Annotated in this window: 57 protein-coding genes and 2 pseudogenes (2 of these 59 cut by a window edge); 30 read left to right on the top strand and 29 right to left on the bottom strand. The window is 65.6% G+C overall.

All coding sequences use genetic code 11. The annotated features are described in order from the left end of the window. The 3 genes from EN857_RS25330 to EN857_RS25340 form a co-directional block, all read left to right on the top strand. Positions 1–1,234: the 3' end of an efflux RND transporter permease subunit gene (locus EN857_RS25330; RefSeq protein ID WP_281015753.1), read on the top strand. Its footprint begins 1,868 nt before the window's first position; 1,234 of the gene's 3,102 nt are visible here — the last part of the coding sequence; the start codon falls outside the window, past its left edge; it ends in the stop codon at positions 1,232–1,234. Between the two features lie 75 nt (positions 1,235–1,309). Continuing rightward, complete coding sequence (locus EN857_RS25335) at positions 1,310–1,720, top strand: hypothetical protein (RefSeq protein WP_127285530.1); 411 nt, start codon at positions 1,310–1,312, stop codon at positions 1,718–1,720. Positions 1,721–1,749: 29 nt separating this feature from the next. Beyond that, the gene (locus EN857_RS25340) at positions 1,750–2,082 is read left to right on the top strand and encodes a hypothetical protein (RefSeq protein WP_135859303.1); all 333 of its coding nucleotides are present in this window, start codon (positions 1,750–1,752) and stop codon (positions 2,080–2,082) included. Between the two features lie 14 nt (positions 2,083–2,096). Here EN857_RS25340 and EN857_RS25345 read toward each other — a convergent pair whose 3' ends face one another. After that, positions 2,097–3,596: a winged helix-turn-helix domain-containing protein gene (locus tag EN857_RS25345; protein ID WP_127392350.1), complete on the bottom strand. Its 1,500-nt coding sequence runs from the start codon at positions 3,594–3,596 to the stop codon at positions 2,097–2,099. Between the two features lie 149 nt (positions 3,597–3,745). Here EN857_RS25345 and EN857_RS25350 point away from each other — a divergent pair. After that, positions 3,746–4,578: pseudogene (locus EN857_RS25350) on the top strand (AraC family transcriptional regulator). Here the strand turns inward: EN857_RS25350 and EN857_RS25355 are convergent. The 4 genes from EN857_RS25355 to EN857_RS25370 all read right to left on the bottom strand — a co-directional run bounded on the left by EN857_RS25355 (position 4,575) and on the right by EN857_RS25370 (position 9,248). Beyond that, a complete protein-coding gene (locus EN857_RS25355; RefSeq protein WP_127285526.1) occupies positions 4,575–5,510 on the bottom strand; it encodes a bifunctional helix-turn-helix transcriptional regulator/GNAT family N-acetyltransferase in 936 nt (311 codons plus the stop codon). The pseudogene EN857_RS25350 and the gene EN857_RS25355 overlap by 4 nt on opposite strands. 132 nt (positions 5,511–5,642) lie before the next feature. Next, positions 5,643–6,776, bottom strand: coding sequence for an alanine racemase (locus tag EN857_RS25360; protein ID WP_127392349.1), 1,134 nt, complete (start codon positions 6,774–6,776; stop codon positions 5,643–5,645). After that, a complete protein-coding gene (locus tag EN857_RS25365) occupies positions 6,773–8,053 on the bottom strand; it encodes a D-arabinono-1,4-lactone oxidase (protein WP_127392348.1) in 1,281 nt (426 codons plus the stop codon). The genes EN857_RS25360 and EN857_RS25365 overlap by 4 nt, the downstream gene beginning before the upstream one ends. A gap of 13 nt (positions 8,054–8,066) precedes the next feature. Beyond that, positions 8,067–9,248 (bottom strand): MFS transporter, encoded by a 1,182-nt coding sequence (locus EN857_RS25370; protein ID WP_127392347.1) that lies wholly within the window; start codon positions 9,246–9,248, stop codon positions 8,067–8,069. Positions 9,249–9,376: 128 nt separating this feature from the next. On the opposite strand from EN857_RS25370, the gene EN857_RS25375 reads away from it, so the two are divergent. Beyond that, positions 9,377–10,003: a TetR/AcrR family transcriptional regulator gene (locus tag EN857_RS25375; protein ID WP_189521663.1), complete on the top strand. Its 627-nt coding sequence runs from the start codon at positions 9,377–9,379 to the stop codon at positions 10,001–10,003. Between the two features lie 6 nt (positions 10,004–10,009). Here EN857_RS25375 and EN857_RS25380 read toward each other — a convergent pair whose 3' ends face one another. Further along, complete coding sequence (locus EN857_RS25380) at positions 10,010–10,906, bottom strand: LysR family transcriptional regulator (RefSeq protein ID WP_127392346.1); 897 nt, start codon at positions 10,904–10,906, stop codon at positions 10,010–10,012. Between the two features lie 107 nt (positions 10,907–11,013). Between EN857_RS25380 and EN857_RS25385 the strand changes: the two genes are divergently transcribed. Next, positions 11,014–11,775 carry an SDR family oxidoreductase gene (locus EN857_RS25385; protein WP_127392345.1) on the top strand — a complete coding sequence of 254 codons (762 nt, stop codon included), beginning with the start codon at positions 11,014–11,016 and terminating at the stop codon, positions 11,773–11,775. Here EN857_RS25385 and EN857_RS25390 read toward each other — a convergent pair. Then, a complete protein-coding gene (locus tag EN857_RS25390) occupies positions 11,772–12,623 on the bottom strand; it encodes a hypothetical protein (protein ID WP_127392344.1) in 852 nt (283 codons plus the stop codon). The genes EN857_RS25385 and EN857_RS25390 overlap by 4 nt on opposite strands. 67 nt (positions 12,624–12,690) lie before the next feature. On the opposite strand from EN857_RS25390, the gene EN857_RS25395 reads away from it, so the two are divergent. From EN857_RS25395 to EN857_RS25420, 6 genes are all read left to right on the top strand, one after another. Continuing rightward, positions 12,691–13,485, top strand: coding sequence for a class I SAM-dependent methyltransferase (locus EN857_RS25395; protein ID WP_127392343.1), 795 nt, complete (start codon positions 12,691–12,693; stop codon positions 13,483–13,485). 231 nt (positions 13,486–13,716) lie between these two features. After that, a complete protein-coding gene (gene groES, locus EN857_RS25400; RefSeq protein ID WP_006203049.1) occupies positions 13,717–14,013 on the top strand; it encodes a co-chaperone GroES in 297 nt (98 codons plus the stop codon). 69 nt (positions 14,014–14,082) lie between these two features. Continuing rightward, entirely contained in the window at positions 14,083–15,735 is a 1,653-nt protein-coding gene (gene groL / locus EN857_RS25405; protein WP_135859304.1) for a chaperonin GroEL, read from the top strand. 269 nt (positions 15,736–16,004) lie between these two features. Beyond that, on the top strand, positions 16,005–18,062 hold the full coding sequence (locus EN857_RS25410) for a pilus assembly protein TadG-related protein (protein WP_135859305.1): 2,058 nt from the start codon (positions 16,005–16,007) through the stop codon (positions 18,060–18,062). Further along, positions 18,062–18,667, top strand: coding sequence for a TadE/TadG family type IV pilus assembly protein (locus EN857_RS25415; RefSeq protein ID WP_135859306.1), 606 nt, complete (start codon positions 18,062–18,064; stop codon positions 18,665–18,667). The genes EN857_RS25410 and EN857_RS25415 overlap by 1 nt, the downstream gene beginning before the upstream one ends. Beyond that, complete coding sequence (locus EN857_RS25420; RefSeq protein ID WP_127393748.1) at positions 18,664–19,104, top strand: TadE/TadG family type IV pilus assembly protein; 441 nt, start codon at positions 18,664–18,666, stop codon at positions 19,102–19,104. The genes EN857_RS25415 and EN857_RS25420 overlap by 4 nt, the downstream gene beginning before the upstream one ends. Before the next feature lie 79 nt (positions 19,105–19,183). On the opposite strand, the gene EN857_RS25425 is transcribed toward EN857_RS25420, so the two are convergent. Beyond that, positions 19,184–19,786, bottom strand: a complete 603-nt coding sequence (locus EN857_RS25425; protein ID WP_135859307.1) for a TetR/AcrR family transcriptional regulator — start codon at positions 19,784–19,786, stop codon at positions 19,184–19,186. Positions 19,787–19,896: 110 nt separating this feature from the next. On the opposite strand from EN857_RS25425, the gene EN857_RS25430 reads away from it, so the two are divergent. After that, entirely contained in the window at positions 19,897–20,337 is a 441-nt protein-coding gene (locus tag EN857_RS25430; RefSeq protein ID WP_127393746.1) for an OsmC family protein, read from the top strand. A gap of 17 nt (positions 20,338–20,354) precedes the next feature. Continuing rightward, positions 20,355–20,741 (top strand): nuclear transport factor 2 family protein, encoded by a 387-nt coding sequence (locus EN857_RS25435; RefSeq protein ID WP_127393745.1) that lies wholly within the window; start codon positions 20,355–20,357, stop codon positions 20,739–20,741. A gap of 12 nt (positions 20,742–20,753) precedes the next feature. Here the strand turns inward: EN857_RS25435 and EN857_RS25440 are convergent, their stop codons facing one another. The 6 genes and pseudogenes from EN857_RS25440 to EN857_RS25460 form a co-directional block, all read right to left on the bottom strand. Next, entirely contained in the window at positions 20,754–21,365 is a 612-nt protein-coding gene (locus EN857_RS25440) for a LysE family translocator (RefSeq protein WP_127393744.1), read from the bottom strand. Positions 21,366–21,463: 98 nt separating this feature from the next. Beyond that, positions 21,464–21,748 (bottom strand): annotated as a pseudogene (locus EN857_RS35845) (YkgJ family cysteine cluster protein); the annotation flags it as partial. Positions 21,749–21,839: 91 nt separating this feature from the next. Beyond that, positions 21,840–21,998: a hypothetical protein gene (locus EN857_RS34895; protein WP_187331455.1), complete on the bottom strand. Its 159-nt coding sequence runs from the start codon at positions 21,996–21,998 to the stop codon at positions 21,840–21,842. Between the two features lie 291 nt (positions 21,999–22,289). Then, complete coding sequence (locus EN857_RS25450) at positions 22,290–23,069, bottom strand: SRPBCC domain-containing protein (RefSeq protein WP_127309760.1); 780 nt, start codon at positions 23,067–23,069, stop codon at positions 22,290–22,292. After that, positions 23,069–23,389 (bottom strand): metalloregulator ArsR/SmtB family transcription factor, encoded by a 321-nt coding sequence (locus EN857_RS25455; RefSeq protein WP_127284174.1) that lies wholly within the window; start codon positions 23,387–23,389, stop codon positions 23,069–23,071. The genes EN857_RS25450 and EN857_RS25455 overlap by 1 nt, the downstream gene beginning before the upstream one ends. 151 nt (positions 23,390–23,540) lie before the next feature. Further along, the gene (locus tag EN857_RS25460) at positions 23,541–24,200 is read right to left on the bottom strand and encodes a glutathione S-transferase family protein (protein WP_127284175.1); all 660 of its coding nucleotides are present in this window, start codon (positions 24,198–24,200) and stop codon (positions 23,541–23,543) included. Between the two features lie 168 nt (positions 24,201–24,368). Between EN857_RS25460 and EN857_RS25465 the strand changes: the two genes are divergently transcribed. Beyond that, positions 24,369–24,548 (top strand): CsbD family protein, encoded by a 180-nt coding sequence (locus EN857_RS25465; protein WP_127284176.1) that lies wholly within the window; start codon positions 24,369–24,371, stop codon positions 24,546–24,548. An 18-nt stretch (positions 24,549–24,566) separates the two neighbouring features. Here the strand turns inward: EN857_RS25465 and EN857_RS25470 are convergent, their stop codons facing one another. Next, the gene (locus EN857_RS25470) at positions 24,567–25,700 is read right to left on the bottom strand and encodes a metallophosphoesterase (RefSeq protein ID WP_127393600.1); all 1,134 of its coding nucleotides are present in this window, start codon (positions 25,698–25,700) and stop codon (positions 24,567–24,569) included. 124 nt (positions 25,701–25,824) lie between these two features. Between EN857_RS25470 and EN857_RS25475 the strand changes: the two genes are divergently transcribed. Continuing rightward, positions 25,825–26,412, top strand: coding sequence for a hypothetical protein (locus EN857_RS25475; RefSeq protein ID WP_127393601.1), 588 nt, complete (start codon positions 25,825–25,827; stop codon positions 26,410–26,412). Positions 26,413–26,445: 33 nt separating this feature from the next. On the opposite strand, the gene EN857_RS25480 is transcribed toward EN857_RS25475, so the two are convergent. Continuing rightward, a complete protein-coding gene (locus EN857_RS25480) occupies positions 26,446–27,102 on the bottom strand; it encodes a TetR/AcrR family transcriptional regulator (RefSeq protein ID WP_245493413.1) in 657 nt (218 codons plus the stop codon). Between the two features lie 237 nt (positions 27,103–27,339). Here EN857_RS25480 and EN857_RS25485 point away from each other — a divergent pair, with 237 nt between their 5' ends. Next, entirely contained in the window at positions 27,340–28,113 is a 774-nt protein-coding gene (locus tag EN857_RS25485) for an NIPSNAP family protein (protein WP_127393602.1), read from the top strand. Here the strand turns inward: EN857_RS25485 and EN857_RS25490 are convergent. From EN857_RS25490 to choX, 3 genes are read right to left on the bottom strand one after another with little or no spacing between them, the layout of a single operon-like run. Beyond that, positions 28,102–29,610, bottom strand: a complete 1,509-nt coding sequence (locus tag EN857_RS25490; RefSeq protein ID WP_135859308.1) for an amidase — start codon at positions 29,608–29,610, stop codon at positions 28,102–28,104. The genes EN857_RS25485 and EN857_RS25490 overlap by 12 nt on opposite strands. Then, positions 29,607–30,488, bottom strand: a complete 882-nt coding sequence (locus tag EN857_RS25495; protein WP_245493498.1) for an alpha/beta hydrolase — start codon at positions 30,486–30,488, stop codon at positions 29,607–29,609. The genes EN857_RS25490 and EN857_RS25495 overlap by 4 nt, the downstream gene beginning before the upstream one ends. After that, on the bottom strand, positions 30,485–31,423 hold the full coding sequence (choX, locus tag EN857_RS25500) for a choline ABC transporter substrate-binding protein (protein WP_127284182.1): 939 nt from the start codon (positions 31,421–31,423) through the stop codon (positions 30,485–30,487). Before choX ends, EN857_RS25495 begins: the two co-directional genes overlap by 4 nt. Positions 31,424–31,506: 83 nt before the next feature. Between choX and betI the strand changes: the two genes are divergently transcribed. From betI to EN857_RS25525, 5 genes are all read left to right on the top strand, one after another. Then, entirely contained in the window at positions 31,507–32,145 is a 639-nt protein-coding gene (gene betI, locus EN857_RS25505; RefSeq protein ID WP_135859309.1) for a transcriptional regulator BetI, read from the top strand. Positions 32,146–32,249: 104 nt separating this feature from the next. Continuing rightward, positions 32,250–33,026 (top strand): SDR family oxidoreductase, encoded by a 777-nt coding sequence (locus EN857_RS25510; RefSeq protein ID WP_127391501.1) that lies wholly within the window; start codon positions 32,250–32,252, stop codon positions 33,024–33,026. Between the two features lie 281 nt (positions 33,027–33,307). Beyond that, on the top strand, positions 33,308–34,705 hold the full coding sequence (gene fumC, locus EN857_RS25515; protein ID WP_127391500.1) for a class II fumarate hydratase: 1,398 nt from the start codon (positions 33,308–33,310) through the stop codon (positions 34,703–34,705). 113 nt (positions 34,706–34,818) lie between these two features. Continuing rightward, on the top strand, positions 34,819–35,241 hold the full coding sequence (locus EN857_RS25520) for a DoxX family protein (protein ID WP_126055158.1): 423 nt from the start codon (positions 34,819–34,821) through the stop codon (positions 35,239–35,241). A gap of 157 nt (positions 35,242–35,398) precedes the next feature. Then, positions 35,399–35,821 (top strand): DoxX family protein, encoded by a 423-nt coding sequence (locus EN857_RS25525; RefSeq protein ID WP_127391503.1) that lies wholly within the window; start codon positions 35,399–35,401, stop codon positions 35,819–35,821. Between the two features lie 114 nt (positions 35,822–35,935). On the opposite strand, the gene ppx is transcribed toward EN857_RS25525, so the two are convergent. Next, complete coding sequence (gene ppx / locus EN857_RS25530; protein WP_135859310.1) at positions 35,936–37,471, bottom strand: exopolyphosphatase; 1,536 nt, start codon at positions 37,469–37,471, stop codon at positions 35,936–35,938. Then, positions 37,468–39,663: an RNA degradosome polyphosphate kinase gene (locus tag EN857_RS25535; RefSeq protein WP_127284743.1), complete on the bottom strand. Its 2,196-nt coding sequence runs from the start codon at positions 39,661–39,663 to the stop codon at positions 37,468–37,470. Before EN857_RS25535 ends, ppx begins: the two co-directional genes overlap by 4 nt. A gap of 215 nt (positions 39,664–39,878) precedes the next feature. On the opposite strand from EN857_RS25535, the gene EN857_RS25540 reads away from it, so the two are divergent. Both EN857_RS25540 and EN857_RS25545 read left to right on the top strand, forming a co-directional pair. Continuing rightward, a complete protein-coding gene (locus EN857_RS25540; RefSeq protein WP_127284742.1) occupies positions 39,879–40,124 on the top strand; it encodes a zinc-finger domain-containing protein in 246 nt (81 codons plus the stop codon). A 19-nt stretch (positions 40,125–40,143) separates the two neighbouring features. Next, complete coding sequence (locus EN857_RS25545; protein ID WP_127391498.1) at positions 40,144–41,379, top strand: FAD-dependent monooxygenase; 1,236 nt, start codon at positions 40,144–40,146, stop codon at positions 41,377–41,379. Between the two features lie 74 nt (positions 41,380–41,453). On the opposite strand, the gene EN857_RS25550 is transcribed toward EN857_RS25545, so the two are convergent. The 7 genes from EN857_RS25550 to EN857_RS25580 form a co-directional block, all read right to left on the bottom strand. Further along, positions 41,454–42,119, bottom strand: a complete 666-nt coding sequence (locus tag EN857_RS25550) for a TIGR02117 family protein (protein ID WP_128273472.1) — start codon at positions 42,117–42,119, stop codon at positions 41,454–41,456. Between the two features lie 103 nt (positions 42,120–42,222). Further along, positions 42,223–43,026 (bottom strand): amino acid ABC transporter ATP-binding protein, encoded by an 804-nt coding sequence (locus EN857_RS25555; RefSeq protein ID WP_127284739.1) that lies wholly within the window; start codon positions 43,024–43,026, stop codon positions 42,223–42,225. A gap of 75 nt (positions 43,027–43,101) precedes the next feature. After that, positions 43,102–44,259: an amino acid ABC transporter permease gene (locus EN857_RS25560; protein WP_128346499.1), complete on the bottom strand. Its 1,158-nt coding sequence runs from the start codon at positions 44,257–44,259 to the stop codon at positions 43,102–43,104. Between the two features lie 4 nt (positions 44,260–44,263). Further along, on the bottom strand, positions 44,264–45,451 hold the full coding sequence (locus tag EN857_RS25565) for an amino acid ABC transporter permease (protein WP_127391495.1): 1,188 nt from the start codon (positions 45,449–45,451) through the stop codon (positions 44,264–44,266). A gap of 63 nt (positions 45,452–45,514) precedes the next feature. After that, positions 45,515–46,543: an amino acid ABC transporter substrate-binding protein gene (locus tag EN857_RS25570; protein WP_127284736.1), complete on the bottom strand. Its 1,029-nt coding sequence runs from the start codon at positions 46,541–46,543 to the stop codon at positions 45,515–45,517. A gap of 439 nt (positions 46,544–46,982) precedes the next feature. Then, a complete protein-coding gene (locus EN857_RS25575) occupies positions 46,983–47,861 on the bottom strand; it encodes a DUF2182 domain-containing protein (protein WP_127391494.1) in 879 nt (292 codons plus the stop codon). Positions 47,862–47,868: 7 nt separating this feature from the next. After that, positions 47,869–48,504 (bottom strand): DUF1326 domain-containing protein, encoded by a 636-nt coding sequence (locus tag EN857_RS25580; RefSeq protein WP_135859311.1) that lies wholly within the window; start codon positions 48,502–48,504, stop codon positions 47,869–47,871. Between the two features lie 308 nt (positions 48,505–48,812). Between EN857_RS25580 and EN857_RS25585 the strand changes: the two genes are divergently transcribed. The 5 genes from EN857_RS25585 (at position 48,813) to EN857_RS25605 (ending at position 52,966) form a co-directional block, all read left to right on the top strand. Continuing rightward, positions 48,813–49,985 carry a cystathionine beta-lyase gene (locus EN857_RS25585; protein ID WP_127392004.1) on the top strand — a complete coding sequence of 391 codons (1,173 nt, stop codon included), beginning with the start codon at positions 48,813–48,815 and terminating at the stop codon, positions 49,983–49,985. A gap of 216 nt (positions 49,986–50,201) precedes the next feature. Continuing rightward, positions 50,202–51,281, top strand: coding sequence for an HPP family protein (locus tag EN857_RS25590; protein WP_127392003.1), 1,080 nt, complete (start codon positions 50,202–50,204; stop codon positions 51,279–51,281). Between the two features lie 82 nt (positions 51,282–51,363). Further along, the gene (locus tag EN857_RS25595) at positions 51,364–52,044 is read left to right on the top strand and encodes an RNA polymerase sigma factor (RefSeq protein WP_187331456.1); all 681 of its coding nucleotides are present in this window, start codon (positions 51,364–51,366) and stop codon (positions 52,042–52,044) included. A gap of 86 nt (positions 52,045–52,130) precedes the next feature. Then, entirely contained in the window at positions 52,131–52,655 is a 525-nt protein-coding gene (locus EN857_RS25600) for a DUF4142 domain-containing protein (protein WP_127286165.1), read from the top strand. Beyond that, positions 52,652–52,966, top strand: coding sequence for a cupredoxin family copper-binding protein (locus EN857_RS25605; RefSeq protein ID WP_127286164.1), 315 nt, complete (start codon positions 52,652–52,654; stop codon positions 52,964–52,966). The genes EN857_RS25600 and EN857_RS25605 overlap by 4 nt, the downstream gene beginning before the upstream one ends. Here the strand turns inward: EN857_RS25605 and EN857_RS25610 are convergent. Then, entirely contained in the window at positions 52,927–53,820 is an 894-nt protein-coding gene (locus EN857_RS25610; RefSeq protein ID WP_127392002.1) for a crotonase/enoyl-CoA hydratase family protein, read from the bottom strand. The two genes, EN857_RS25605 and EN857_RS25610, sit on opposite strands and share 40 nt — an antisense overlap. A gap of 80 nt (positions 53,821–53,900) precedes the next feature. Here EN857_RS25610 and EN857_RS25615 point away from each other — a divergent pair, with 80 nt between their 5' ends. Beyond that, a protein-coding gene (locus EN857_RS25615) for a TetR/AcrR family transcriptional regulator (RefSeq protein WP_128346645.1) crosses the window boundary here: on the top strand, positions 53,901–54,483 show its 5' portion. It continues 71 nt past the right edge of the window; 583 of the gene's 654 nt are visible here — the first part of the coding sequence; the start codon lies at positions 53,901–53,903; its stop codon lies off the right edge, out of view.

A 54,483-nucleotide genomic window follows, 5' to 3' on the forward strand; every position in this document is an offset into this window, starting at 1 on the left:
GGGCCACGCCGTGCGCCAGGCGGTCATCGACCGGCTGGAGAAGAAGCTGTCGACCGGCTTCGACGATGTCATGGCCCGCGTCACGCCGCTGGAGCTCGGCCCGCCGGTCGGCTGGCCGCTGAAGTTCCGCGTCAGCGGTCCGGACCCGGACAGGACGCGCAGCCTGGCGCAGCAGTTCGCGCAGGTGCTGGGCAGCGATGCCGCGGTGCGCAACATCAACTACGACTGGAACGAGCCGGCCAAGGTCATCAAGGTCGAAGTGGACCAGGACCGGGCGCGTGCACTCGGCATCTCCTCGCAGCAGCTCTCCGAGACGATCAACGCGGTGCTGTCCGGCTCGAAGATCACGCAGATGCGCGACGACACCTACCTCGTCGACATCGTCGCCCGCGCCGTGGAGTCCGAACGCGCCAGCATCGACACGCTGCGCGGCCTGACGATCAGCGCCTCGGGCGGACGCCGCGTGCCGCTCGAACAGGTTGCCAAGCTCTCCTACCAGACCGAGCCGCCGCTGATCTGGCGCCGTGGTCGCCTGCCGACCGTGACCGTCCAGGCCGACGTCGCGCCGGGCAGCGATGCCACCGCGGTGACGCGCAAGCTGGAGAAGGCGATCACCGCCTTCAAAGCGGAGCTGCCGGCCCGCTACAGCGTCGAACAGGGCGGCGTGATCGAGGACAGCGCCAAGGCGCAGGCCAGCATCTTCGTGGTCTTCCCGCTGATGCTGTTCATCATGGCCACGGTGCTGATGATCCAGCTGATGAGCTTCCAGCGCCTCGTGCTGGTGCTGCTCACCGCTCCGCTGGCGCTGATCGGCGTCGCCGGCGCGCTGCTCATCTCCGGCGCGCCGATGGGCTTCGTCGCCATCCTCGGCGTGATGTCGCTGATCGGCATGGTGATCCGCAACTCGGTGATCCTGATCACGCAGATCGACCAGCACATCGCCGACGGCGAGGAGCCATGGGCTGCGGTGATCAGCGCCACCACGCACCGGCTGCGGCCGATCCTGCTCACGGCGGCGGCCGCCATCCTCGGCATGATCCCGATCGCGCCGACCGTGTTCTGGGGGCCGATGGCCTACGCGGTGATGGGCGGCCTGATGGTGGCGACAGTGCTGACGCTGGTGTTCCTGCCGACGCTTTACGTCACCTGGTTCGGCATCAAGGCGCCGGCCGAAACGACAGCAGCGGCGGATCCCGCCGTGGCGGCCGCCGAGCCGCAAGCCATCGCCGCCTGATGCGGCCACGCATTCCGACAAGCCACGGCGGAATGCCGCCGTGGCAGCCAAACACGTAACCGAAGGGAAACGACCATGACACCGTTCTTTGGAAACCTGCTCATCCGCGTCAACGCCGGCTTCCTGATCCTGGCATCGGCCGGCGGGCTCGCCACCGACATTGCCGGCTCGTTCTTCGGGCGCGGCGCCGAAGCCATACTGCTCGCCGACGCGCCCGGCACCGGCATCGGCTTCATCGAGGCGCACGGACTGGCCCTGATCATCGGGGTCACGCTCTCGCGCATCGCCTATTCGCGGACCTGGCATGCCTTCCTGGCTGCCGTCCACATGCTGCTCGGAACGGCAAACCTGTTGTTCTGGCAGTTCTTCATCGCCGCCGACGTGCTCGTCGTCGGCTACGTCACAACCGCGGCGCACTTTCTGTTCGTGGTTGCTCACCTCGCGGCTCTGGCGGGCACCGCCCGGCTTGCCGCGTCCCCCCGTTGAACTTCGATCGAGCCTTAAGGAGAGAGAACATGCGTATGAAATCAATAACGAAAATGCGTTCGGCCGCTGCCCTGCTCGCCATCGGCATGGCCGCCGTCGAGATCATCGGCGGCACGGTGCCGGCGCTGTCGCTGGTCGGCGCGGCCGAGGCCCGCGTCGGCCATCCCTGGACGCCGCGCAGCGCCGCCGGCGTCGCCCGCCGCAACACGACATGGCGGGTGCTGAGGCACACCACCGCCTGGGTCGCGACGCTGCCGGCCGGCTGCGTCCGCACCAAGGTCAACGGCTTCGACGTCTGGCGTTGCGGCGGCACCTACTACCGGGCCTATCAGGGCCGCTACATCGTGGTCGTCGTCGATTGACGATCGGCCTCGGGCTAAACCTCGCCGAGGGCAAGCCGCACGCCTTCGGCGAGATGCTCGGCATCTGCCCGGTTCTCGAAGGGCACGCCGCGCAGCGCGTAGTCGAGCGGCGCAAAAGCATCGCCCTCCTCGATGAGGGCGATCTGCCGCCGCGCCTTCTCCATGTCGCCCATCTGGGCATAGCAGGCCGCCAGTCGCGTCCGGATCCAGGGTGCCGGACGCGTGGCCAGTTCCAGCGCTTCCGCCGCCTGCCGGTATTCCCCCATCATATAGAGCGCCAGCGCACGGTCGAACTGGTACCAGTGCGGGTGCAAGGGATCGATGCGGATGCCGCGCGCCAGCCAGGTCAGCGCCTCCAGCGGCCGGCCGCGCATGGTCAGCAGCATGCCCATCTGCTCGATGCTGTCGGCATCGCAGGGATTGAGCTGCAGCGCGATGCGCATGTGGTGCTCGGCCGCCTCGTGGTCGCGCATATAGAGGCGGATCAGCGATTGCACGCGATGGCCGGTCGGCTGGTCCGGCGACAAGGCGAGGCCCTTGTCGGCAAGGTCACGCGCGTTCTGCAGCACCGCGTCGCTGGCGCGGCCGAACTCCCCGTCCAGCGAGCGCGCCAGGGCGAGATAGGTGTAGGCCAGCCCATAATTCGGATCCTTGGCGATGGCCGCCTCGAACAAGGCCTCGGCGCCGCGCTGGTCGGTCTGGGCCGGATCGCGCAGCAGCGCAAAACCGCGCAGCAGAAGCTCATAGGCGGCGAGGCTAGTCACCGGCTTGCGTGAGGCCTGCTCGAGCCCGGCATTGGTGACCCGCGTGACCAGCCGGCTGACGATCTGCTCGACGATCTCGCCTCCGGTCGCAAACAGGCCAGCGCCCTGCGACTGGTAGCGGTCGCCCCAGAGCTGGCTGGCGGTCGCGATGTCGACCAGGCTGACGGCCACCACGACATGCTCGCCCTGCCGGCGCAGCGACCCTTCGACCAGGTAGTCGGCGCCGATGCGGGCACGGATCTGCGGCCACTCGCCACGGCCGAACGAGGAGAAGGAAAAGCTCGAATTGCGCGCCAGCACGGTGACTGTGCCGAAGCGGGCCACGCCGTTGATCAGATCCTCGGCAAAGCCGTCGACCATCGCTTCGTCGGCCGGATCGCCGCTCTCGTTGCGAAAGCGAACGACCGCCACGATCGGCTGGGAACTCATCTCGGGCGCGGGTTCCGCCTCCGCGGCAAGCATGTAGCCGCGCTTGGAGACGGTGCGCACCATATCCTCGCCAAGCACCTTGCGGATTTCGCGCACGGACTGGGTGAGCGAGTCCTCGGTGACGTAGACGCCCGGCCAGACAACATCCATCAGCTCCGCTTTCGGCACGACACGGCCCATGTTGCGGGCAAGATGCGATAGCAGGGCGTAGGCCTTGGGGCGCAGGAACAGCGGCTCGTTGACGCCGCGCAACGTGCCCATGGCGAGGTCGAGCGTGAACCCGCCAAACCGGTATACCTGATCGGCAGCCGCCGTGGTCATCGGGACACCCCTTCCCCGGACAAGGATCATGCCGCTTCGAATTCCCACATCGACGGGGCATGACCGACGCATTATTGCCCAGTGCGCAATTTGGATCAAATTGGCAGTCCGCGCGGGCATTATCGTCGGCCGGCCAAATGCGAGGAACCATGAACCCGACCGAGAAAGCGCTGTGGTTTGTCGAAAGCCATCTGCCGGACGCGATTTCGCTCGACGATGTCGCGCAAAGCAGCGGCGTGTCGCGTTTCCACGTGACGCGCGCCTTCGGCGCCGCCACGGGGCGCTCGGTGATGGCTACATGCGCGCGCGCCGGCTGAGCGAGGCGGCGCGCAAGCTTGCCGGCGGCGCGCCCGACATCCTCTCGGTCGCGCTCGATGCCGGCTACGGCTCGCATGAGGCTTTCACCCGCGCCTTCCGCGACCTGTTCGGCACCACGCCGGAACTGGTGCGCGCGCAAGGCTCGACCAACACCCTAGACCTCGTGGAGCCGATCCTGATGGACCAGTCTTTTCTCAGCAATCTCGAACCGCCGCGCTTCGAGACCAGCCGCCCCTTCCTCATCGCCGGGCTCGGCGAACGCTACAGCTGCGAGACCAGCGCCGGCATTCCGATGCTGTGGCAGCGTTTTGGACCCTATATCGGCAACATCCCCGGCGAGACCGGCGACGTCGCCTACGGCGTCTGCGTCAACGGCGACGACGCCGGCAATTTCGATTATGTCGCCGGCGTCGAGGTCAGCGATTTCTCGGAAGTGCCGAAAGAGTTCTTCCGCGTGCGCGTACCGGCGCAGAAATATGCGGTGTTCTCGCACCGCGAGCACATCTCGACCATCCGCCGCACGGTCAACACGATCTGGAACAAATGGCTGCCGGCCTCCGGCCATGAGGTCGCCGACGCGCCGGAGTTCGAGCGCTACGGCCCCGAATTCGATCCGCGCAGCGGCAATGGCGGCCTGGAGATCTGGATACCGGTGAAGGGTTAGAGCGACAAATTCCAGGTCTGGCCGACCAGATCCTTGCCGAAGGAATGGTGGCGTTCTTCTTCCGTCAGTTCGAAGCCCGCCGCCTGATAGATGCGGCGGGCCGAGCCGAGGATGTCGTTGGTCCACAGCGTCAGCGTCCTGTAGCCTTTGACGCGGGCAAAGCCGATGCATTCATCCACCAGCCGCCTGCCGATACCAAGGCCGCGCGCGGACGGCTCGACATAGAGCAGGCGAAGCTTCGCCACCTGGTCCGACTTGCGCACGAGGAAGACCGAGCCGACGACCTCTCCTTCCCGCTCGGCGATCCAGGCACGCTCCCATTTCGGATCGAACTTCCTGACGAACTCGGCCAGGATCTCGGCGACCAGCGCCTCATAGGTTTCGTCCCAGCCATAGTCCTGCGCATAGATGAGGCCCTGGCGCCGCGTGACCCAGCCGATGTCGCCGACCTGCAAGGGCCGCAATACATACGGCACCCTGGGTTCCGGCTGATCGCCGAGCAGGCGCTGCACGGTGCCCATCGCCTTGACCAGCCTGTCCTGCTCGGCCGGCGGGAGCTTGTCGAGCAAGGCCTGGACCTGCGCATGCGAGTCCTTGTTGAGCGGCGCGAAAGCATCCCTGCCCGCCTGGGTCAGCGCGATCGAGGAGCGCCGGGCGTCGGCTTCGGTAGCGGCGCGCTCGACGAGACCGCGTTCCTCGAATTTCTTCAAGAGACGGCTGACGTAGCCGGCGTCGAGGCCGAGGTCGCGAACAAGGTCGCTGGCGACGAGGCCATCGTGATGGGCGAGCTCATAAAGCACCCGCGCCTCGGTCAGCGAGAACGGGCTCTTCAGCAGGCCTTCGTCGAGCAGGCCGATCTGGCGTGTGTAGAAGCGGTTGAAGGCGCGCACGGCGTCGATGCGCTCCTTGCCGGGTGGATGATGGATGGTCATGGCGCTTCTCCTGTCAGGGAGAAGATTGGCTATTTAGTTGACGGAGTCAAGTAAATGCTTGCTCGAAGCACCAGACAGAACGCCTGAGGCTGGCGGGACAGCGAAGGATCACGGCAACGGCCGTTGGCCACCTCACCCCATCGGCAAGGCTGGCCAGCGCTCGACAATGTGTCCGCCCGAAAACACCGCGATCGAGCCAAAGTGCTGCAGCACGGCCTCGCTCTGCGTCGGACGCAGGAAGGCGCAGTCGCCGGGCTTCACGTCGGCTCCGGCCGGCAGGGCCATGAACTGCTGGTTGGAGGACAGGCCCATCAGGCCGTTCACCTTCATGCCCTGCGGAAATACCGGCCCGGCCATCCACTTGCCGCCGTAGAGATAGCAGCCCTTGCGCGGGAACAGGCCAAGCGCCGTGAGCATCCGCGACACCGAGGCCGGCCCCGGCAGCACCGGCTCCACCACCTTCAGAATCGGCGTCGCGATGAAGGCAGCAGGCTGGAGGCCATCCAGGCCGGGCACGTCGAAATCGCTGGGCAGCACGAAAGCGGAGCCGATCGAGACTTCGTTGGCGACCCCGCCATGGTGCAGCAACGCCGTCTTCGAGCCGCCTATGTTCAGGATGCGCCGCTGATCCTCGCCGAGGCTGTCGGCGAATTCCTCGGCCAGCGCCTGGGCTTTCCTCAGCGCGCCGCCCTGGCCGCCGAACAGGCCGGGGATTTCCGGCGCGTGCGCCTCGTAGGCCATGATGCCTTCGCAGCGCAGGCCGTTCGGGATGGTCAGCGCCTTTATGTCCTCGGGGCTGGCGAATCCGCCGCGATGCAGCCCGACATCGATCTCGAAGGCAAAGCGCAGGTCGGTGCCAAGTTCGGCCGCCAGCGCGCCATACTCGGCCAGCCGCTGTTCGGTGTCGATCAGCCAGCAGACGCGCGACCAGGCGGCGCCGCCCTTGGTGAGCGCGGCTCTCGCCGCGCCGACCGGCATCGGCTTGCCGTAGAGCAGATCCGCCTCGGGAAAGGCGTCGAGTACGGCCTGCGTAATCGGCGGATGGAAGGTCATGAAACGGCTGGAGCCGAGCGCGCCGGCAATATGCTGAAGCAGCGGCATGGAGGCGAGCGACTTGTCGACCAGCCGCGCGGCGAGGCCCGGCGCCAGTCTTTCCTTCACCAGCGCGATGTTGCGGTCGAGCCGGTCGCGGTCGAGCACGAGCGCGGGCTGGAAGATGCCGGCTTGCCTAAGCGCCTCGGAGAGATCGGCGAAATAGGCGCTCATGTGTCGATGCCGAACAGGCTGGCCATGTAGGGCGACACGAAACGGTTTTCGGGATCGATATCGCGCCGCACCGCCATGGCGTCATCCCAGCGCGGATAGAGTTTCTTGAAATCCGCGGCCTTCAGGCTGTGCATCTTGCCCCAATGCGGCCTGCCGCCATACTTGCGGAAGATCGGCTCGGCCGCCCGCATGAAGGGCTCGGGATCGTTGGCCGCATCGTGGTGGATGGCGATCGAGCAGGTGAGCCTTTTGTGGAAGGGCGAAAGCCAGAATTCGTCCGGCGCAACCGAACGCACCTCCATCGGGAAGTAGACTTCCGGGAAGCGCTTCTCGGTGAGCTCGATGATCTCGGCCAGCGCCTTCGGCCCCTCCTCGAACGGCAGGTGATATTCCATCTCGTTGAACTTGGTCTGCCGATCGCTGGCATAGACGTTGAGCCAGTCCTGCACATAGTCCTCGGCCGGCAGCTTGGCGATCGCGCCCAGGATCAGCCGGCGGCGCAGCGACGGCAGCCAGGCGAGCGCGGTACGCAGCTTGCGCAGCGTCGCCAGCCCCGCCTCGTCCTCCTCGGTCGGTCGCGCGGTGGTCGCGGCGTCGGAGAGATCGCTGGCGATGAACTGCGCGTAGCCGGAGAAAGGTATGTAGTAGAACTCGGCCGAACGATGCGCAGCCAGCATCGTCTCGAAGTCTTTCAGCATCTCGGCGATCGGCAGCACCCATTTGCGGCGGCGCAGGCGGTAGGTCGGCATGTTGTTCATCGTCACTTCGGTGAGGATGCCGAAGGCGCCGAGCGCGACGCCGGTGGCGTGGATCATGTCCTGGTCCCCTGCCCGGCTGTATTCGCGCAGTTTGCCTGTCCCGTCGACGAACTGCAGCGTCTCCAACTGCGTATGGTAGGCGCCGAGCTTCGGGCCGGAGCCATGCGTGGCGGTGCCCAGCGCGCCGCCGATCGCCTGCTTGTCGATGTCGCCCATGTTGGGCAGGCCCTGGCCGATGCCTTGCAGCAAATGCATCAGCGGGCCGAGCCTCGTGCCGGCTCGCAGCCGCGCCCTGCTGGTCGCGGTATCATGCGAGACCAGCCCCTCGATCTTCTCCAGCGAGACGATGGTGCCGTCGGACTTGACCAGCGGCGTGAAGGAGTGGCCGGCGCCGGCGACGCGCAGCGGACCGGGCGCGATGCGCACCAGATCGGCAAGCTCACCGGCATCGGCGGGAGCGGCGATCAGCTTGGGCGCGGCCTGCACCAGGCCCGACCAGTTGCTCCAGGCGTTCGGCATCGCGCTTCTCCGCTCAGGCGACGGCGCGGCGGCGCCGCGTCACGAGGATGAACAGGCCGAGCAGCGCGACGCTGGCGGCGGCGCTGGCGGCGGCGAATTCCGGCACCGGCCGGAAATCCTTGTCGATCAGCAGCGAGGCGGCAATTGGGCCGATCGCCAGGCCGAAGAGCTGGGCCGCCGGCACCAGAAGCACCGCGGTGCGGGTCTCGTCGGCGGTGATCGCCAGGCGGATCTGGTAGGGAACGATGAACAGCAGGATGAAGCCCATCACCAAAGCGGCGACCCAGAATATCGTCAGGCCAGGTCCGCTGGCGAAAATCAGGGAGCAGACAAGAGCGACGGCGCCGATGGCGGTGATCGCCAGGCGATAGTCGAGGCGCGCCTCGAAGACCGTCGCGGTCAGGGCGCCGACCACCTGAGCGGCGAGGCTTGCCGACACCATCAGGCCGACCGTGCGGCCGTCGATGCCGAACTGCGCCCCGAGCGGCTCGAGGAAGGCCCAGATCGCGCCGAAGAACATGAAGTAGCAGAAGATCGAGAGCAGCGCGGCGATCGATCCGGGCGTCAGCACATTGGCGAAATGCTCATCCTTCGGCAGGTCGGCATAGTCGTCCGGCACGATCCAGGCGACCGCCAGCGAGGCGAGGCAGACCACGCCGAGGGCGAGGAAGCCGCCGGACGCGCCGGCGACCGGGACGACATAGAGCGCCAGGGTCAGCGCCAGCGCGCATTGCGCCAAGGTCTGCACGGTGACGAAATAGCCGCCGATGCGCTCGGCCCGGCGCGACCGGGCGATCAGCTCGGTGGCGACGGCGACCAGCCCGCCCTCGGCAAGCCCGGCCAGGCTGCGTGCGCCGATCAGCGCGTTGGCGCCGGCGGCATAGGCCGTCCACCAGTTGGCCGCCGCCAGCAGGAGCAGGAGGATGGCGCTCTTCCAGCGCATGTTGCGGGCCGACAGGGCCATGGCCACGACGCCCGAGCCGATGGCGATGGCGATCATCTCGGCGGTGGCGACCAGCGCCAGCTCGTCGCCGGTGACATGGCCTTCGGTGTAGAGCGCGCCGAGCAGCACCGGCTGAAGCCCGAGGATCAGCAGGCCGACCGAACCGATCCACAGCGCCGAAGCGAGCTGCGGGCCGCTCGGATTGCCGACCAGCCAGTCGCCGCCGTCCGTCTCGCCGGCTTGTGTAACCAAAGGCGCCTCCTCAACGTCCTTGCCGCATCGCCAAAAAACTGACAATCTGTCAGCATTTCTGGAAACTGATAGTTAATCATGTTTCTTGTCAACCGGAATTTTGGACCTCTCGCGAGAGATCGGGCGCAATGAGCGAAGCAAGGCGATTGGCGACGGCGCCCAGGCGCAGGCCGAAGCAGGAGCGCAGCCGCGAGCGCATCGACGCGATCCTTTCGACGACCATGCGGCTGATCGGCGAGAAAGGCATCGACGCCGTCACGATGAAGGAAGTGGGTGCGCTGGCCGGCGGACCGATCGCCACCGTCTATCACTATTTCCCCAACAAATCGGCGATCCTGGCGATGCTCTACGAGCGCTTCGCGGAGGAGAGCCGCGCGCGCTTCGGCGCCATCATCGCCGGGATCCGCGGGGTGGACGATGTGACGTCGGCCGCGGATCGGCTGCTCGACGACTACTACAGTCGCGTGGCGGCGGATCCGGCCATCCAGGACCTGCAGAACGCGATCCAGGCCGACAAGGCGCTGCAGAACCTCGACATCCCCGAGACCAGGCAGCAGGCGAAAATGTTCTGCGACCATGTCGGCCCGATGCTTGAGCCGGAGCGGCGCGAGGCGTTCGGCCGCGTGGTGTTCTTGGTCTTCCAGCTTGCCGGCGGCGTGGTGCGGCTGGCGCTGACACAGGATGAGGCCGAGAGCCGGCGCACGATCGATGACTACCGGTCGATCATCCACACGCAGTTGCGGCTGTTCCTCTGATCGGCGTCAGGGATCCAGCTTCGGCCCAAGAATCTCCACCAGCCAGTCGACGAACACCCGCACCCTTGGCGACAGCTGGCGGCTGCGCGGATAGAGGACCGAGATCGGCGTCGGCGTCGGCGGATTGTCTGGAAGCACCTCGACCAGACGACCAGCCTCGATGTCATCGGTAAAACGGCGACGCGGTGCCTGGTAGAGGCCGAAACCCTGGAGCACCAGCGTGGCGGCCGTGTCGGAGTTGGAAACCGTGACCCGCGACGGCAGCACGATCTCGCGCACCTTGCCGTCGACGGTGAATTCCAGCGGCATCACCTGCCCGGTGCGCGACGAGACGAAGCCGATCATCACATGACCAGCCAGCTCGTCCAGGTCACACGGCCGGCCATGGCGCTCGACATAGTCGGCGCTGGCGAGCGTCGCCTCGCGGGCGATGCCGATGCGGCGCGCGATCATGTCACTGTCGGGAAGCGTGCCGGCGCGCACCACGCAGTCGACGCCCTCGCGCACGAGGTCGACGAGGCGGTCGCCCTCGCCGATATGCAAGCTGAGCCCAGGATAGCGGGCGAGCAGCGCCGGCAGTTCCGGGATGACGACGGTGCGAGCCAGGTTGCCGTTGATGTCGATGCTGAGCCGCCCACGGACCTCATGCGCGCCGAAGCCGCCCTCGGCGTCCTCGATGTCGGCGAGGATGCCGATACAGCGCTGGTAATAGGCGTCACCATCGAGAGTGGTCGTGACGTGGCGGGTGGTGCGCCGAAGCAACTGCACACCCAGGCGCTCCTCCAGCTGCTTGATCGCGGCGGTGGCGCTGGAGCGCGGCAGACCGAGATCGGCGGCGGCAGCGGTGAAGCTGCGCCTTTCCACGACGCGGGTGAAAAGCCGCATGCTGTCGAACCTGTCCATCAGCGATTGTTCGCATAAGCTGAATAGTGTTGGCAATCCGTGCCCGATTATATCGTCCAGCAAGGCGAGTATATGCATCTCCATCCAAAACAGAAGGAGTTCTCGCCATGACCACTCGGCCCATCGCTCTCATCACCGGGGGCAGCCGCGGCCTCGGCCGCAACACTGCGCTCAGCCTCGCCCGCAAGGGCGTCGACGTCATCGTTACCTATCACTCGCGCGCCGACGAAGCTGAGGCGGCTGTCGCCGAAATCGAGGCTGCCGGCGGCCGCTCCGCAGCACTCCAACTCGACACCGGCGGCATCGCCACCTTCCCCGCCTTCGCCGAGGCGTTGAAGAAGACGCTGAAGGAGACCTGGCAGCGCGACCGCTTCGACTATCTCATCAACAATGCCGGCACCGGCCTGCGCAAGATGATCGCCGAGACAACCGAGGAGGAGTTCGACACGCTGATGAACACCCACCTCAAGGGTGTGTTCTTCCTCACCCAGGCGCTGCTGCCGCTGATCAATGACGGCGGCCGCATTATCAACATCTCCAGCGGTCTCGCCCGTTTCGCCGCACCCGGCTCGTCGGCCTATGCGATGATGAAAGGCGGCATCGAGGTGTTCACCCGCTACCTCGCCAAGGAACTCGGCCAGCGCGGCATCACCGCCAACACCGTGGCGCCTGGCGCAATCGCCACCGACTTCAACGGCGGTCATGTGCGCGACAATGCCGAGATCAACCGCATGGTGGCCGGCGTCACCGCGCTCGGCCGGACCGGCGTCGCCGACGACATCGGGCCGATGATCGCCTCGCTGCTGTCGCAGGACAATCGCTGGGTCAACGCCCAGCGCATCGAAGTCTCCGGCGGGATGAACATCTAGGTAACCTGGCGGATCAGCCCTTCGAAGCCGTCGGCGAGATTTGAATTGCCGGCGGCGACGAAGTTCGAAAGGCGCCTGGCTCGCCCAGGGGTCTTGTTGGCGTCGAGCAGCACCGCCCTGCCTTCATGCATGACGAAATCGAACTTGCCATAATCGAAACCAAGTTCACGCCTTAGCGCGCGAAGCTCGTCGGGAACCGGAACAGGTTCGCGGCGGATCGTATCGTCGCCCTTCACGAGACTTTGCGGCGAGACGTGGCGGGTGCAGCGTTCGCGTTCGCCGCAAAACAGCCAGAAGCGGGCTCCAAAGCCGTCCGGCTCCGGTTCGGGAACGAATTTTTCCACCACGAGATCCTCGCGGTCGAACACCGTCGTCGGAACATCGGCAAGCGAGCCATGGACACGATAGCCGTCCAAGGCTTCGAGGCCGGGAAACGGCTCCGGCTTGCCGGCGCGTCGCGACCGCCGGTTCAGCGAGCGCTCGCGCGTTCCGTGGTTGTTGAGGCTGCTCTTCACGATGACCGGGCCCTGCCATGCGTCGCCCCGGCCGATCACGGCACCGCTGACGCGACGCTTGGAGATGTCGGCGGCGCCGATGTTGAGGCAGAAGGGAAACGCGCGCGCGTATTCGACATATTCGGCCGGCGTCACGGTCGCGTCGACATGCAGTACCGCGATGTCGGCTTCCGGCCTGGCCGCCGTGCCGGCAAGGACGTGGACCGAATGGCCGCGCCGCTTCAGTTCTTCCAGCAGGTCGAAGAGCATGTAGGGGCTGTCGCGGCGCAGCAGCAGCCCACGTCGGCTCTGAAACCGGTCGAACTCATGCGTGATGACCGCGATGCGCACCATATGCCCCTTGGTTTCCAGGCGGCCATCAAGTAATCGACACCGTTGCGTGGGAACCGGGGCGTTTTGCATGACGCAGCACTGGAATGCAATTCGCAGGCACTGGCAGTTGCTTGGGCCGCCACTCAGGCCGCCGGCGGAAGCCGTCGCAACATATGAGCGAGAACTCGATCTGTCCGGAGCACACGTCGTTCTGCTCGGCGTGACGCCGGAACTTGCCGGCCTCGGGGCGACGATGACGGCCGTCGACGAGTCTCCCGAAATGATCGCGGGAATCTGGCCGGGCGACACGGCGTCGCGCAGAGCGGTGAACGGCGACTGGCTTGACCTGCCCGTTCCTGGCGCAAGCGTGGATGTGGTAATCGGTGACGGGTGCCTTTCCGCGCTCGCTTTGTCGGTCGCACGGCGGGCGCTGTTCGCGGCAATCGCACGCGTGCTCCGTCCAGGCGGCCGAGCGGGGGCGCGCCTCTTTGCCGGTCCGCAAGCACCCGACGACCCGCACGCGGTACGGGGGCTCGCGCTGTCCGGCGGCGTCTCCACCTTCCATGAGCTCAAATGGCGCGTCGCCATGACCGCGGCGGGCAACGCGCCCGACTATGCCATCCCCGTGAAGACCATTGCGGAACGGTTCGACGCGCTGTTTCCCGACCGCGCGGAGCTTTCAGCACGCACCGGGTGGGAATTGCCGGTCATCGGCACCATCGACGTCTACCGCAACTCTTCGGCTATCTACAGCTTCGCGCCGGCAGACGTGCTGATTGGCGAGGCGCATGCGTTCTTCGACGATGTCGGCGTCGTTCCAACAGGCAGCTATGGTCTCGCCGAGCGATGCCCGCTGCTGGTGCTGCGCTCGCCGAGGCGTTAAGGGGCACCGATAAAATTCCTTCGCGATCCCATCGGCGGAGACCGCGTTCCTCGTGCGAATGCAGGCCGGGAAAAATTTCGCGCGGTTCGCTCCTTGCGCGCGCCTTGACTCTCGAAACCCTCCGGCCTATCTCAGCGCCACGTTAGCACTCGCCTTGCGTGAGTGCTAACTCATATCCGGCCTCGCCGGATGGAGGAACAGTTCTCACCGTTCTCATCGAGGAAGACACTAATGGCAAAGTCCAAGTTCCGCCCGCTTCATGACCGCGTGGTCGTTCGCCGGGTCGAATCCGAATCCAAGACCGCCGGCGGGATCATCATCCCGGATACGGCGAAGGAAAAGCCGCAGGAAGGCGAGATCATCGCCGTCGGCTCCGGCGCCCGCGACGAGGCCGGCAAGCTCGTGCCGCTGGACGTCAAGGCCGGCGACCGCATCCTGTTCGGCAAGTGGTCCGGCACCGAAGTCAAGCTCAATGGTGAAGACCTTCTGATCATGAAGGAATCCGACATCATGGGCATCATCGGCTGAACATCGGCCTCACCGTCAACTGAATCTTGAATCTGCGGGTTCGACCCGAACCCCTGACAGGAGCTTACAATGGCTGCAAAAGACGTAAAGTTTTCCCGTGATGCCCGCGAGCGCATGCTGCGCGGCGTCAACATCCTCGCCGACGCCGTGAAGGTGACCCTCGGCCCCAAGGGCCGCAACGTCGTCATCGACAAGTCGTTCGGCGCCCCGCGCATCACCAAGGACGGCGTCACCGTCGCCAAGGAAATCGAGCTTGAGGACAAGTTCGAGAACATGGGCGCGCAGATGGTCCGCGAAGTCGCTTCGAAGACCAACGACATCGCCGGTGACGGCACCACGACCGCGACCGTTCTGGCGCAGTCGATCGTCCAGGAAGGCCACAAGGCGGTTGCCGCCGGCATGAACCCGATGGACCTGAAGCGCGGCATCGACCTCGCCGTGACCGAAGTCGTCGCGGCGCTCGGCAAGGCCGCCAAGAAGATCAAGACCTCCGAGGAAGTCGCCCAGGTCGGCACGATCTCGGCCAATGGCGACGAGTCGGTCGGCGCCATGATCGCGGAAGCGATGCAGAAGGTCGGCAACGAAGGCGTCATCACGGTCGAGGAAGCCAAGACCGCCGAGACCGAGCTCGAAGTCGTCGAAGGCATGCAGTTCGACCGCGGCTATCTCTCGCCCTACTTCGTCACCAATGCCGACAAGATGGTTGCCGATCTCGAGGACGTCTACATCCTCCTCCACGAGAAGAAGCTCTCCAACCTGCAGGCCATGCTGCCGGTGCTCGAGGCTGTCGTGCAGACCTCGAAGCCGCTGCTCATCATCTCGGAAGACGTCGAAGGCGAGGCCCTGGCCACGCTGGTCGTCAACAAGCTGCGCGGTGGCCTGAAGATCGCCGCCGTCAAGGCGCCGGGCTTCGGTGACCGCCGCAAGGCCATGCTGGAAGACATCGCCATCCTCACCGGTGGCCAGGTCATCTCGGAAGACCTCGGCATCAAGCTCGAGAACGTCGGCCTCAACATGCTCGGCCGCGCCAAGAAGGTGTCGATCTCCAAGGAGAACACCACCATCGTCGACGGCGCCGGCAAGAAGGCCGAGATCCAGGGCCGCGTCGCCCAGATCAAGCAGCAGATCGAGGAGACCACCTCGGACTACGACAAGGAGAAGCTGCAGGAGCGTCTGGCCAAGCTGGCGGGCGGCGTCGCGGTGATCCGCGTCGGCGGCGCGACGGAAGTCGAAGTCAAGGAAAAGAAGGACCGCGTTGACGACGCGCTGAACGCGACCCGCGCGGCCGTGGAAGAAGGCATCGTCGCCGGCGGTGGCGTTGCCCTGCTGCGCGCTTCGGGCAACCTGAAGGCCACCGGCGCCAACTCCGACCAGGCTGCCGGCATCAACATCGTGCGTCGCGCGCTGCAGGCTCCGGCCCGCCAGATCGCGGCCAACGCCGGTGCTGAGGCCTCGATCGTTGCCGGCAAGATCCTGGACAACAAGGGCGCCACCTTCGGCTACAACGCCCAGACCGGCGAATATGGCGACATGATCGCCATGGGCATCGTCGACCCGGTCAAGGTCGTTCGCACCGCCCTGCAGGACGCGGCCTCGGTCGCCGGCCTCTTGGTCACCACCGAAGCCATGATCGCCGAGGCTCCGAAGAAGGAGTCGGCCGGCGGCATGCCCGGTGGCATGCCCGGCGGCGGCATGGGCGGCATGGGCGGCATGGATTTCTAATCCAGCTCTCTCGCGAAGCATACGGAAAGGGCGCCGAAAGGCGCCCTTTTTCGTTGTCGCTTAACGCTGCGTCAGCGAAGGCCTTGCGGCTCTAAGTCCTGCCCGCTGACTCTTTCCTGAGCAAATCGTCAACCAAATCAGCTATTTCGATCAAGCGCTTGTGACCGAGCCAGAAATTGTAGGACAATAAATTTTAACACATTCACGGTTACTAAAGAACGGAGCACCGTAAGGTTGCTCGAGATTGCAGCGTTCTTCAGGTCAGCCTCATGCAGATTTTCCGGCGGTTTTCGCGTAGCCGCGATGGCAACGTCCTCATCATCTCGGCCCTGGTGCTGCCGCTGCTCATCGGCATGGCGGCGCTGGTCACCGAATATGGCGGAGCCCTGGTCGAGCGCTCCGACAACCAGCGCATCGCCGACCTCTCGGCCTTTGCCGGCGCGCTTGCCTACAACGCTACGAAGTCCACCGATCAGATGAAGGCGACGGCGGTCAATGTCGCCGTGCTCAACGGGGTGCCCGCGGCCGACGTGCAGGCCTCGCTGGTGACGTCGCCGAAGACCAGCGGCATGAAAGCTGTTGCGGTGACGATCAACACGCCGAAATCGCTGATCCTGGCGCGGGTGCTGCAGGACCGCCAGCAGTTGAACATCCACGCCAACTCGATCGCAGAAGTCGGTGCGGCGGCGTCGACGCCCGGCTGCATGCTGGCGCTCGACGGCACCCAGACCGGCATCACGCTTTCCGGCGGCACCAAGATCAGCGCGCCGAAATGCACGGTCTCGTCGAACAACACAGTGACGGTGCCTTGCGGAACGACCATCTCGGCGATCGGCGTCACCTACAATTCGACGACGGCGCCAAGCCAGCCCTGCAGCGGCATCACCGGCACGATCTCCAAGAAGTACACGGCCGATCCGCTGGCCGGCAACACGGCCGTCGCCGCCGCCGTCGCCCGCATCACAACCGTGGCCGCGCTTTCGACGACGACCGCGCCGACGGCGCCGACCACCCCCACCGGCAGCGATATCGCTTTCGCATGGAACCAGAGCTCGACGCAGAGCCAGGCAACCACGCTCGGCTGCACGGCCAGCTGGGCATCGGCGACCTCGACCTGGACGCTGAATTGCGGCAGCAAGACCACGGTCAACCTGGGCACCATCACCATCGGCGGCGGCATCAACCTCAATTTCGCCACCAGTGGCGCGGCGAGCACCGTCTACAACATCGCCGGCGACCTCACGACCAGCGCCACGACCAAATTCGGCCCCGGCACCTACAATTTCGCCAAGACACTGACCACGGCCGGAACCACGACCTTCGGCGCCGGCACCTACAATTTCGGCAAGCAGGTGACGACCGCTGGGATAACGACCTTCGGCGCCGGAACCTTCAACTTCACCAAGGGCCTGACGACCGGCGGCGGCGCCACCACGACGTTCGGCGCCGGCACCTTCAAGATCGGCATCAGCGACAACACCTGCGGCGGCACCGCGCGTGTCAGCCTCTGCAACACCAGCACGCTCACCTTTGGCGGGCCGAGCACGTTCGAGCTGCCCGGCGGCTTCAACAACACCGGCGGCGCGACGTTGACCTTCGGCTCCGGCACCGCCAACAGCTACAAGATCGGCCCCGGCAGCAATGGCGACGCCATCACGCTCGGCGGCGGCTCCAAGACCCTCCTGGCCGACGCCACCAGTTCGGGCGTGTTCCAGGTGGTCGGCAACGTCAATGGCGGCGGTGGCGGCAGCTGCTTTGTCGTGCCGGCCACGGCGCAGCACGACATCGAAGGCAACTTCATCGGCTCCGGCGCCATCCTGCTCGGCGCCGGCATCTACACGGTGGACGGCTATTTCGCGCTCGGCGGCAGCGGCGGCGGCAGCGCCAGCTGCGGCGGCTCGACGATCAGCATCAGCGGCACCGATGTGACGCTGGTGCTGTCGGGCAAGGCCAAATCGAGCTCGGGAAGCTGCAACGGCTATGTCTTCTGCGTCGCGGCCGGCTACAGCAACATCGTGCTCACCGCGCCGCAGACCGGCGCCACGGCCAAGCTCGCCGTGATCGGGCCGACCTCGACCTCGGTCACCGCCGGCGCCACCTTCGCCGAAGGCGGCTCCAATGCGCAGATCTCCGGCGCCTTCTATTTCCCCTATGGCCCGATCATCATGAACGGCGGCTCCAGCGTGCTCGGCTCGGCCACCGACGCCACCAAATGCCTGCAGATGATCGGCTCGCGCATCACGCTGTCGGGCGGCACGGCCGCTGCGAGCGAATGCATCGCCGCCACGAGCGCCTCCACCGCGAGCAAAGTGAGCTTGGTCCAGTGATGATTTCAAACATCCTTCGCCGCCTGCCGCGCTTGTTGCGCGGCTCGGCCCTCGCCCGCTCCCTCTGCCGCGATCGATCCGGCGTCTCGGCGGTCGAGTTCGCGCTGGTCAGCCCGGTGCTGATCACCATACTTGCCGGAACCGTCGACATCGGCGCTTCGCTCAAGGCAAAATTCGATCTGACCTCGGCGATCTCCGCCGGCTCCAACTATGCCCTGCTCGGTGCCGACAAGGTCACATCGACCGGCGGCGCCACGCTCGCCGCCAACATCATGGCGGTGGTGAGCAGCGGCCTCAGCAGCACCGGCGGCACCATCAAGGTGGTGGTCAACAATGGCGCCTCGATCACCTACAACGCCAGCACGGCCACCGCGAGCCAGAGCGGGACGGCATCCAACGCCGACCTCTGCTATTGCCCGACGGTTTCGGGGACCACGGTCACCTGGGGCACGTCGGTGACCTGCAGCACCGCTTGCCCCAAGGGCGGCATTTCCGGAAAGTTCGTGGCCATCACCGCAAGCAGGCCGTTCGCGCCGCTGTTCGGCGGCCTCGGCATCGTCAAGAGCGGCAACATCGGCGTCGAGGCCATGGTGCAGCCGCAATGAAGAGCCTGTCGTCATTTCTCCGCGACAGGTCCGGCGCCAATGCGGTCGAGTTCGCGCTGCTTTCGGTGCCGCTGCTGATGGTGCTGTTCGGCACGGTGGAGTTCGGCCGCATGTACTGGGTGCAGCACGCGCTGCAGGAAACCGCGACCTCGGCGGCGCGCTGCGTTGGCGTGCTGCAGAGCGGGTGCACGAAAAGCGGCGTCTACAACTCGGCCAGCACCGTCAGCTACATCAGCACCATGGCCGCGACCGACGGCATCGCGCTGAGCGGCAGCAACATCACCGTCAACAACAACACGACCTGCTCGGGCCTCAGCGGGTTTTCGACGGTGCGGATATCCTACACATTCTCGACCGTGCTGCCGACCTTCCTGACCGCGCTGGCCAATGGGCCGCTGCTCAGCGCAACGGCCTGCTTCCCCAACCAGGGCGCCTAGAGCGTTTCTCCATTTCACGGAGACGGCGAACCGCCCTATCTCTCTGCTTTGACACAATTCCGGAGGCGCATGAACTGCTCTAAACGGTAGCTTCCTCGCGCTCCGCCGCCTTGCCGGCACGCACCGCCGCCTCCACCAGCGCCGTCACTTCATCGGCCACGGCCGTGAGCGGCCCGTGGTCGCGGGTGGCTCGGGCGATCACCATCAGGCCCTCGAGCGAGGATTCGACGAGCAGCGCAAGCGCCTGCGCGCGCCGCTCGGGCACCCCTGCCCTGACGAATGCCTGGCGCAGCAGGCCAATCCACTGCTCGAAGGCCGAGCGGCACAATTCCGCCAGCTCCGGTGTTGGCGAGTCCAGCACGACAGGCGCGATCGGACAGCCGAGCGAGAACTGGTTCTCCTCCAGCATGGTAGCCACCGACTGATAGATGTGGCGGACCGATACGGCCGGGTTGTCTTCCGCCGCCAGCGCAGCACCCAGCCGCTCCGTCACCTCGGCGACGCTGGCGCGCGTCACCTCGATGACCAGCTGGTCCTTGCCGCCCGGAAAATAAAAGTAGAGCGAGCCGCGGGGGGCCGCGCTGGCGCTCAAAATGTCGTTCAGCGAGGTGCCGTGATAGCCGCGCTGCCTCAGCAGCAGGCCGGTCGTCTCGAGTATGCGGGCCCGGGTGTCGTTCGCCATGTCAACCTCTGTCAGGAGCAACCATTATAGGCCTTGCGCAGAATATGACAATCGGTCTACATAATATGCAGATCGGTCTATATATACACTCGTCGACCCAGGAGGACACGATGACAATTCGCGAGGCTTCGGCCGAATGGCAAGGCACGCTGAAGGAAGGTTCGGGCCGCCTGCGGCTTGGTAGCGGCGTCTTCGAGGGCGCCTATTCCTTTCCGTCGCGTTTCGAGAATGGCCCCGGCACCAACCCGGAAGAGCTGATCGCCGCGGCGCATGCCGGCTGCTTCTCGATGGCTCTGACCTTTGCTCTCGGCCAGGAGGGTCACGTCGCGCGGAACATCCGCACCATTGCCAGGGTGCATCTCGGTGCGACCGCGGCGGGCCCGACGATCACGCGCATCGACCTCGAAACGGAGGCGGAGGTCGCGGACCTCGCGCAAGACGAATTCGAGCGCCTTGCCCAATCCGCCAAGGCCGGCTGCCTCGTCTCGCGCGCGCTGGCCGGCGTGCCTCAGATCAACCTCAGGGCGATCCTCGTCGGTGCCGGACAATGACCTCAGGGGAAAACGCAATGAAACCCGATAGCATCATCGACATCCACCCAGACGACCAGTCTCGAGAGACGGCCGAGATCATGCGGCGCTTCAACGACGTGTTCCAGCGCCACGACCCGTCGGCGCTGGCCGAACTGGTGGGCGAGAACTGCGTGATCGAAAACACCGTACCGGCGCCCGAGGGTGCCCGCCACACAGGCGGCGAAGCGTGCGTCGGGCTATGGACGGCGATCGCAACCCAGGCCGGCACGCGCTTCGACATGGAAGAAACCTTCGTCGCCGGCGAGCGGGCGACGATCCGCTGGCGCTACTGGATGGCGGACGGCAATTCGCTGCGCGGCGTCAACCTGATGCGCGTTGCCGGCGGACGCATCGTCGAGGCGATGGGATATGTGAAGGGGTAGCGCCGATTGGCGCTACCGGTCCGTCAGCGCCAGCTTGGCGCCGAGCATGACGAAAGCACCGGCGAAGGTGCGGCGCATCCAGGTCAGCACCTTCGGCCGCGACACGACATGGCTGCGGATCGAGGCCGCGAAGATGCCGTAGCCGGCGAAGACGACGAAGGTGACGAGCATGAAGACGCCGGAGAGCTCCAGCATCTTCGAAAACGCGTTCGGTTCGGTGGTGCTGACGAATTGCGGCAGGAAGGCAAAGAAGAAGATCGACAGCTTCGGATTGAGGATGTTGATCAGGATGCCGGACGTGATCACCTTGCCGGCCGAGCGCGGCGCGACGTTCTCGTCGACACTGAGGCCGCCCTTCTCCTTCAGCGTGTTCCAGGCCATGTAGAGCAGATAGGCGACGCCCAGATATTTCAGCGTCTCGAAGGCGACAGCGCTGGTGTGCAGCACCGCGGCAAGGCCAGTGATGGCGGCCGCCATATGCGGGATGATGCCCAGCGTGCAGCCGAAGGCGGCAATGATCGAGGCGCGAGCGCCGCGCGAAAGGCCGGCGCTGAGCGTGTAGAGAACGCCGGTGCCCGGCGAGGCGACGACGATCAGCGTCGTCAACAAGAATTCGATGCTCATAGATCCTCCGCAGCCCCTGCCCGGCGCGGAAGGTATCCGGCCGCTTGAGGCGGGGCAAGCGGGGTCGGTGAGCAATCTCCCCCCTCGAGGGGGAGACCAACAAGCGGCAGCCCATGCGCGGCACGCGCCATCAGGCAGTCGTCGCCGCCGGGCATGCAGGCGCGGCAGACATCGGGGCGGAGCTCATAGATGCCGCAGGCCGTCTGCTTGCCGATCTCGCCGGAGAGCGCGGAACAGCGCACGCCCTCGCAGCGCATGCCGGACAGGTCGGCCGACACGAATTTCTCCGGGATGCGATCGAGCTGCGCGTCGTCTTCCGTCGAGAAACGCGGCCATTCGGCCGAGTAGGAACAGCAGGCGCCGCAGCTCTGGCAATCAAAGACGACGCCTTCAGCGACACCTGTCCAGCCGAGGCCGCTGGCAAAGCCGGATGGCCAGTTCGAATCTTCGTGATCGGCCTCGTGCGGCAAAGCGCTATTTCTTCTTTTTGGTCTTGCGAGGCGGCGTTTCCGCCGACCCGTCGAACAGGTCGGTCGCGGCCGGCTTATCGGCCTTCGGCGCGGCGGCCGGCTTGGCCGGCTTGGCTGCAGGCGGAGACGCGGATGGAGCCTTGGCGGAGAATTTGATGGCCATGTCTTTCCTTGCCGTGAGCATGGGGTCGCGCGGCACTGCGCGTCGATCGACGAATCCCAGCCGGTCCTAGCACAGATCGGCGCCGCGGAAACGGAAAAGGCCAGCCTTGCGCCCGGGTGCCGCACAGTCGCGCTGACAGAGGCTGCAATTTTTCTTCGCCGGCTGTGGAACCGATGCCGAGGTCAGCCGTTATGGTGATGTCGTCGGTTCATGAGAGCAATCTCAAGTTTTCGGACGGCAAAAGGACGCCCCCACGCAATAAACCGCGCGAGGGGCGTTCTTTTATGGCGCTCACATGATCACGCTCATCATCGGCAGCACCTCGTAGCGGAAGCCGCGGCCCGACCGCACAACCGGATCGGCATCGGTCACCGCCCTCGCCTCGGCTTCGGTGCCGACGCGAAGGATGCACAGGCCCCAGGGCCCGGTCGGGTCGGCGACCGGGCCAGCGATCATCATTCTCCCCTCGCGAAGCTGGGTCCGCAGATAGTCGGCATGGCGGCCCATCAGTGCCCGCTCCTCCTCAGTCAGGGTGAAGGCGAAATCCGGGCGCGGCGGGATCAGCCGGCAATGGAACACGCCGGACGGCTTGATGCCTGCCTCGGCGGCGAGGAACTGACCGAGCCAGCCCAGCACCCGCTCCCAGCCGAAGCCATGGTCGCGGCAGGAGTCGTGGCGCGCGCCAAAACCCTCGTGGCGCAGCGTCAGCCGCGTTCCGGTCTCCACCGGCTCCAGCGTGTAGGTGACGGTCGTCACCTGGTCGCCGTCCCACGGCGCCCTCCAGGTCATCACCAGGCGGTGCGGCGGCTCGACCTCGACATATTCGCCCTGGACGTGGAAATCACGGCCGTCGGCGCCCTTGCCTTCGGAGCGCCAGGCGCCGCCCGGCCGGACGTCGGCGGTGTGCTTCGTGGTGCGGTACATGTCGTCCGCACCCCACCAGAGCGGGATCTGGTCCGCGGCGGTGATCGCGCGGAACACCCGCTCCGGCGGCACGGCGATCGTCACCGTGGCCAGGATGGTGCCAGCCGACACGTCGGCGATCGCGCGTGGTCTGTCGTTGCCCGCCATCACTCTTGCTCCAGATAGGATTTCAGATTGCCGAGGCTCGCCTGCCAGAAGTCGCGGTAGGGCAGGATCCAGTCGGCGACGTCCTTCAGTTCGGCCGGTTCCAGCCGATAGAGCCGCTCGCGGCCGTACTTCTGCTCGGAGACGACGTTGAGCTCGCGCAGGATGCGCAGGTGCTTGGAGATCGCCGGCCGGCTCTGCGAAAAGGCCGCGGCCAGTTCGTTGACCGGCGCCGGACCCAGCCGCAAGCGGTCGAGGATGGCGCGGCGCGTCGGGTCGGCGATAGCGCGGAAAACGGAGCGGTCAGGATCAGCTTGCGGCATAATACGTATCCATTTGGTTACGTATTATGCCGAACCGGGATGGTGGTCAATTTTCTTCACCCGATATGTCGTTGCCGAGGCTGAAAGCCCATGCCGAAACCGCCCCGGCCGTCGAGGATCGCCTTGAGCCTGTCGGAGGCCCTCCTAGTGGTCAGTCCTGTTCGTGAGGACCGGGCTCCGGCCACGGTTCCTTCGCCGCCTCCGCGTACCAATGCCGCATCGCCGGTGTCGACAGCACGGCGTCGACATAGGCCCGCGTATCGGGCGCGAGTTCCCCGCCATAGGTGTCGAAGCGGGTGATGATCGGAGCGTACATGGCGTCGGCCGCGGTGAAATGGCCGAACAGGAACGGGCCGCCCTTGCCGTATTCGGCGCGGCATTGCCGCCAGATCGCCTCGATGCGAGCCCGCTGGACCTCGCCCTCGGGATCGAGCGGCTTGTGGCTCTTCGGCCGGCGCAGGTTCATCGGCCAGCCATAGCGGACCTCGCGAAAGCCGGAATGCATCTCGGTCGCCACCGAGCGCGCCAGGGCGCGGGCGCCGAGATCGTCCGGCCAGAGCTTTTTCTCGGGATAAAGGTCGGCCAGATATTCAAGGATCGCAAGGGTTTCCCAGACGATCCTGCCATTGTGATTCAACACCGGCACCAGGCCGGTCGGCGACACCTTGGCCAGATTGGCAAAGGTCTCCGGCGTGCGCAGGCGCACAAAACTCTCCTCGAACGGGATCTCCAGATGCCGCATCGCCACCCAAGGCCTGAGCGACCAGGAGGAGAAACATTTGTTGCCGATGAAGAGCGTGAATTCAGCCAAGGCGGTTCCCCTGTTTTCCCGCCACCTTAGTGGCGCGCGGCGAAGCGGCAAAGCGTTTCGCTGACGATATTGCCATCCAGCGCCTTCGCGCGGCTCGCTTCGACTGTGCGGAACCGGGAGGCACATCAGCCCGTTTCTCTCGCGATTGGATCTCCGGGAGATGCGGAGATGGTGAACATCGACCAGATTGCGGGCCTGGCCAAGCAGATCAAAGGCTCGATCCGGCAGACGGTTGGCAAGGCCACCGGAAACCGTCCGATGCAAATCAGGGGCATCGCGGACAAGGCTACGGGCAAGGTGCAGAAGGCCTGTGGCGACATGAAAGCCGTGATCAAAAAGGCGATGTGATTTGGCAGGCCTTCGCGGTCATGCCTGAAGCGCCTTCGTGAACGCGTTGGTGAAGACAACCTCGCCATGGTCGCCGGCCGCTTCGCCGAGCACCACGTCCATGCTGTCGCCGGTCACTCGCGCCAGCGCGAAGCCGCCCATATAGGCGGCCTTCGGCTTGAACAGGTCGAGCCCGTCGCGGCGGTAGATCATCGGCACCTCGTGCTGATGGCCGTGGAAGATTGCGATGACGTTGTAGCCCTTGAGGGCCGCCAGCAGCGCCTGGCGATCCGCCTCGCCCCACCAATGCGGTGCGCCGGTGCCGCCGTCGTCATAGGTCCGCTTGGCCGGATCCCAGCGCTCCGTCGAAAAGATATCCCAGCCATAGTGCTGGAACAGGACGACCGGGCGGCCGTCGCCGGCATAGGTAGCCAGGTCCTGCTTCAGCCATGGCAGGCTGCTCAGCGCTCCATGGCCGGTGTCGCCGGCGAAGCGGTGCGTCTGGACGAGATGCAGGCCGCCCCAATCCCAGGAATAGCAGTCGGTGTCGACGTCATAGTCGGTCGCCGGCACCGGCGGCTTGAAGAACACGCCGGCGCGATGGTTGACCTCGACATAGTCGCGCAATTCGCGGCGGTACCAGTCGACATGCGGCGGCGAGCCGTTCTGGTCGAGGTCGTGGTTACCGAGCCCGACATAGACGGGCATGTGGACGCGGTCTGGGCCGATGCCCTGCTGGTAGCGCTGGCTGAACTGCAGCAGCTGCGTGCCCTCGCTGGGCTCGGTGACTTGGCCGCCGCCGTCGTCGGTGATGTCGCCGCCGGTGACCAGGCCAAGCGGCGTGCCGATGCGGCTGCCGGCCGAACGCAGGCCGGTGGCGACGCCGCCGATCTCGGCCGGCCATTGCTTGTCGGCGATGCCGTTCAGCGCGGCGACGCTGCGCAGCAGCGCGGCATCGGTCTTGCCCTCCTGCAGGCAGTTGGGGCTCAGCCCGCTCGCCATGCGGCAGGCGTGGATATCAGCGATAAACAGGAAGGTGGCGTCGATCGGCTGGATGCGCTTTCCGGTCTGGCCGAAGGCCTGGCGAGCAAAAGCGCCGGCCGCGGCGAAGCCCGCCAACTGCTTCAGGGCGCTGCGCCGGGAAATTGATCGGATGGGCAAGCGAGTCATCATGGCCGAGATTCAGCACAGGCGGCGCCCGGCCGTCCAGTTCCCTCCCCGACCCGCCAAGCATCGACATGGCGGAATGGGTCTGGCAGTCTTGCGCCTTCAACTTGAGCGGGAAGAGGAGGATGCGATGAAGGCCGCAACGATCGGCATGGCCCTGCTTGCCGCGGCGGGCACCGCGCATGGCGCCGAATGCGTCGACGCCAAGACCGCCAAGACCGGCTTCGTGCTGGAGATGCCGGGCGTCCGCAGCGAGTTCCGGCCGGCGGCCGGCGGCATGGTTTCGGTCGCCAACACATACCAGTCGGAATCGCCGCAGACGCAGTATCTCTATGCCGGGCTGATCGAGGTGTTTCGCGACAGCACGACCGGCCATCTGGCGATGATCCCGCTTGGCGACCTGAAAAAGCTGTTTCCGCTCAAAGCTGGCGCGAAGAGCACGACGCAGTTCGTCGAGCTGTCGCCGAAGAAGCAGCCGAAAGGCACAAAGACGCTGGAACTGGCGGTGAAGGGCAAGGAGACGTTCAGCCTCGGCGGCTGCAAATACAATGTGCTGGCGGTCAAGGAGACGATCAAGAACCAGGCCGGCGAGACGCTGGACACGTTCACCGCGCTCTACGCGCCGGATCTCGGCGCATCGCTGGCCCGGCGCTATGACGAGGGAACGAATTCGGAAAGCGTGGTCGGCTACGAGACGATCAAGCCGCTGCCGCAGTAGCGCCTGACGGCCGGAAGCGCTGGCGGGCCGACATCAAAGGGTTCTCGGTCGCGGCAGCACCCTGCGGCGCCGCCTCTCTACCAATCCGCTCTGTGAGGATGGGGCGCCCTGCTCCAACCCCGCCAGGCAATCCCGCAGCAGACCCGCATCCTGCGCCGTCTTGGCCATCGACATGGCGCCCGAATAGGCGGCGACCGCCAGCGTGGCATAGCGCTCGGGGTCCGTGCCCTCGTCCCGGCCCGCTTGCCGGTCGACCCGCAGCTTGTCGGCGATCGCCAGCCGCCAGCCGGCAAAAATGCCGGCAAGCGCGATGCGGAAGTCCGGGTCGGCGAGCGACAGTTCATGCGCGAGGTTGTTGAGCGGACAGCCGCGCACAAAACCTTGCCGTTCCAGTTCCGCCGCCACCGCCTCGAACACGGCGCGGACGCCTTCGCGCGCCGAGGATGCGGCGCGCACCGGCGCGATCCAGGTCTGATCGACGGCGGCGGCCACCCGCTCCTCGATCACCGCCAGCGCCAGCGCCTTCTTGGTCGGGAAATGGTGATGCAGCGCGCCGCCGGTGACGCCCGCCGCCGCCATCAGGTCACCTAGACTGGAGGCATGATAGCCGCGCGCCTGGAAGGATTCCTCCGCCACGTCGAGCACGCGCCGGCGCATGCCTTCCGGGTCGTTGGTGCGTTTTTGGCGCATCGCCATCTCCTCCATCTTCCCTTGGGAGAGAAGGTGCCTGAACCAAGTGAAGGCGGATGAAGGGTGCTCCAGCCTGGCAAGAACGGCGATCCGTCCGGCACCCTCATCCGTCTTGGCGCTGCGCGCCAATCCACCTCTCCCGCACAGGGAGAAGGAAGAGAGAAATAGCAGATTGACAAAACAGGACAACCGGTCTGTTTTACAAAACAGGATGATCACCCTGTTTTGGAGTCGACAATGGACCTTGCTCGAAACGAAACCTCTGCACGCCTTGCGTCACCGATCGTGGAACTCAGGCAGTACACGCTAAAGCCCAGACGGCGCGAAACGCTGATCGACCTCTTCGAGCGCGAGTTCATCGAAAGCCAGGAGGCGGCGGGCATGACCATCATCGGCCAGTTTCGCGACCTCGACCGTCCGGACATGTTCGTGTGGATGCGCGGCTTCGCGGACATGGCGGCGCGGAAGGAGGCGCTGACGGCCTTCTATAGCGGCCCGGTGTGGGCCGCGCACAAGGAGGCCGCCAATGCGACGATGATCGATTCCGACGACGTGCTGCTGCTGAAGCCGGCATGGCCGGGCGCCGGGTTCGACCTGTCGAGGGTGCGACGGCCAGCTTGCGATGGGGTCGAAAACCGAAGCGATAAGAAGCGCTTGCCTGTCATTGTTGAGATTCAGATTCATCATTTGCATCCGGGCGCCGAAGCCGACTACGCCGAGCGTTTCGAAACGGATGCCGCCCCGCTGCTCGCGGCGAACGGCGCCCGCCTGCTTGGCGCCTTCATCAGCGAGCATGCGGAAAATACCTTTCCGCGCCTGCCGGTGCGATCGGCCGAAAACGTCTTTCTCGGCGTCATCGGCTTCGACCACGAAGACGCGCGCCGCCGGTCGCAAACCGCCCTCGCCGCCTTGCCGGCATGGCAGGCGTTTCGAGGCGGGGCGCAGGCAGACCAGACCAGGCCGACGGAAACATTGCGGCTCTCGCCGACATCGCGATCGCTACTCGGCTAGCCTTGCGGTAATCGCTCCATTCCGGGGGCAGGTGCCGCCCAACTCGATGGCGAGCGCGGCAAGCCTGACCTGGACGGGCGGACGACGCTTGCTCCAGCCGGTTGCCTGTTCCAGCGCGTAGGAAATTCCAAGCAGCCTATGGTCCTCATTGGGCCGACCGGCAAGCTGAATGCCGATCGGCAGGCCGTCTTTGGACAGGAAAAGCGGGAGGCTGGCGGCAGGTTGTCCGGTCACGTTGAAGATTTCCGTGAACGGCGCGAAGCCGTAGGCCCGATCCACCCATGCTGCATAATCGAACGCGGCGTCATCGCCACGGACAGCGCCAATTAGGGGCGGCAAGTCGGCTGTCGCCGGCGTCATGATCAGGTCGAAGCCGTCGAACGTCCTTGCCATCGCCAGCGATGCCCGATGCTGTCGGGCCTGCGCCTTCAAATAGTCGGCGGCCGACGAGCGGCGGAAACGGTCCAGCGCATGCAAACTCAGCGCTTCGATTTCGCCGGGCAGAGGCATGCGGCCGATATCGTTGGCCCGCTCGTCGACGAGCAACGCGACCTCCGACATCCAGAAAATGCTCCATTCGGCGCCGCCATCGGCCTCCGGCGGAAAGCGGCCCTCAATCACCTCGTGCCCCATCTCCTCCAGCAGCGCCATGGCTTGCCGGAACTTCTCCTCGATCTCCGCCGCCACCGGCGCGCCATCCGGCCGATGCGCCACGCAGGCAATGCGCATGCGCTCGGCCGGCGACGACAGCCAATCCAGATAGGAGGGCACCGATCTCGACACGAAGCATGGCGCGCCCGGTTCGGGGCCGACGGTGATGTCGAGCATTGCGGCGGTGTCACGAACGGTTCGCGAAAGAACGTTCTCGACGAAAAGTCCGGCGCCGACCTGATCGCGATAGGGGCCGACGGGATTGAGGCCTCGCGACGGCTTCATGCCGAACACGCCGCAACAGGCCGCCGGCACCCGGATCGAGCCGCCGATGTCGGAACCGTGGGCAACCGGCACCATGCCGCTTGCCACCGCGGCCGCCGCGCCGCCGCTCGAACCGCCCGCCGTCACCGACAGGTCCCACGGGTTCAAGGTCGGGCCGTGAACAACGGGCTCGGTGACGAAGTCATTGGCGAATTCCGGCGTGTTGGTCTTGCCGAGCAAGGTCAGGCCGGCGTTCCGCCAGCGCCTGACGATTTCGCTGTCGGGCTTCGGCGCGGCATCCCTGAAATAGAGCGACGCGTGGGTGGTCGGCCACTCCCGCACATAAACGCCGGTGTCCTTGACCAGGAACGGCACGCCCGCCAACGCGGCCTTCGCGTCGCAGCGCGCTGCGGCAGACAGCGCGCGCTCCGCGTCGATCAGCGTCACCGCATTGATCGCCGGGTTGAGCAATTCGATCGCTTCGATCGCGGCTTCGGCAATTTCGACGGCGGACAGTTCGCCGGAGCGGACGTGGCCGGCCAGGGCGACGGCGTCTGATGCCATGTATTGCGCCAGGTTCATGAGCGCCCTCGCCTCGAAACGGCTCCGCCCATGCGGCTTTGCCCGCCTTCGGTCCGCGTCTGGACGTAATCGGAGATGGTGGCCGCGACCAGCGTCGGATCTTCCCAGTGCGGATTGTGCCCGCAATGGGCTGCGGCCACGAGCCTCGCGGCGGGAATTTCCTCAGCCAGCCGTCGCTGATGGGTTGCGTCGAAGATCGGATCGCGCCCGCCGCCGATGACAAGTGCCGCGACACGCAAGGCGCGCGCGGCGGCGGTGAGGTCCGTTCCGCGTATTTCGTCCAGAAGGGTGCGCCAGCGTGACGCCGGCATCGCCGACGCCTCCTTGGCGGCGGCGGCGAGAAAAGCCCGCGGCACGCCGGGCTGGCAGGCATGCCACCAGGCATAAAACGGGTCCGCCGGCGATATCGGATCGCGCAGTTCCCGCACGCCTGCAACCATTGGATGGTCCACTGCCAGATCGGGCTTCAGAGTGCCGGCCAACAGCACCAGCCCGCCGATGAGTTCCGGTTGCCGTGCAGCCAACTCGAGCGCGATCATGGCGCCCAGCGAATGGCCGACCACAACCGGCCGCTCCAGCCGCAAGTTGCGGACCAACCCCGCGAGATCGCTGGCGAAGTCGCCGATGCCATAGCCCCTTCCTGCCAGCGAGGCGCCATGGCCGCGCAGGTCGGGAATGACCAATCGGCGGCCGGCAAGGTGCGGCGCCAGAAGCGAGAAGCTGCGGCTGGTGTCGGTGAAGCCGTGCACCAACAGCAGCGCCGGTTCCGATCCGGCGAACTCGACATAGGCCATTTCGAGGCCGTCGAGGTCGATGACCCGTTTGCGGCTGGCCCAGGCTTCCTGTTCCGGCCAAGGGGCGAGCGCAGCAGAGCTCACAGGCCGAGCTTTTCCTTGACGGCGGCAAGGCCCGGCTTGCCCTCGAAGGTGGTCACGCCAGCGAGCCAGGCGTCGAGGCGGTCCTTGTTCAGCGTGATCGCCTTCAGTCCAGCCTCCTCGGGCTTCATGCCGTCATTGATCAGATAGCCCATGCCGACATTCTCGAAATCGACATCGAAGGCGAGATTCTTCAACAGCTGCGCGACATTCGGACATTGCTGGAGGTAGCCCTTGCGGACCTGCGTCGTCACCGTCGCGGCGCCGAAATTGGGCCCATAGAACTTGTCGCCGCCGGTCAGATACTTGAAGTCGTACATGGTGTTCATCGGATGCGGCGCCCAGCCCTGGAAGACGATGAACTGCTTTTCCTTGATCTCGTAGCCGACCTCCGAAAGCATGCCGGCTTCGCTCGACTCCACGACCTGCCAGCCGCCGAGGTCCAGCGACGGGTCGGCTATGGCGTCCATCATCAACTGGTTGGATCCGGGCTCGATGCCGTACATCTTCTTACCGAACTTGTCGGCGAACTTGTGCAGGTCGGAGAAGTCCTTGACACCGGCCTCCCAGACATAGGTGGGCACCGCGAAGGTGTATTTGGCGCCCTCGAGATTGACGCGCACATTCTCGACCGAACCATCCTTCTTGTAAGGCTCGTAATAGGTGACCATCGCGGGATCCCAGTAGCCCAGGAACAGGTCGAGATCGTTGTTCTTCATGCCCTCGTAGATGACGTTGATGCCTAGCACCTGGCTCTGCGGCTGATAGCCGAGCGCTTGAAGCAGGACGTTGGCGATCCCCGTGGTGAAGGCGAGATCGTTCCAGCCGGGTTCGGCCATGCGAACAGCGCTGCATTCCTTGGACTCGGCCGCCAGGCCCGGTTGCGTCGAGAGCGCCAGCACGCAGAGCGCGGCGCCTGCCCCTATCAAGCGATGCATTTCGGTTCTCCTCATTCGCGGTTTGTTGACCAATTGGTTTGTATATTGTCCCATTGGTCAATTCTTGATCTCAGCGGACGAAAATGTCAACCTCGATTCTCGATGCACGGAATTCGCCCTTGAAACTCAAGCGTCTCAGCGACATACGCCGCACGGAGCTGCGGCAGGCGGCCTTTGCCGTGCTTCAACGCGAAGGCATTGCCGGCGCCACAATCGAGAAGGTCGCCGCGCAGGCAGGCGCCTCGAAGGGCATCGTGCTGCACTATTTCAGCAGCAAGCAGGAACTCTTCGAGCACGCGATGCGCGAATCGAACCTCGTCCTGCGCAAGGCCGTGGTGGCGCGGCTGCGGCACGCGCAGACGCCGATACAACGGGTGGATGCCATCATCGACGGCAATTTCGAACCGCACCTGTTCCAGCCATCGCTGTGCTATGCCTGGCTGTCGCTCTGCGCCGAGGTGCCGCGCGACGAGAAGCTGGCGCGTATCCAGAAGGTGCTGCATGCGCGCATGCGCTCCAATCTTTTGTCCGGGCTCAGCGCCCTTGCCTTGCCCGAGGACGCCGAGGAGATTGCGCTTGGCGTCACGGCGCTGATCGACGGTCTATGGCTGCGGCTCGGCCTGCAGCCTGGAAGCGTGTCGCGCGAACAGGCGATCCGACAGGTGAAGAGCTATGTCGCGGCGAGGCTGGCCATGCGGGAGCCTGTCCCGGCCGGCGGTTAAGCGCAGACCGTCCCCCAGCCGAAGTTCATACTGTGCGATAGGCCTTCGGCTTGACCGCGCTTGCCCGTCAGCGATGCACTCGTCGCGCAATGACGGAGGATCCCATGCGACTTCACGGCAAGCGGGCGCTGGTGACGGGCGGATCGGACGGGATCGGCCTGGCGATCTCGGAGGCCTTTTTGCGCGAAGGCGCCGATGTGCTGATCGTCGGCCGCGATGCCGGCAAGCTGGCAACGGCGCGCGACGCGATGGCAAGCGAGGCGAAGGGTGGCGCGGCGGTCGAAACGCTATCGGCCGATCTCGCGACCGGCGCCGGCATCGATGCGACGGTTGCCCGGGTGAAAGCATCCGGCCAACTGCTTGATATTCTCGTCAACAATGCCGGCGTCGCCTATCTCGTGCCGTTCGAGACGGTCAGCGAGGCGCAGTTCCAGCATTCCTTCGCGCTCAACGTGACGGCGGCGTTCTTCCTGACGCAGCGGCTGTTGCCGCATTTCGGCGCCGGTGTCTCGATCATCAACATCTCCTCCTATTTCGCCAACAAGATGATTCCGAACCGGCCGTCGAGCCTCTATTCGCTCTCCAAGGGCGCGCTGAACTCGCTGACCAAGTCGCTCGCCTTCGAGCTCGGACCGCGCGGCATAAGGGTCAATGCGATCGCGCCAGGCACGATCGACACCGCAATGCGGCGCAAGTCGATCGAAAACCTGCCGGCCTCCGCGCAAGACGAGTTGAAGGCCCATGTCGAGCGCAGCTATCCGCTCGGGCGCATCGGCCGCACCGGCGACCTTGCCGGCATCGCCGTCCATCTCGCCAGCGACGAGGCTGCCTGGACCAGCGGCGGCGTCTTTGCCATCGACGGCGGCTACACGGCGGGGTGAATAGCCGATCTCCCCCCTTGTGGGGAGATGGCCGGCAGGCCAGAGGGGGCGCTGTCCCGCCAGCGTTTCAGCCCATTGAGGGCCGGATGAAATGGCAGCTCGGATCATCCCAGGTGCCGTGATCCTTCGCGCCCGCTCTGCCCTGCCGGGCATCTCCCCCACAAGGGGGGAGATTAGCTAACTCTTCAACCGATTTGCATCTTCTTCGCCCCCAATCTCCGCTTGATGCCATTTGTGCAACGCGATACGCCGTTGCCGAATTCGACAACCGGAGACCTCCAGTGAGCGCTGAGAAGACCAGAACCGAAACCGACACATTCGGTCCCATCGAGGTCGCCGCCGACCGCTACTGGGGCGCGCAGGCGCAACGTTCGCTGGGCAATTTCAAGATCGGCTGGGAAAAGCAGCCGGCGTCGATCGTGCGCGCGCTGGGCATCGTCAAGCGCGCCGCGGCCGAAGCCAATATGGAGCTGAAGCGGCTCGATCCAGCGCTCGGCAAGGCGATCATCGAGGCCGCTCAGGAGGTCATCGACGGCAAGCTCAACGACCATTTCCCGCTGGTGGTGTGGCAGACCGGCTCGGGCACGCAGTCCAACATGAACGCCAATGAGGTGATCTCCAACCGGGCGATCGAGCTGCTCGGCGGCGTCATGGGCTCGAAGAAGCCGGTGCACCCGAACGACCACGTCAATATGAGCCAGTCGTCGAACGACACCTATCCGACGGCCATGCACATCGCCTGCGCCGAACGCATCGTGCACGACCTGCTGCCGGCGCTGAAGCACCTGCACAAGGCGCTGGAGGCGAAGAGCCACGCGTTCGCGCACATCATCAAGATCGGCCGCACGCATACGCAGGATGCCACGCCGCTGACGCTGGGACAGGAATTCTCCGGCTATGCCGCACAGGTCGCCTCCTCGATCAAGCGCATCGAGATGACGCTGCCCGGCCTACAGGAGCTGGCGCAGGGCGGCACCGCCGTCGGCACCGGCCTCAACGCGCCGGTCGGCTTCGCCGAGAAAGTGGCCGACCGCATCGCCGCCATCACCGGCATCGCCTTCGTCACCGCGCCGAACAAGTTCGAGGCGCTTGCCGCGCACGATTCCATGGTGTTCTCGCACGGCGCGATCAACGCTGCTGCGGCGGCGCTGTTCAAGATCGCCAACGACATCCGCTTCCTCGGCTCCGGCCCGCGCTCCGGGCTCGGCGAGCTGTCGCTGCCGGAAAACGAGCCGGGCTCCTCGATCATGCCGGGCAAGGTCAACCCGACCCAGTGCGAGGCGCTGACGCAGGTCTGCGTCCAGGTGTTCGGGAACAACGCGGCGCTGACCTTCGCCGGCAGCCAGGGCCATTTCGAGCTCAACGTCTACAACCCGCTGATGGCCTACAATTTCCTGCAGTCGGTGCAGCTTCTGGCCGATGCCTCGGTCTCCTTCACCGACAATTGCGTCGTCGGCATCGAGGCGCGCGAGGACAACATCAAGGCCGCGCTCGACCGCTCGCTGATGCTGGTGACGGCGCTGGCGCCGACCATCGGCTACGACAACGCCGCCAAGATCGCCAAGACGGCGCACAAGAAGGGCACCACCCTGCGCGAGGAAGCACTGGCTACAGGGCTGGTCAGCGAGGCCGACTACGACCGGCTGGTACGGCCGGAGGACATGACGCATCCGGGGTAAGCTAGTATCACCGACGTAACCGGGTGAACAATCTGTCGCCAGATCGGCATCTTTGGTGAACAGTCTGCCTGCTCTATCTGGGTTGTCATTCCAATCCTCCCGGAGAGAGTCCCATGTCCATCAACACTTCTGTCGCCGGTTCCGGCGTCGCTTCCAACAGCTCCACCACCATCCTGCTCGGCCGCATCCTGCTGGCCGTCATCTTCCTGCTTTCGGGCTTCGGCAAGCTCACCGCGATTGCCGGCACCGCCGGCTATTTTGGCAGCCTCGGCCTGCCGCTGCCGACCGTGACCGCCGTCCTCGTCGGCCTCATCGAACTGCTCGGCGGCCTCGCCGTCCTCGTCGGCTTCCAGACCCGCATCGTGGCCTGGGTGCTGGCGATCTTCACGGTTGCCACCGGGCTGGTCGCCCACACCGGCTGGGCCGACCAGATGCAGATGATCCAGTTCCTCAAGAACCTCGCCATCGCCGGCGGCTTCATCGTGCTGGCTTCGTCTGGCGCCGGTTCCTACTCGATCGACGCCAAGCGCGGCTGAGCCACGCTCAAATCCCGAACTAGACAAAGCGGCGCGGAATTTTCCGCGCCGCTTTTTCGTTGTCCTTAGAGCAGCCTCGTTAGCCAATTCCCGTGCGAGCCCCGGCAGCGTAGACTGATCGGCATGCCGGGCCGGAGTCGCCGGCAGGGAGGTGATGATGCTCCGCAACGTGCTGCTTCTCCTGTCCCGGCTGCTGCTTGCCGCCCTCTTCATCCCTTCCGGCTTCCAGGCGCTGGCCAATATTTCCGGCACGACCAGCTATTTCGCCGGCCTCGGCCTGCCCCTGCCGGCGCTCGCAGCCTGGGGCACCGGCCTGTTCGAGCTGATCGCCGGAGCGCTCGTCCTCGTCGGCTTCCAGACGCGGATCGTTGCCCTGCTGCTCGCGGCCTTCTGCATCGTTGCCGGCTTCATCGGTCATTACGGCCAGGGCGGCGACGACGCGATGCTCGCCTTCCTGCACCAGCAGATGCTGATGAAGGACATCGCGATCGCAGGCGGCTTCCTGGCGCTGGCGATGGCCGGCGCCGGTGCCTGGTCGGTCGACGGGCGGCTGGTTGGAATCGCAGATCAGCTGACTTGACCAGGCCGGCCAATTGGCCGGCTCGCTCAGGCGCGTTGAAAATTGGCGGCGATGATTTCGCGCCAGATGCGGGTGGGCCTTTTTGGCGCTGCCCACCATTTTCACCGAGACACCCTATTTGACCGAGACGCTTGGCCCATTCTCGACCGCCAGCACCAGCCGGCGATTGGTGATCCTGGCCAACTGCGCCAGCCGACCGGCCGGCCGCTCGCCATAAAGGTCGGCGAGCGAGGCCGGCAGCACCAGGGCCAGCGCGCCGTTGGGTCGGTTTTCCCATTTCAGCCGGGGCATGATGCCCGGCATCGCCGCCGTCAGCAGGTAGACGACGCGCATCATCGCCGCCAGCAGGCGGGCGCGCTCCAGGATGCGCGGCGGCGCCAGCGCCTTGATCTCGGGGGCGATGCCCTCGTTGAAGATACCGTCATGGCGGTAGGCGCCGGCCAGCGCCAGATAGGCGCGGCCGGGATGGTCCACGCCTATGAAGGAGGCATGCGCGATGATGTTGAGCGACTGCCGGCCGCGATATTCGGGATGCGCGCGCCAGCCGATGTCGGCCAGCAGGCAGGCGGCATGGCGGTATCGTGCCTCGTCCCCGGTCTCGTCGATGCCGAAGGCGGCGAAGGCCTTGCCGGTCCACTCGACCAGCTCATGCGCGTGGTGGACCGAGCGCGAGCGCAACAGCGCAAGCTCCTCGGCGGCCGAGATCAGCGGATCGGCCTTCTGTTCGGCTTCGTCGAGCAGCGAATAGAGGAAGCCCTCGCGCACGCCGAGCGCCGAGACGACGATCTTGGACGGCTGCATCGCCGCCATGATCTCCTGCAGCACGACGGCGCCATAGGGCAGCAGCGAGCGACGATTCTTGGAGATGCCCTCGATGCCCCTGACCTTCTCGATCTCGGCCTTCGTCACCTGCTTCAGGAAGCTCAGGGCGCTGTCGGCCGGTATCTCGTAGTGGTGCATGACGCCGAGCGGATAGTTGCTCATCTCCATGTGCAGCCGGGCGAGGTTTCGCCAGGTGCCGCCGACGGCGTAGAAGACCCTGCCCTGCCCGCCCTTCAGCAGCTTTGCCCGCGCCAACTGCTCGCGCGCGATCTTCTGCGCCTGGGCGAGCGAGTTCTTGGCCATGTCCTGCAGGCGCAGGCCGCCGAGGGGCAGGGTGATGCCGTCGCCGATCGCCTCGCCATTGATGTCGATCAGCTCGAGGCTGCCGCCGCCAAGGTCGCCGGCGATGCCATTGGCCGGGTGGAAGCCTGAGATGACGCCGAGCGCCGAATAATGCGCCTCCTGGCGCCCGGAAAGCACCCGGATCTCGGTCTTCAGCACATCCTCTGCGCGGTGGATGAAATCGGGGCCGTTGACAGCCTCGCGCGCGGCGGCGGTCGCCAGCACATACATGTGCTCCGCGCCCGCCTGATCGGAGAGCGCGCGGAAGCGGCGGAACTCCTCCATCGAGCGGGTCACCGCCTCGGGGTCGAGCTTGCCGGTCGAAACGATGCGGCGGCCGAGGCCGGCCAGCATCTTTTCGTTGAACAGCACAGTCGGCGAGCGCGCCAACCCTTCGTAGACGACGAGGCGGATCGAGTTCGAGCCGATGTCGATGATCGACAGCGGCCGCCGGTCCTGGAGCCGGCCCTGGGAAGTAGAAATCACGCGGCGCCGTTCTTCTTGCGGCGCTTGAACTGGGCTATGCGCTTGGGCGCATGTGACTTCAGCGCGTCACCCCGTCCGGACAGGCTCGGATTGGTCATGAAATATTCCTGCGCGTTGAACGGTTCCTCGCCCTCCTCAAGCACGACGCGCCGGGAGGTTCCGTCAGCCAATACGTCGAAACTTTGCTGGTTGTCCATGATGTTGCCCAGCATGATCTGGCCAAGCACCTGTTCATGCACAGTTGGATTGGTGATCGGCACCATGGTCTCGACGCGGCGGTCGAGATTGCGCGGCATCAGATCGGCCGAGGAGATGTAGACGATCGCCTCGTCCGAAGGCAGGCCGTGGCCGTCGCCGAAGCAGTAGATGCGGCTATGCTCGAGGAAGCGGCCGACGATCGATTTCACCCTTATGTTTTCCGACAGGCCCGGCACCTGCGGCCTCAAACAGCAGATGCCGCGCACGACGAGGTCGATCTCGACGCCGGCGCGGCTGGCATCGTAGAGCGCGTCGATGATGATCGGATCGACCAGCGCGTTCATCTTCATCCAGATGCGGGCCGGCCGGCCCTCGCGCGCATGGGCGATCTCGTCCGAAATGTGCTTCAGGATGCGCTTGCGCAGCGTGAACGGCGAGACCGCCAGCCGCATCTCCTCGGCCGGCTCGGCATAGCCGGTGATGAAGTTGAAGAGCTGGGCGACATCGCGCGCGATCGTAGCGTCGGTGGTGAAGAACGACAGGTCGGTGTAGATGCGCGCGGTGACCGGATGGTAGTTGCCGGTGCCGAGATGCACGTAGTTGCGCAGCTTGCCGTCCTCGCGCCGCACCACCAGCGACATCTTGGCGTGGGTCTTCAGTTCGAGGAAGCCGAACACGACCTGGACGCCGGCGCGTTCGAGGTCGCGTGCCCAGCGGATATTGGCCTCCTCGTCGAAGCGCGCCTTGAGCTCGACCAGCGCCGTCACCGACTTGCCGGCCTCGGCCGCGTCGACCAGCGCTCGGACGATCGGGCTGTCGTTGGAGGTGCGGTAGAGCGTCTGCTTGATCGCCACCACTTCCGGGTCGGCCATCGCCTGGCGAAGGAACTGCACCACCACGTCGAAGGATTCGTAGGGGTGGTGGACGACGATGTCCTTCTCGCGGATGGCGGCGAAGCAGTCGCCGCCATGCTCGCGGATGCGCTCGGGAAAGCGCGGATTGTAGGGCGTGAACTTCAAATCGTCGCGCGCGACGGCGACGATCTCGGAGATCTGGCTCAGCGCCAGCGGACCGGTCAAGACGCTGATGCGGCTCGACGAAACGCCGAGCTCGCCGGCGACGAAGTCGCGCAGCGCGGGTGGCATCGACATGTCGAACTCGATGCGGATGACCGAACCGCGGCGACGCCGCTTCAGCGCCGTCTCGAACAGGCGCACCAGATCCTCGGACTCTTCCTCGACCTCGATATCGCTGTCGCGGATGAGGCGGAAGGTGCCGGAGCCCTTGACCTCGTAGCCCGGGAAGAGCTTGCCGATATAGAGGCCGACCGCTTCCTCGAGCGGGATGAAGCGGACATGGTTCTTGCGGTCGGGCAGGCGGATGAAGCGCTTCAGGGCCACCGGCAGGCGCAGCAGCGCGCTCATCTCCTCGCCGTTCTTGCGGTGGCGCAATTGCAGCGCCATCGAAAAGCCGAGATTGGGGATGAACGGGAACGGGTGCGCCGGGTCGATCGACAGCGGGGTCAGCACCGGGAACACCTGATCCTGGAAATGTTCTTCCAGCCAGGCCCTCTCGTCCTTGGTCAGCGCGTCGCGAGTGATGCTCTCGATGCCTTCCTTGTTGAGCAGCTGCATCAGCGCCGACAGGCTTTTCTGCTGGTCCTCCTGCAGGCGCTCGACCTCGCGCAGCAATTGTTCGAGCTGCTGCTCCGGCGTGCGGCCGTCCGGGCTCTTGAGGGCGATGCCCTCGCGCACCTGGCCGGCGAGGCCGGCGACGCGGACCATGAAGAACTCGTCGAGATTGGCGGCCGAGATCGACAGAAAGCGGACCCGTTCGAGCAGCGGATGGTTCGCATTCAGCGATTCTTCCAGCACGCGGCGGTTGAACTGCAGCCAGGAGAACTCGCGATTGACGAAACGGTCTGGATTGCCGGCTTCCGGGCTTGCCGCCTCGATGGTGATGAATTCGCTTTGCACCGGCTTCAGTTCGTTCATGATTCCTGCTCTTGCCCCTGCCCCGGTTTCCTTGAACATCCTTTCGGAGCCAGGCATTACGCCTGGCTGCAAAAATGCTCCAGCCGGTTAACCGGCTCAACTTATCCTCTGACAGGGTTTTGCGACAGTTTCATTTCATCGATCTTGCAAAGAGGCCGGTTATGATCCAGATGCAAACTGGCCGAAAGCAGGCCGAGACCAAATTGGAGACGACGATGGCAGGCGGTTCCATTCCCCATTTCCAGAACGATGCGGGCCATCCGGCGATCGACATCGGCGTCAGAGAATTCATGTGCACGGGCGCCAACCCGCCTTTCGACCATCCGCATGTCTTCCTCGACATGGGCGACGACAACGAGAAGGTCTGCCCCTATTGCTCGACGCTCTACCGTTATTCGTCGAAGCTGAAGGCGACGGAAACGGTGCCGCCGGGCTGCCTCTATATCGACCAGGCCGCCTGACTCTTTCGCGACAGATCTGATGGACGACGCGCGCTCCCGGCAAGTCGTCATCGCCGGAGCGGGTATCGCCGGGTTAACCGCGGCCATTGCGTTCGCCGAACGCGGCCATCGCGTGCAGATTTTCGAACAGGCGCCGCGACTCGAAGCGGCCGGCGCCGGCATCCAACTTTCCCCCAACGCGACGCGCATCCTCAGGCAGGTCGGCGTGCTCGATCGGTTGCTTCCGCATGCCGTTCGGCCGGAGGCGGTGGTGCTGAAGGACGCCGCGACGCTCAGTGAACTGGCGCGGGTGCCGCTGGGGCAAGCCGGCGAGAGCCGTTGGGGTGCGCCCTATCTCGTCGCCCACCGTGCCGACGTACAGGCGGCGCTGACAGCGCAGGCCGCGGAGTGCCGCGACATCGAACTCGTCACCGGCGCACGAGTAACAGGCCTTGCCACCGGGCCGCAAGGCGTTGCGGTGACGGTCGAAGCGGACGGGCGCAGGATCGAGGCCAGCGGCCAATTGCTGGTCGGCGCCGACGGCGTCTGGTCGTCGCTTCGCGAAAAGCTCGCCGTCATGGAGCCGGGCTTCGGCAAGAGCCGCTTCTCGGGCGAGCTTGCCTGGCGCGCGACGGTCGCGGCTGAAAGTGCCGCCGGAGAAGCCTTTGCAACGGTCGGCGGCACGGACTGCGTCACCACCTTTCTGCATCCTGGCTTCCACCTGGTGGCCTATCCGGTGAGCCAAGGCAGCGCCTTCAACCTCGCCGCCTTCACCAGGGGCGAGCGCATCGCCGAAGGCTGGTCCGGCCATGCCGACCCGGCCATCCTCTCAGGCGCCATGCGCGGCACGGCGCCGGCGCTGGCAAGGCTTGTCGCGCAGGCCAGTCCGTGGACGGCGTTTCCGATCCATACCGTCGCCCAGCAGCGCTGGACGACGCCAGCCGGGATCGCGCTCATTGGCGACGCCGCGCATGCGATGACGCCGTTCGCGGCGCAGGGCGCCGCCATGGCAATAGAGGACGCCGCGATGCTTGCCGGCATGGTCGCCGACTTCCCCGACGATCCAGGGCAGAGCCTTGCCGTCTGGGAGAACCTGAGGCGGCCGCGCATCGCGAAGGTACTGAGGCGCGGCGCGCTCAACCGGCTTGCCTGGCATGCCCGGGGGCCGGTGGCGATCGCGCGCAACCTGGTGCTGGCGACGCGGCCGGCGGAGAAGCTCGCGGCCGATCTGGACTGGCTCTACGGGTGGGAGGCGCGGAAGGTGGTGCGGCGTTGACCGCCTTAGTGGGCGATCGCAATTGCGATCGGCTGGCGGGACAGCGCGAACGAATGAGGCGCTCATGATTGGCTTCAATCATACAACCGCATCGACCACCCCAGCGACACGGGCAGCGGGTTCCACCAGCCGGTGCGCAGGCCGGCGGTGCGCAGCGCGGCTGCCGTCCAGGTGTTGCAGCCGACCAGCGCGTTGAAATGGCCGTTGGCCTCGTAGAAGCGGTCGAAGCGGGAATAGCCGGTATTGTCGATGGCCATCGGGCCGTTCGGTCCCTGCCGGAAGCTCGCCGCTATATAGTCGAGCAGCGCTGAGAAACGATCGTCGTCGATGTCGAAACCGGCGACATCGGGATGCGGTTCGCTGATTGCGCCGGCGACATCGACATGCATCACCGAGGCGTCGAGCGTCAGCGCCTTGAGGACCGGCACCGCCTTCAGCTCCGACCACGTCGGCGTTTCCAGGTAGAAGGCACGGCCGCCCCAGCCGAAGACGATGTAGCGCACCTCCGGCACGTCGGCCGGAATGCCGGCATCGGTGAGGAAATGGAAACGCCGGCGCACCTCTTCATCGACGGGGATGGCGATGTCAGTGTGGATCGGGTTGCTCAGCACCAGGATGCGCCTGCTGCCCTCGCCCGCTGCGGCCGCCGGCCAAAGCGGGCGCGGCACCAGCGTACCGAGCGCCGCGGTGAGCGCGAACGCGGCCAGCAGGCCAACAAGGAAACGCCAGAACCTTCTCATCGACGACACCTTTGCGGCCTCACGACGGATCGCCTCGGCCCGTGCATATGAAAAAAGCCCGGCCGCATTGCGGCCGGGCTTCTGCGTTCGATATGGGAACCGCTCAGTGCAGGATCTGCGACAGGAACAGTTTCGTGCGCTCGTGGCGCGGATGGTCGAAGAACTCGGCCGGCGTGTTCTGCTCGACGATCTGGCCCTGGTCCATGAAGATCACCCGGTTGGCGACCTTGCGGGCAAAGCCCATCTCGTGGGTGACGCAGAGCATGGTCATGCCTTCCTCGGCCAGACCCACCATCGTCTCCAGCACTTCCTTGATCATTTCCGGATCAAGCGCCGAGGTCGGCTCGTCGAACAGCATGATGCGCGGGTTCATGCACAGCGAGCGCGCGATCGCCACGCGCTGCTGCTGGCCGCCCGAAAGCTGGCCCGGATATTTGTTGGCCTGCTCAGGGATCTTGACGCGCTTGAGGAAATGCATGGCGATTTCCTCGGCCTGCTTCTTCGGTGTCTTGCGCACCCAGATCGGCGCCAGCGTGCAATTCTCCAGAATGGTCAGATGCGGGAACAGGTTGAAGTGCTGGAACACCATGCCGACCTCGCGGCGCACCTCGTCGATCTTCTTCAGATCGTTGGTCAGTTCCTTGCCATCGACGATGATCTTGCCCTTCTGGTGCTCCTCCAGCCGGTTGATGCAGCGGATCATGGTCGACTTGCCGGAGCCGGACGGGCCGCAGATGACGATGCGCTCGCCGCGCATCACCTTGAGGTTGATGTCCTTCAGCACATGGAACTCGCCGTACCATTTGTGCATGCCGACGATGTCGATGGCGACGTCGGTCGTCGAGATGTGCATCTTCTTGGCATCGACCTTGAGGTCGTCCGCGCTGACGGCGTTTTCGGTGGTCATGGCCAATTCCCCTTATCGTTGTCTTTGATGCATGTCGTTACCCCAAAACCGCAATACACTCTTGGGCGACATGCATCAGCGTTTGTAGCCGGTGTCGAGCCGGCGCTCCGTGTACATTGAATAGCGCGACATGCCGAAGCAGAACAGCCAGAACACGAAGGCGGCGAACACCAGGCCGGATTTCGCGGTCTGCGGCGTCGCCCAGTTGGCGTCGGAGAAGTTCTGCTTGACGACGCCGAGCAGGTCGAACATCGAGATGATCAGCACCAGGCTGGTGTCCTTGAACATGCCGATGAAGGTGTTGACGATGCCGGGAATGACCAGCTTCAGCGCCTGCGGCAGCACGATCAGGCCCATCTTCTGCCAGTAGCCGAGGCCGAGCGAATCGGCGCCCTCATACTGCCCTTTCGGAATCGCCTGCAGGCCGCCGCGCACCACCTCCGCCATATAGGCGGCGGCAAACAGCGAGACGCCGATCAGCGCCCTCAGGAACTTGTCGAAGGTGACGCCCTCCGGCAGGAACAGCGGCAGCATGACGCTGACGAAGAACAGCACCGTGATGAGCGGGATACCACGCACAGTCTCGATGAAGATGACGCACAGCAACTTGATGGCCGGCATCTTGGAGCGCCGGCCGAGCGCGAGCACCGTGCCGAGCGGCAGCGAGACAGCGATGCCGACGAAGGACAGGCTGAGCGTGACCAGCAGCCCGCCCCACAGCGAAGTCTCGACATGCGGCAGGCCGAACACGCCGCCGATCAGCAGGAAGAACGAGACGATCGGCAGAACGAGGAACAAGAGGATGGCGTTCAACCCCTTGCGCGGCACGCGCGGGATCAGCATCGGGACCAGCAGCGCCACGAACAGGATGGCGACGAGGATCGGCCGCCAGCGCTCCTCGATCGGATAGCGGCCGAACATGAACTGGCCGAACTTGGCGTTGACGAAGGCCCAGCAGGCGCCGCTCCAGCCGTCCGGCTGGATGCCGCCCTGCGCGACGGTGGCGCAGACGGTGCGATCCGGACCCGTCCACTGGGCGTTGAGCAGAGCCCAGTTGATGACCTGCGGCAGGATCCAGGCGACGATGAGAATGCCGAGGATGGTCAGGATGGTGTCGCCGGGGGTGGCGATCAGGTTCTTGCGCACCCAGGCATAGAGCCCGCGTTCGCTTGGCGGCGCCGGCTGGGCGAGAGCCATCTCGGTACGCACCCAGGACATATCATGTTCCTGCATGGTCCTACCTCTCCACCAATGCCATTCTGGCGTTGACGACGTTCATGACCGCGGAGGTCACGAGGCTCAGCACCAGATAGGCGATCATCATGATCAGCACGCCCTCGACCGCCTGGCCGGTCTGGTTGAGCACCGTGCCGGCGGTGGCGGTGAGATCGGGATAGCCGATGGCGATCGCCAGCGAGGAGTTCTTGGTCAGGTTGAGATACTGGCTGGTCAGCGGCGGGATGACGATGCGCATGGCCTGCGGCACCACGACCAGCCGCAGGATCGGGCCCGAGCGCAGCCCCAGCGCCCCGGCGGCCTCGGTCTGGCCTCTGCTGACGCCCCTGATACCGGCACGCACGATCTCGGCGATGAAGGCTGCCGTGTAGCAGGACAGCGCCAGATAGAGCGACAGGAATTCCGGCTTGACCTGGAAGCCACCGGTCAGGTTGAAGGTCGATTGCTTCGGAAAATCAAAGCTCAGCGGGAAGCCGCTAAGCGCGTAGGCAAGCAGCGGCAGGCCGGCGATCAGCGCTATCGACGTCCAGAACACCGGGAACTGCTGACCGGTCACCATCTGCCGCTGGCGGGCCGTGCGGGCGACGAACCACGCCATGGCCAGGCCGACGAGGAAGGCGACCAGGATCAGCCAGGAGCCGTCACCCCAGACGGCGCGCGGAAAATAGAAGCCGCGCTGGTTGAGGAAGGAGCCGAAGGGCAGGTTGTAGCTCTCGCGCGGCGGCGGCAGCACGGCGAGCACACCGGAATACCAGAAGAAGATGACCAGCAGCGGCGGAATGTTGCGGAAGATTTCGACATAGACCGTGCAGATCTTGCGGATCAGCCAGTTCTGCGAAAGACGACCGATGCCGACGACGAAGCCGATGATCGTGGCGGTGATGATGCCGGCGACGGCGACGATGATCGTGTTGATCAGCCCGACGATGATGGCGCGGCCATAGGTCGAATCCGACGTATAGGCGATCGGCGTGTCCGAGATATCGAAGCCGGCCCGCCCCTTCAGGAAGCCGAAGCCGGAGGCGATGTGCAGGCGTGCCAGATTGTCGATGACGTTTTGCACGATCCACCAGACCGAGCCGAACAGAATGACGATGACCAGCGTCTGGAAGAAAAGGCTGCGTACCTTAGGGTCATTGATGAAGGAAGCCCTGCTCGGCTCCTCGCGAAGGATTTCCTGCGATGCCATGCGACCGTCCCCTGGAAAGAGAAACCGGGAGGCAGACAGCCTGCCTCCCGGATCACATTTCGATCAGCGGATCGGCGGAGCGTATTGCAGACCGCCTTTGGTCCAGAGCGCGTTGATGCCGCGCGCGATCTTGAGCGGGCTGCCCGAGCCGACATTCTTCTCGAACACTTCGCCGTAATTGCCGACAGCCTTGACGATGTTCACGACCCAGTCGTTGGAGACGCCGAGATCGGTGCCGATTTTGGTGTCAGCCTCCTGGCCGAGCACGCGCTTGATCTCGGGGTTGTCGGAGGCCTTCATCTCCTCGACATTGGCCTTGGTGATGCCGAGTTCCTCGGCGTCGAGCAGCGCGAAATAGGTCCACTTGACGATGTGGTACCACTGGTCGTCGCCCTGACGCACGGCCGGGCCGAGCGGCTCCTTGGAGATGATCTCGGGCAGCACGACATGGTCGGCGGGCGAACCCAGCGTCAGGCGGATGCCGTAGAGGCCCGACTGGTCGGTGGTGTAGACGTCGCAGCGGCCGGCGTCATAGGCGGCGTTGACCTCTTCCAGCTTCTCGAACACGACGGGGTTGTACTCCATCTTGTTCGACTTGAAGTAGTCGGCGAGGTTGAGCTCGGTCGTGGTGCCGCTCTGCACGCAGACGGCGGCGCCTGAAAGCTGCAGCGCCGAGTTCACGCCCGGCAGCTTCTTGGCGTTGATCATGAAACCCTGGCCGTCATAGTAGGTGACGCCGATGAAGTTCAGACCGAGCGCGGTGTCGCGATTGATGGTCCAGGTGGTGTTGCGCGACAGGATGTCGACCTCGCCCGACTGCAGCGCGGTGAAGCGCTCCTTGGCGCTGAGCGGTGTGAACTTGACCTTGGAGCCGTCGCCGAAGACGGCGGCCGCGACGGCGCGGCAGAAGTCGGCGTCGATGCCCTGCCAGTCACCCTTGTCGTCCGGCGCCGAGAAGCCGGCCAGACCGGTGGAGACGCCGCACTGGATGAAGCCCTTCTGCTTGACAGTGTCGAGCGTGCCGGCCGAAGCCGCCGATGCCGTAAACCCAAGCGCGGCGGCGCCGAGAATACCGAATGCAATATGTTTCATGACCCACATACCCTTTTCTGTTTTACAGGTGACCCTGTTCTCAGGCGACCCTGATCTTTTTCCCGTGTGAACGCAGCTCCCTTTCCGGCCACTCCCGGATCCCCGCATCGCAACCGACGCGCTGCCTCCCATTCACGAACTGCATCGAAGGCGATTATTCCTGTGAGGTCAAGGGAAATGACCGTTTCCCAAAGAGTTTGAAAACCGATTGCCGCAAATGCCCGAATTGCGGCCAAACGCGCCCGCAAATTAGCCGGAGCGTGCAACCAGAGTCGGCAAAGTCCGCCCTTCCGCATGAGCCCAACACCGGCAAAGATCAGCCTGGCGTTTGTTCTTGTTTCATTGGGGAAGACCTCGCCGGCGACCGCCACGGGCGAACCGGACGACGGCTGCATTCATCAATACAAATCAACATGCATGAAGATTAGCAGGCGGACGATCACCCGGCGCCGGCGAGCAGCCAGACGCCGATCGCCACCATCACCGCGCCGGAGATTCGCGGGAGAGCTCGGCCCGTCGGGACAGTCTTTTCCAGCAGGATGAGGATGGCGATCGCCGCGATCCAGAGCACGTTCATGACGCCGCCGACGAACAGGAGCGCCATCAACGCCCAGCAGCAGCCGAGGCAATAGGCGCCGTGCGCGATACCCAGCCGCAGCGCGCCTAGCGCCGCGGTGCGGAATCCGCCATGTCTGGTCAGGAAGGCGATCGGCGCCTGGCATTGGCTGAGGCAGACGCCCTTCATCGGCGTCCATTGGTAGATACCGGCGGCAATCAGGATGACGCCGCCGAGGATGCCGCTGTTGGTCGCCATCATCGGATCGAGCAAGGCGAGACGGGCGAGCAGCCATTGCGCGCCGGTCGCGGCAAGGCTGAAGCCGATCCAGACCAGCAGATAGCCGCTGAAGAACCATCCCGTCGACGCGATGGTGCGCCCGCTCGCCGCGGCCTTGCGGCCGACGCCGGCATAAAGCAGCAGCATCGGCGCCACCGACGGCGTCATCATGCCGACCATCATCACCGCCCACATGGCGAAGATGAAGCCGAAATCGGCCGCCGCCCAGGCGCGGAAAGCCGGCGCGACCGCCTCGCCCATATCCATGCCCGGCATGTCCATGCCGCTCATGTCCATGGTGCTCGGATCGGACATGTTCATGCCGGCCATGTCGCCGCCCGCCTGCGCGGGCGTGGCGGGCATGCTCATGTCGGCTGCGAGCCACAGCAGATAGGCCCAGGCGAGCACCGCAATGACGACGAGCGCCGCGGCGACGACCGCGCGGTCGCGCCGCAGCACCGCCTCGAGGGCCGTGTCGGGCATGGCGGCGTCAGTGCACGACGCCGCTTTGCGAAAGGTGGATTTCGGCGAAGTGGCTGTGCGTGTCCGCGACCTCGAATTTGATCGGGCCGGTCGCCTTGGTCCAGCCGCGTCCGGCTTCAGCGAGCGTGTATTCGAAGCCATGCGGCAGGTCGATGCGCGCCCGATGCTCGGCGCCGGTAACAGGGTTCTTGATCGGCTCGCCGTACCCCTCGGCAATGCCAGGCACGCTCAACCGGGCCGTCCTTGCGTCGATGTCGACGTTGAAGTCGATAGCGGCGAAGATCGGATCGTGGACTTTCTCCAGCGTGGTCGAGAAGACCTGGAAGATGGTGGCGCCGGGCTCGGTATCCTGGCCGCTCAGGATGCGAAGCAGCGCGTCGCGCTGCGCCTGCGTTGCCCGCTCGTCGATGACCACCGCGGCCTCGCCCTTGCCGAGGTGGATCGCACCCGGCCAGCGAAAGACGCCGGCGAAGCGCAAGCCGTCAAGCCTGGTGTCGCCGTGCTGGCCCTTTTCGATTTCCATGCCGACGACCGCCTGGCAGAACCCTTCGGTTGGCAAGGCGTTGAACTGGCACGGGCAGCCATAGGCGCAGTTGCAGTTGACGAATTCGCGTGCCTTCATCGTCCACTTGACGTCGGGCATCACAGTCCTCCCTTGGTTAGCGCGAAGTGCCTGCATTGCGGGGGAGACGGGACCGCGGCCAGATAAATTGTCCGGCGCGCATCAAGGCAACCCGGCAATGATCATATTAGACGTGTAACATATAACGTTCCCACACGGCCTGATAGTCGGATCAAAGTCCGATCGCCGGCGCCTAAGCCAGGCTCCGCCGCGGTCCGCCCGGCAAGGATTTGGCACATTGAAACACCGCCGACTGGCGGGCACCGGGCGGTTGCGTGGTCCGAGCCGCCGCATTATGGCTGGCGTCACCCCCACCACAGGCGAGAGACATGGCAAAAGACAACGGCGAAATGGGAATCAACACGCGGCTTGCCCATTCCGGCAACAATCCGCGCGACTATTTCGGCTTCGTCAATCCGCCGGTCGTGCATGCCTCGACGGTGCTCTATCCCGACGCGGCGTCGATGGCGGCGCGCAGCCAGAAATACACCTACGGCACGCGCGGCACGCCGACCATGGACGCGCTGACGCAGGCCGTCGACGCCCTGGAGGGTTCGGCCGGCACGATCGCGGTACCCTCCGGCCTGGCGGCGGTGACGGTGCCGCTGCTCACCTTCCTCGCGGCGGGCGACCATCTCCTGATCGTCGACAGCGTCTATCACCCGACACGGCACTTCGCCGACACGATGCTGAAGCGGCTGGGCATCGAGGTCGAGTATTACGATCCGCACATCGGCGCCGGCATCGCCGCGCTGATCAAGCCCAACACCAAGGTGGTGTTTACGGAATCGCCGGGATCGAACACCTACGAGGTGCAGGACATCCCGGCGATCGCCAAGGCGGCGCATCAAGCCGGAGCCATCGTCATGATGGACAACACCTGGGCGACGCCGCTCTATTTCAAGCCGCTCGACCATGGCGTCGACATCTCGATCCATGCGGCGACGAAATACCCAGCCGGCCATTCGGACGTGCTGCTCGGCACCGTCTCGGCCAACGAGACGTACTGGAAGCAGCTCTACGAGGGTTTTTGCACGCTTGGCTGTTGCTCCGGCCCGGACGACATCTACCAGGTGCTGCGCGGCCTGCGCACGATGGGGGTCCGGCTCGAGCATCACCGGAAGAGCACGCTTGCCCTGGCGAGCTGGCTCGAGGAGCAGCCCGGCGTGGCGCAGGTGCTCTACCCGGCGCTGGAGAGCCATCCCGACCACGCGCTCTGGAAGCGCGACTTCTGCGGCTCGAGCGGCGTCTTCTCGATCGTGCTCAAGGGCGGCGGGCAGAAGGCGCAGCACGCCTTTCTCGACGCGCTGAAGCTCTTCGGCCTTGGCTATTCCTGGGGCGGCTATGAGAGCCTGGCGGTGCCGGTGTTCCTCGGCGACCGCACCGTCGCCAAGGGCTCCTATGAGGGGCCGCTGGTCCGCCTCCAAGTCGGGCTCGAGGACGTCGACGACCTCAAGGCCGACCTGTTGCGCGGACTGGCGGCGGCGGCGGCAACGGCCTGACCTGCGAAGACAACCCGGGTTGAGGGATCGATTCCGCACACGACCGCAAGGCCTTGGCGCGATTGAGAAAGCGAAGGCCGCAGGCGACAGCCCTCTGACCCGCGTCGCGCAATAATATTCTCCGCAATCGCAAATGCGCGGATTGGTTTGGCTTCCAAATCCGCGACCGCGGCTGCATTGCGGGCAGCGCAATTTCTCTTGCATGCAGGATTTGCCATGGCGTTCCGCCTTTTTGTCCCCATCCTTGCCGGCGCAACGCTGCGCGAACGGCTGCTGGCCTGCATCGGCGCCACGATCGGCATCGCGCTGACCGGCGTGATCAGCGGGCTGGCGATGGGCGGCGGCCCGCATGTGGCGCTGCTGGTGGCGCCGATGGGCGCCTCGGCCGTGCTTCTCTTCGCCGTGCCGGCGAGCCCGCTGGCGCAGCCCTGGTCGATCATCGGCGGCAATTCGATCTCGGCGCTGGTCGGCGTCACCGTGGCGCATTTCGTGCACGATCCGGTGATCGCGTCCGGCCTTGCCGTGGCGCTGGCGATCGCGGCGATGTCGTTCACGCGCTGCCTGCACCCGCCGGGCGGTGCCGCCGCGCTCACCGCCGTGCTCGGCGGTCCGGCGGTCATCAGCGCCGGTTTCCTGTTCCCGTTCGTGCCGGTGGCGCTGAACTCGACCATCCTGGTCACGCTCGGCTTCCTCTTCCACCGGCTGGCGCGGCGCAACTATCCGCATGTCGCCGCTCCCGCCGCCAACAGCCACGGCACCGCCGATCCGGCGCCACGCGAGCGCGTCGGCTTCCGGCCCGAGGATATCGACGCGGCGCTGACCGCGCTCGACGAGACCTTCGACATCGGGCGCGACGACCTCGAACGGTTGCTCAGGCAAGTCGAGCTGCAGGCGATGGTGCGCACGCATCGCACGCTGCTTTGCGAAGACATCATGTCGCGCGACGTGATCTCGGTGCCGGAAGATGCCTCCGCCGACGCGGCGCGGCAGCAGCTTCTCGACCACAACATCCGCACCTTGCCGGTGGTCGACGCCGAAGCGAGGCTGGTCGGCGCCGTCGGCCTGCGCGAGCTGACGAAAGCCACCGACACGGTGAAGGGCGTGATGTCGAAGGCCGGCACCGCCTCGCCAGACACGCCGGCGATGAGCCTGCTGCCGGTGCTGACCGACGGGCGCAGCCATGCGGCGGTGATCGTCGATGGCGAACGGCGCATCCTCGGCCTGATCACGCAGACCGACCTTTTGGCCGCAGCCGCGCGCGTGCAGGCGGCAGACAAGGGCCTGGCGGCGGCTTAACATAGGCGCCAAAATCCGGGAACCTTTTTGCGGCCAGCGCATCCAATGTCCCGATGGAGCGTCTGTGCAAGGAGATCGGGGCATGATGAGGAAGCTTGCCGCTGTCGCGGCGCCCGAAACAGCATCTGGCGACATGGCGCTTGTGCGCCGTGCGCTGGCGCGCGAGGCGGACGCCTTCCGCCTGATCATCAAGACGCACAACCAGCGGCTCTACCGCATCGCGCGCGGCGTGGTACGCAACGACGCCGAGGCCGAGGACATCGTCCAGGAGGCCTATGTCCGCGCCTTCGCCAGCCTCGCCGCCTTTCGCGGCGATGCCTCGCTCTCGACCTGGCTGTCGCGCATCGTCATCAACGAGGCGCTCGGCCGGCTGCGGAAACGAAAGCGCACCGTCGCGATGCCTGAGAATCCGGATGCGCAGATCATCCCGTTTCCCCTCAACGCGAGCGACGATCCGGAGCGGACGATGGCGCAGCGGCAGATCCTCGCACTTGTCGAACGGGCGACCGACAGCCTGCCCGATGTCTACCGCAGCGTGTTCATCGCCCGCGTCATAGAGGGCTTCAGCATGGACGAGACCGCCGACCTGCTCGGCGTCAAGCCCGAGACCGTCAAGACGAGGCTGCACCGGGCGCGCGCCCTGGTGCGCAAGGCGCTGGACGACGAGATCGGCCCGGTGCTGCTCGACGCCTTCCCCTTCGCCGGCCGCCGCTGCGAGCGGCTGACCGAGGCGGTGATGAAAAGACTGGGGATCGAAGGCTGATTCCCGGGAACGTTTCGGGCCTTCCCGCATCCAATCAGCGTTAACCGAAGAACGCGAGCCCGGCACCACCGGGCGAAGGAGATGCCATGTTTACCCGACCGACCGTTGCCCTCGCCGCCCTGCTCATGCTCGGCGCCGCGCCGCTGGCGCAGGCCGCCGACAAGCCGACCGATCCGCAGATCGCCCACATCGCCTACACGGCGGGCACGATCGACATCGAGGCGGCCAAGCTGGCGATCGAGAAGTCCAAGACCAAGGAGGTCGTGGATTTCGCCAACGACATGGTGCGCGACCATGAGACGGTGAACAAGCAGGCGCTCGACCTGGTCAAGAAGCTCAATGTCACGCCGGAGGACAACGCCACGAGCCAGGCGCTGGCCAAGGCGGCGGCCGAAGAACGCGGCAAGCTCGCCAAGCTCGACGGCGCGGCCTTCGACAAGGCCTATGTCGAGAATGAGGTGGCCTACCACAAGCAGGTCAACGGGGCGCTGGAGACCCTGCTCATCCCGTCGGCGAGCAATGCCGAGTTGAAGAGCCTGCTGGAGACCGGGCTGAAGATCTTCCAGGGGCATCAGCAGCATGCCGAGCATGTCGCCGGCAGCCTGAAATGACGGCGCTGACACGGCCGGCATTAGCGGCGCTGGCGCTGGCGCTCACCGCCAGCCCGGCGCCGGCGGAGACGATCACGGTGACCATCGACAAGCTCGTCTTCTCGCCGGCAAGCGTTACGGCCAGGGTCGGCGACACGATCGAGTGGGTGAACAAGGATGCGTTCGCCCACACGGCCACGGTGAAAGGCGGCTGGGAGGTGATTATCCCGCCGAAATCGACGGGAAAGACGACCCTCAAGGAAGCCGGCGCGGTCGACTATTTCTGCCGCTTTCATCCCAACATGCGGGGCCGGGTAGCCGTTTCGCCCTGAGCCGCCGCGCGGTCCATTGCCACCGAGGCGCGCCTTGCCTCGCTTGGCCGGGTGATGTGCATCCACGAACCGCCAAAGGCGGGTTTGCGGCGCTCCATCCAGGCGTCGAGCCCCTCGCGCAGATCGGCGGTCGGAACCAGCCGGGCGAACTGCTCCGCCTCGACCAGTAGGCCTTCGGCGATGCCGAGATTGATGCCGCGCGCCACCGCGGTGAGGATGCCGGCCACCGCGGTCGCCGAATGGCTGAGGATGCGCCGGGCGAGATCCCGGGCCGCAGGCATCAGCTCGGTGTGCGGCACGATCCTGTTGACGAGGCCGAGCTCGGCGGCGCGCTCCGCCGAAAAGGTCTCGCCCGTCAGCAGCAGCTCCAGCGCCCGCTTGCGGCCGGCCAGCCGCGGCAGGCGCTGTGTGCCGCCGAAGGTCGGCGGCATGGCGAGGTTGATCTCGGGCTTGGCGAACAGCGCGCGGTCGCTGGCGATGGCCAGCGGCACCGCCTCGGTGATCTCGCAGCCGCCGCCGAAGGCAATTCCATTGACGGCGGCGATGACCGGCTTGCGGAAGGCTTCGAGCCGCGCCGTCAGCCGCTGGCCGCGCATGACGAAGTCGCGCAGAGCTACATCCGCGCCGGTGGCGACGCTGATCGAAAATTCGTGGATGTCGGCGCCGGCGGAGAAGGCGCGCTCGCCTGCTCCGGTCAGGATGACGGCGCGAACGGCGTCGTCGGTCTCGATCCTGTCGAGCATTTCGAGCAGACGATCGATCAAGGCGTAATTCAAGGCGTTGAGTTTTTCGGGGCGATTGAGCGTCAGCACCGCGACGCGGTCGTGGTTTTCGCAAAGCACAAGCTCGGTCATTTTTTCTCTCCGGCATGGAACTGCCGGAAAGGATCAGCTTTTGCGTTGTGTGTATATTCACTAGTCGGTATACTTGCGACATGAGCGAGCCCGCCAGCCCCACCCGCAAACGCATCGTCGATGCGGCGACGAAGCTGTTCTATGCCGAAGGCGTCGCTCGGGTCAGCGTCGACGCGGTGGCCGAAAAGGCGGGGCTGACCAAGCGCACGCTCTACTATCATTTCAGGAGCAAGGACGATCTGATCGCCGCCTATCTCGACGGCCGCGACCAACCCAACATCAAGCAGATGGGCGGCTGGTTCGACGCCGCCGAGGGCGGCGTCGACAAAAAAGTCGCGGCGATCTTCACTAATCTGGCGCGCGTGGCGCGGCACCCGAAGTGGAAAGGCTGCGGCTATCTGCGCACCGCCGCCGAGCTCGCCGCCATGCCCGGACACCCGGCGGTCAAGGCCGGGTCGCGCCACAAGACCAATTTCGAACAATGGCTGGCCGCAGAGCTTTCAAGCCACAACGTCAGCGAGCCCGGCATGCTGGCGCGCGAGATCGTGCTTTTGATGGACGGCGCCTTCTCCAGCATGCTGATCCACCACGATCCCGACTACATAGGCGCCGCCGGCCACGCCGCGGCGACGCTGGTCAAGGTGAGGATGACAGAGCCGGCTC

The sequence above is a fragment of the Mesorhizobium sp. M4B.F.Ca.ET.214.01.1.1 genome (assembly GCF_004791545.1).
Taxonomy (GTDB): Bacteria; Pseudomonadota; Alphaproteobacteria; order Rhizobiales; family Rhizobiaceae; genus Mesorhizobium; species Mesorhizobium abyssinicae.

Bases quoted from the DNA above. Each gene is read 5' to 3' on its own strand.
- EN857_RS25420 (WP_127393748.1), top strand. From the start codon at position 18,664: ATGAAGAGCCTGTCGTCATTTCTCCGCGACAGGTCCGGCGCCAATGCG.
- EN857_RS25580 (WP_135859311.1), bottom strand. From the start codon at position 48,504: ATGCCCGACGTCAAGTGGACGATGAAGGCACGCGAATTCGTCAACTGC.
- betI (WP_135859309.1), top strand. From the start codon at position 31,507: ATGTCAACCTCGATTCTCGATGCACGGAATTCGCCCTTGAAACTCAAG.
- EN857_RS25570 (WP_127284736.1), bottom strand. From the start codon at position 46,543: ATGAAACATATTGCATTCGGTATTCTCGGCGCCGCCGCGCTTGGGTTT.
- EN857_RS25475 (WP_127393601.1), top strand. From the start codon at position 25,825: ATGAAGGCCGCAACGATCGGCATGGCCCTGCTTGCCGCGGCGGGCACC.
- EN857_RS25465 (WP_127284176.1), top strand. From the start codon at position 24,369: ATGGTGAACATCGACCAGATTGCGGGCCTGGCCAAGCAGATCAAAGGC.
- EN857_RS25485 (WP_127393602.1), top strand. From the start codon at position 27,340: ATGGACCTTGCTCGAAACGAAACCTCTGCACGCCTTGCGTCACCGATC.
- EN857_RS25340 (WP_135859303.1), top strand. From the start codon at position 1,750: ATGCGTATGAAATCAATAACGAAAATGCGTTCGGCCGCTGCCCTGCTC.
- EN857_RS25555 (WP_127284739.1), bottom strand. From the start codon at position 43,026: ATGACCACCGAAAACGCCGTCAGCGCGGACGACCTCAAGGTCGATGCC.
- EN857_RS25390 (WP_127392344.1), bottom strand. From the start codon at position 12,623: ATGGTGCGCATCGCGGTCATCACGCATGAGTTCGACCGGTTTCAGAGC.
- EN857_RS25410 (WP_135859305.1), top strand. From the start codon at position 16,005: ATGCAGATTTTCCGGCGGTTTTCGCGTAGCCGCGATGGCAACGTCCTC.
- EN857_RS25480 (WP_245493413.1), bottom strand. From the start codon at position 27,102: ATGCGCCAAAAACGCACCAACGACCCGGAAGGCATGCGCCGGCGCGTG.
- EN857_RS25345 (WP_127392350.1), bottom strand. From the start codon at position 3,596: ATGACCACGGCGGCTGCCGATCAGGTATACCGGTTTGGCGGGTTCACG.
- groL (WP_135859304.1), top strand. From the start codon at position 14,083: ATGGCTGCAAAAGACGTAAAGTTTTCCCGTGATGCCCGCGAGCGCATG.
- EN857_RS25490 (WP_135859308.1), bottom strand. From the start codon at position 29,610: ATGAACCTGGCGCAATACATGGCATCAGACGCCGTCGCCCTGGCCGGC.
- EN857_RS25595 (WP_187331456.1), top strand. From the start codon at position 51,364: ATGATGAGGAAGCTTGCCGCTGTCGCGGCGCCCGAAACAGCATCTGGC.
- EN857_RS25525 (WP_127391503.1), top strand. From the start codon at position 35,399: ATGCTCCGCAACGTGCTGCTTCTCCTGTCCCGGCTGCTGCTTGCCGCC.
- EN857_RS25600 (WP_127286165.1), top strand. From the start codon at position 52,131: ATGTTTACCCGACCGACCGTTGCCCTCGCCGCCCTGCTCATGCTCGGC.
- EN857_RS25380 (WP_127392346.1), bottom strand. From the start codon at position 10,906: ATGGACAGGTTCGACAGCATGCGGCTTTTCACCCGCGTCGTGGAAAGG.
- EN857_RS25395 (WP_127392343.1), top strand. From the start codon at position 12,691: ATGACGCAGCACTGGAATGCAATTCGCAGGCACTGGCAGTTGCTTGGG.
- EN857_RS25610 (WP_127392002.1), bottom strand. From the start codon at position 53,820: ATGACCGAGCTTGTGCTTTGCGAAAACCACGACCGCGTCGCGGTGCTG.
- EN857_RS25385 (WP_127392345.1), top strand. From the start codon at position 11,014: ATGACCACTCGGCCCATCGCTCTCATCACCGGGGGCAGCCGCGGCCTC.
- EN857_RS25440 (WP_127393744.1), bottom strand. From the start codon at position 21,365: ATGAGCATCGAATTCTTGTTGACGACGCTGATCGTCGTCGCCTCGCCG.
- EN857_RS25355 (WP_127285526.1), bottom strand. From the start codon at position 5,510: ATGACCATCCATCATCCACCCGGCAAGGAGCGCATCGACGCCGTGCGC.
- EN857_RS25550 (WP_128273472.1), bottom strand. From the start codon at position 42,119: ATGAGAAGGTTCTGGCGTTTCCTTGTTGGCCTGCTGGCCGCGTTCGCG.
- EN857_RS25455 (WP_127284174.1), bottom strand. From the start codon at position 23,389: ATGCCGCAAGCTGATCCTGACCGCTCCGTTTTCCGCGCTATCGCCGAC.
- EN857_RS25470 (WP_127393600.1), bottom strand. From the start codon at position 25,700: ATGATGACTCGCTTGCCCATCCGATCAATTTCCCGGCGCAGCGCCCTG.
- EN857_RS25560 (WP_128346499.1), bottom strand. From the start codon at position 44,259: ATGCAGGAACATGATATGTCCTGGGTGCGTACCGAGATGGCTCTCGCC.
- EN857_RS25545 (WP_127391498.1), top strand. From the start codon at position 40,144: ATGGACGACGCGCGCTCCCGGCAAGTCGTCATCGCCGGAGCGGGTATC.
- EN857_RS25590 (WP_127392003.1), top strand. From the start codon at position 50,202: ATGGCGTTCCGCCTTTTTGTCCCCATCCTTGCCGGCGCAACGCTGCGC.
- EN857_RS25425 (WP_135859307.1), bottom strand. From the start codon at position 19,786: ATGGCGAACGACACCCGGGCCCGCATACTCGAGACGACCGGCCTGCTG.
- EN857_RS25540 (WP_127284742.1), top strand. From the start codon at position 39,879: ATGGCAGGCGGTTCCATTCCCCATTTCCAGAACGATGCGGGCCATCCG.
- EN857_RS25375 (WP_189521663.1), top strand. From the start codon at position 9,377: ATGAGCGAAGCAAGGCGATTGGCGACGGCGCCCAGGCGCAGGCCGAAG.
- choX (WP_127284182.1), bottom strand. From the start codon at position 31,423: ATGCATCGCTTGATAGGGGCAGGCGCCGCGCTCTGCGTGCTGGCGCTC.
- EN857_RS34895 (WP_187331455.1), bottom strand. From the start codon at position 21,998: ATGGCCATCAAATTCTCCGCCAAGGCTCCATCCGCGTCTCCGCCTGCA.
- EN857_RS25575 (WP_127391494.1), bottom strand. From the start codon at position 47,861: ATGCCCGACACGGCCCTCGAGGCGGTGCTGCGGCGCGACCGCGCGGTC.
- EN857_RS25510 (WP_127391501.1), top strand. From the start codon at position 32,250: ATGCGACTTCACGGCAAGCGGGCGCTGGTGACGGGCGGATCGGACGGG.
- EN857_RS25535 (WP_127284743.1), bottom strand. From the start codon at position 39,663: ATGAACGAACTGAAGCCGGTGCAAAGCGAATTCATCACCATCGAGGCG.
- EN857_RS25430 (WP_127393746.1), top strand. From the start codon at position 19,897: ATGACAATTCGCGAGGCTTCGGCCGAATGGCAAGGCACGCTGAAGGAA.
- EN857_RS25450 (WP_127309760.1), bottom strand. From the start codon at position 23,069: ATGGCGGGCAACGACAGACCACGCGCGATCGCCGACGTGTCGGCTGGC.
- EN857_RS25435 (WP_127393745.1), top strand. From the start codon at position 20,355: ATGAAACCCGATAGCATCATCGACATCCACCCAGACGACCAGTCTCGA.
- EN857_RS25585 (WP_127392004.1), top strand. From the start codon at position 48,813: ATGGCAAAAGACAACGGCGAAATGGGAATCAACACGCGGCTTGCCCAT.
- EN857_RS25335 (WP_127285530.1), top strand. From the start codon at position 1,310: ATGACACCGTTCTTTGGAAACCTGCTCATCCGCGTCAACGCCGGCTTC.
- EN857_RS25520 (WP_126055158.1), top strand. From the start codon at position 34,819: ATGTCCATCAACACTTCTGTCGCCGGTTCCGGCGTCGCTTCCAACAGC.
- groES (WP_006203049.1), top strand. From the start codon at position 13,717: ATGGCAAAGTCCAAGTTCCGCCCGCTTCATGACCGCGTGGTCGTTCGC.
- EN857_RS25565 (WP_127391495.1), bottom strand. From the start codon at position 45,451: ATGGCATCGCAGGAAATCCTTCGCGAGGAGCCGAGCAGGGCTTCCTTC.
- EN857_RS25360 (WP_127392349.1), bottom strand. From the start codon at position 6,776: ATGAGCGCCTATTTCGCCGATCTCTCCGAGGCGCTTAGGCAAGCCGGC.
- EN857_RS25365 (WP_127392348.1), bottom strand. From the start codon at position 8,053: ATGCCGAACGCCTGGAGCAACTGGTCGGGCCTGGTGCAGGCCGCGCCC.
- EN857_RS25415 (WP_135859306.1), top strand. From the start codon at position 18,062: ATGATTTCAAACATCCTTCGCCGCCTGCCGCGCTTGTTGCGCGGCTCG.
- EN857_RS25605 (WP_127286164.1), top strand. From the start codon at position 52,652: ATGACGGCGCTGACACGGCCGGCATTAGCGGCGCTGGCGCTGGCGCTC.